Below are 57,671 nucleotides of genomic sequence, written 5' to 3'. Positions count from 1 at the left end.
AATCTGTAGTTAATAAACCTATCAAATTCATCGGTACCGGTGAAAAGATGGATGCGATCGATATCTTCTATCCTTCGCGTATGGCGGACAGGATCCTGGGGATGGGAGATGTTGTTTCCCTAGTAGAAAGAGCTCAGGAGCAATATGATGAAGAGGAAGCGAGAAAACTTCAGAAGAAGATTGCCAAAAATAAATTCGGTTTTGATGATTTCTTAAATCAGCTTCAGCAGATCAAGAAAATGGGATCTATGAAAGATCTTATGGGAATGATTCCCGGAGCAGGTAAAATGCTGAAAGATGTAGATATAGATGATGATGCCTTTAAGGGGATTGAAGCTATTATTCACTCTATGACACCGGGAGAAAGAAGTGAGCCAAAGATCATTAACGCGAGCAGAAAGAAAAGGATTGCAAAAGGTTCAGGGACTACTGTTCAGGAAGTGAACCAATTGTTGAAGCAATTCAACCAGATGGGCAAAATGATGAAGATGATGCAAGGTGGCGGTGGCCGTAAAATGATGCAAATGATGAAGGGGATGCAATAAGCCCCCTAACCCCCAAGGGGGGGAACTATAATAATTTTAAATAGAGTATTTAACTCCTCCCCTTGGGGGAGGAAGGGAGGGGCTCAACTTAATACTTAATATGACTATTCTCGACGGTAAAAAGATCAGTAATGACATTAAAGATGAAATCGCTGCTGAAGTTGCCAAAATTAATAATCGAGGTGAGAAAGTTCCACATTTAGCTGCAATTATAGTAGGTAAGGATGGTGCAAGTATGACCTATGTGAATTCAAAAGTAAAGGCCTGTGAAAGGGTAGGTTTTGAATCTTCCTTGTACCGACTTCCGCATACCGTTAGTGAGCTGGAATTACTGGATAAAATTGAAGAGCTTAACCAGAATGATGATATAGACGGTTTTATTGTTCAGCTACCTTTGCCACCACAAATCAATACCCAAAAGGTATTGAACGCTGTAGATCCAGATAAAGATGTGGATGGCTTCCATCCTACAAATTTTGGAAAAATGGCGTTGGATATGACCAGTTTTATTCCTGCCACTCCATTTGGAATATTGGAACTTTTGGAACGTTATGACATTCCTACCAAAGGAAAACATACAGTAGTGATCGGGAGAAGTTATATTGTGGGAAGGCCCATGAGCATTTTGATGGGAAGAAGTGGTTTTCCTGGAAATTCAACCGTGACACTTACTCATGAATTCACCAAGAATATAACACAGGTCACTTCTCAGGCTGATATTATCATTATTGCTGTTGGTATTCCAGATTTCCTTAAAGGAGAAATGATCAAGGATGACGCGGTGATCATTGATGTTGGAATCACCAGGGTTCCAGATGATACTACTGAAAAGGGTTACGTGATTAAAGGAGACGTTGATTTTGAAAATGTAAGCAAGCGCGCTTCTTATATTACACCAGTCCCAGGCGGAGTTGGTCCCATGACTGTTTCTATGTTATTGAAAAATACTTTACTGGCCAGAGAAAGGCATAAACACAGAGCTCTGGAAGCAAATAAGAAGTAGGAGAGGCTGTTTAATGAATGCCCGAAAATATCTTCATTTTTTCATAACTAGCGAACTTATTTCCAGATATGAATTGATTGAGAATCACTTATGTCCGGACAAAGAAACTAGATCGCTTCGCCTTTAGATATAAGAAGTTAGACTTGAACTTAACTAACTGATAAACAAAAGAAGTTGGAAATTGTGTTTTTCGAATAATACCACAATTCAAAAATTTTAAAAGCAGGGTATAGATAATAGTAAAATTAAATTATTGAAACTACTAGGTTCAGGTTCGTTCTTAAAAATTTTTATTGCACACTACTGATTGGAAAGCAAGGTCAATTAGATGCTGGAATAAGTTCAGTTTGACGAAAAAAGGATTTTTCAGAAAATATTCACTTTTTTATAATGCGTCGGTGGTGTCACCATGCTCCAGTTTCCAGTCGAGGTAATTATGGATATCAGACTGGATAAACCTAAGTCCGAAAGTAATGATAGCCATATCGTCTATATAACCTAGTCCAGGAATAAAATCTGGAATTATGTCCAGCGGATTAAGGATATACAGGAAAGAAAATGCAATAGTTGCAATGGTAAACCACGGCACTTGAGTGTAAACACCTTTTCTATAATCTTTTAACATTCCATACATCACTTTGCCCAGTTCACTATATTTCTGAAGCATTCCAGAATTATTTATCTTTGCATCCACTTCTTCCTGACTGTTTACTGCCAGGTTTACATCGTCATTATCGATTTTGGCAACTTCAGTTTTTACCAGATCCTCATCTATTATTTTTTTCTTTTTTCCGAACATGATTCTGTTGATTTAATTTCTATAGTCTGTGATGTGAATTTCCATATTCCTTCTTATATATCTTCAAAATTAAGAGGAACAGGGATATGAGTAAAGGACCGAATATCAGTCCGATGAATCCAAATAACGGTACTCCTACAATCACTCCGAAAAGTGTGATTAAAGGATGAACGCTAGCCAGTCTTTCCAATACATATAATCTTATAATATTGTCTGTAGATCCAACTACCACGAAGCCATAAATAAGCATGGCAATTCCCTGGAAATCCTGGCCCTGGGCAAATAGAAGGATTGCTGCCGGCAGAATTCCCAATGCCGTTCCAATAAACGGAATCATGGAACCTATAGCGGTGATTACGAACCAAAAGAATGGATCTGGAACCCCAAATATTAAAAAGCCGATCAAGGCGATAATTCCCTGCACAAAAGCTACCAGAGGAATACCAAGCGCATTAGATTTTACCAGTTGATTGCTTTCTTCCCCTATTATTCTAAGATTGTCTTTTCCTAAAGGAATATAAGTGATCATAGATTCACGTAGGGATTCCCGGTTGGTTAACATATAATAAAGCATAAAATACATGATCCCAATGGCAATAAAAGCGTTAAAGGTCCCGCCCGCCAAATTCTGAAGATTGTAAGATACCCAATTCGTTATGGATGAGGTGTCTATACTCGAACTCAAATTGTAACCGAGATTATCTTCCAGGGTATTAAGCTGATCTTTTAAGGCTCTTAGCACCCTTTCAGAATTTGCTACTGCTTTTCCTATTTTGGAAGTCAGCATGATCGTTATTAATGTAACCGGGATAAGAATTCCTACAAAAGAACCTGCCATTAAAAAAGAAGCTGCCAAAGGTGGCTTCCAGCCTCTATTTATTAATTTTTTCATCCAACCTTTCAGGATAACGTAAAGGGTTACTGCACCTAAAACTCCGGAGAGGTATGGCAGTATTTCCCTAAAAATTAAAACCGTTAAAAAAAGTATTAGTAGTAAGACAAATATTTGTCTCACCAGGGACGGTTTAAGTCGATCCATTTTTTGGTTGGTTGTTGGTTATCATGCCATTATTTGGCGAATAGCTGATCCATATTTTTGAAAGCTTTAAATTCCAGTGCATTTCCACACGGATCTTTAAAAAACATGGTCGCCTGTTCTCCCGGTTTTCCTTCAAACCTGATATAAGGTTCTATAACAAAATCTATATTCTTACTTTTTAGCAGCTTAGCAAATTCCTGAAAAACATCCCATTGCAAAACCACTCCAAAATGTGGAACCGGCACGTCTTTACCGTCCACAGGGTTCGAGGTGGAAGTTTTAATTTCCTGAGGATCCTGATAATGAATTACCAGTTGATGCCCGAAAAAATTAAAATCTACCCAATGGTCACTGCTTCGGCCTTCGCCACAGCCCAGTGTTTCTTTATAGAATTTTCTGCATTTTTGAAGATCAGACACAGGAATTGCTAAGTGGAATGGTTGTATTTTCATTGCTAAATATTTATTCAGATACGCTACTGAAGCTAATAAAAAACTCTAATTTCAAGAATCTAAAATTAACAAGAATAAGCTACAAAACTATAGTGCAGCAAACTAATTCTCTGTTAAGATTTAGGTTTTCGTGGTCTCTTTCCTCTTTTGTGCTTCTCTTTTTTTGAAGTCTCAATTACTGAAGCTTCTTCGGTTTTGGTTGATTCTCCTGTTAACATATTTATAGTATCAAGTTCTTCTTTTGTAAGATCACGCCACTGGCCTACCGGAATATCGAGACTAACATTCATGATCCTTATCCTTTTTAAGGCTGTTACTTCATAACCTAAAAATTCACACATTCTGCGAATTTGCCGGTTTAAGCCTTGCGTTAAGATGATCCTGAAGGTGTGTTGCCCAAGTTTCTCAACTTCACATTCGCGGGTAACGGTATCAAGAATAGGAACTCCGCCCGACATTCTTTTAATAAAATCTGAGGTAACGGGTTTATTTACTGAAACAACATATTCCTTTTCATGATTGTTTCGGGCCCGAAGAATCTTATTTACAATATCACCATCGTTCGTCAGGAAAATGAGTCCTTCACTGGGTTTGTCCAATCGGCCAATAGGAAAAATTCGTTTAGGATAATTTATATAATCTATGATATTGTTTTTTTCAACCCGGGTATCGGTGGTACAAACAATTCCAACAGGTTTATTAAAAGCAAGATAAATATTGGGTTCTTTAAGCTCTTCCTTTGAAACGGGTTTGCCGTCAACTTTTACCAGATCGCCAGGAGTAACTTTTGTTCCCATTTCAGGAACTTTATCGTTAATGGTAATTCTTCCCTGGTCTATAAGTTTATCGGCTTCCCTGCGGGAGCAATATCCTAACTGACTTAAATACTTGTTTATTCGGACTTCTTCTGCCATAAATATTGTTCTGAAGCAAAGATACTTTGAAAATAGCGGAAAGTGAAAAGTGAAAAGTGAAAAGCGAGGAGTGAGAAGTGAGAAGTGGAAAGTTAAAAGTAGAAAATGGAAAATTTCAGGATATTATTTTTTTCCCACAACCCACAACCCACAACCCACAACCCATTAAATATCAACTTTCTTAAAATAAAATATTTGCTGAGGCAACCTTTTGTAACTTTCCAACGTCTATATAAATAGAAGGCCTTTTGAAAATGGTAAAAGTAATACAGCTTTTTAAAAATGAATCCTCTTTGATAAAGAGGGCATCTAAGGGACAGCGGGATGCCCAGCAAAGAATTTATGAGCTGCATTCGCCAAAAATGTTAAGTGTTTGCCGGCAGTATATTAAAGATATACATCATGCGGAAGAAGCAATGCTTAATGGTTTTTTTAAGGTTTTTAAATATTTGAAGGATTTTAAAGAAGAGGGAAGCTTTGAAGGCTGGATGAGAAAGATCATGGTTAGGGAATCTATTTCTTTTTTAAGGCAGCATAAAACACTCGAATTTCAGGAAGATCTCGGATATGAAACGAAAGAGATCTTTAATAATATAACTTCTGAAATGGAGGTCGCTGATATACAGGTTCTAATTGATGCTTTGCCGGAAGGCTATAAAATGGTGTTTGTGATGTATGCGGTTGAGGGTTACAAGCATGCCGAAATCGCCAAAATGCTTGATATTACCGAAGGGACTTCAAAATCTCAATTGTTTAAAGCACGCAAAATGCTTCAGGAAAAGTTAAAAACAAATAATTCATCAGGTTATGGCACCAATTAAATTTGAAGAGCATATAAAGGAGAAGCTGGAAGAAAGAGAGATTCAGCCTTCAACAGGAAGTTGGGACACCTTAAATTCCAGACTTAATAAAACCAGGAAAAGCTCCGGTAAAAAATGGTGGGTTTCGTCTGTGGCTGCCGTAGTGGTGTTGTTAATTGTCAGCATGGTTTTTGTAAATCTGGAGGAGCAATTTTCAAATCCCGTGGTTGAAAATCCTGTGGAGAAGGAGGTTCGGCAAAGATTAGATAAAGTCGAATTTGAGAATCCCGTTCAGGTAGTTTCAGAAGAAAATAAAGGAGTAGTTGAAGAAAAGTCTGGACAGGTTAATGATATAAATACAACATTAAATTCTAATAAAAGTGTGGTGGCTGAAAACTCCAATGTGAGTGCTAAAAAGAATTTGAAGGAAATTTCTTCTGAGCCAATATTAAAACGCCAGAAGGTTGAAGCAATATCTGTAGAACCTGCTTTGGTCGTGGAAAATTTTTCATCTCAATTATCTAATAAAGGACAGGAGGTTCTCGAAAAGATAAAGAGGGAAGAGCAAAGATCTGGAGATTTAACCAGTGCTGAAGTGGATGCGCTTTTGGCGGAAGCAGCTAAGAACATAAGTAGGGAAAGAAATTTATTTTCAGAAGGTTCTATTAGTGCAGATGCCTTACTGGCCGATGTAGAATACGAAGTAGATCAATCTTTTAGAAAGGAAGTCTTTGATTTTCTGAAAGAGGAATTTTTAAAAGCCAAAACAGCGGTAGCCACCAGAAACGAGTAAAAAGAAAAATCAATTTAAATATTTATAATCCCACAAGGGTCAATCATCAATCAAACTTGATAAGGTGGACATTTGTCCAAATTTGAAAAAACTAAAAACAATCTAAGATCATGAAAACTATTATTTTTTATCTGGCATTGACTTTATCATCACTAATCACAACTACCAGCTTTAGTCAGGAAACTGCTAAAACAACTCAAACAAGTAAAAACAAGGAATTTTTTGAGAAGAAAAAACAAGAAATTATTACCGAAGAAAAAGAGAAGCTGAGAGAAAAAGTAGAGAGATACAATGCGCAATTAGAAAATGAGTTAATTACTCAGGAAGAAGCAGATAGTTTAAAAAAAGAAGCTGCCAAACTTCATGCTAAAAATATAGAAAACCGTTTGGCTATTCTTGAAAATAAACTTGAATTACAGAAACGTAATGAGGAAGATGGAAATATGGTGGCTCTAGAAATAGGTTCCGATGGAAATGTCTTTCAGGTGACTTCCACTAAAAAAGATAGGAAATATGATAATCGCACCACCAGTGATTTAGTAATTGCTGCTGGATTTAATAACGCCCTTTCTGATGGACAGTCTTTAAATAATTCAGATTTTAAAATAGGGGGGAGCCGGTTCTTTGAAATAGGATGGGCGTGGAAAACAAGAGTTTTTAATAATTCTAATTGGTTAAGACTTAAATATGGAGTTTCATTTCAATTTAACGGACTGAAACCTACAGATAACAGGTATTTTGTAGAAAACGAAAGGCTCACCACCTTACAGGAGTTTCCGGTTAATCTTGAAAAATCAAAGTTTAGAATGGATAATCTGGTAGTTCCCGTTCATTTAGAATTTGGCCCTTCTAAAAAAACCGAAACTTCCAATACAGTTAGGTATTATACAGATGGTAAACTGAAATTGGGGCTAGGTGGCTATGCGGGTTTTAATATTGGGGAACGCCAAAAATTAAAGTATTCCGTAGACGGCGACAAGAAAAAAGATAAACTCAAAGGTGATTATAATACTAATGATTTTGTTTATGGATTAAGTGGTTATTTGGGCTGGGGCGGTGCCACTCTGTATGCTAAATATGATCTAAATCCAATTTTCCAGGATCCAAATATAGAGTTGCATAATGTTTCTATAGGTTTAAGATTCGATGTTGATTAGCATATAAATTTGTAGTTTTGTTTGAATTAAAAAGACCTCCCAGGTTTTCGAAACCTGGGAGGTCTGGGTATAAAGGCTTAAAGAAATTGATCTCAAGAACTACCATAGATAATGTATTTGAAACTGCCCGTGTAGAGGAGGTGATCGGTGATTTTGTTCAGCTTAAAAGATCAGGAAGTAATCTCAAAGGATTAAGTCCTTTTACAGATGAACGTTCCCCAAGTTTTATGGTGTCTCCGGTAAAACAGATCTGGAAAGATTTTAGTAGCGGGAAAGGGGGGAACGTAGTTGCTTTTTTAATGGAGCATGAACATTTTAATTATCCTGAAGCGATTAAATATCTCGCGAAAAAATATGGGATTGAAATTGAAGAAACCCAGCAAAGCGACGAGCAGAAGGAGCAGGCCAATGAGCGGGAAAGCATGTACCTTGTTTCAGAATATGCCAATGAGTTTTTTCAGAAACAAATACACAACTCCGATGAAGGGCAGGCTATTGGGTTAAGCTATTTTAAGGAGCGGGGCTTTTCTTCTGAAACTATTAAAAAATTCGATCTAGGATATTCTCCAGACCAGTGGGAAGCCTTTACTAAAGCCGCATTGGATGATGGTTATAAGCTGGAATATCTTGAAAAGACCGGTCTTACCATTGTAAAAGAGGATAAAAAATTCGACAGGTTTAAAGGAAGAGTTATGTTTCCTATTCATTCTATGTCTGGTCGAGTCCTTGGATTTGGAGGCAGGATTCTTTCTAATACCAAAAAAGCTGCAAAATATTTAAATTCTCCCGAGAGTGATATTTATCATAAGAGTAAGGTGCTCTACGGAATTTACTATGCCAAGCAGGCAATAGCAAAAGAGGATAATTGCTATTTGGTGGAAGGATACACTGATGTTATTCAGTTTCATCAAAGTGGGATAGAGAATACGGTTTCTTCTTCGGGAACTGCCTTAACCCCGGAGCAAATCAGGCTTATTAACCGGCTTACCAAAAATATCACGGTACTCTTTGATGGGGATGCTGCGGGGACCAGGGCTTCTTTAAGAGGGATCGATCTTATCCTGGAACAGGGTATGAACGTAAAAGTTTGTCCTTTCCCTGAAGGCGAGGATCCCGATAGTTTTGCTCGTTCTAATTCCGAAGATGAATTACGAGAATTCCTGGAAGAGAACTCTTATGATTTCATTACCTACAAAGCTTCTCTTTTAATGGACGAAGCTAAAAATGATCCTGTGAAGAAAGCGGGGTTAATTAGGGATATGGTAAATAGTATTGCCAAAATCCCTGATAATATTCAGCGAGAGGTGTATCTACAGGAGTGTTCCAGGATCATGGATATCAATGAAGATGTGCTTTACGCCACCCTTGCTCAAATAGAAAAAAAGGAGGTGCCCTCTTCAGGCCGTTCTAAGAAACAAAAAATGGAGGTGGTAAAGGAGGAGTCTGCTCCTAAAGTAAAAATAGACCATCTTTATATTTTAGAACGAAATATCATTAAGATCCTGCTTTTATATGGAAATAAAGAAGAAGAATTTGAAGACCTTTTACTGAAGCAGAATGAAGAAACCGGCGAGTTGGTACTAGAGCCTGAAAAGCAACATTCGAAGGTTTTTGAAAAAATATTCCTGGATTTACAGGAAGATGAAATTGCCTTTTCCAATGAAGATTTTAGAAAGCTCTATCAATTGCTAATCACAAAGTTGAATAGCGAGGATGAGGTAGCCATAGAAAGTATTATAAACGATCTGGAGACTTCTCAATCTAAAGAGGTGACCGATATTTTAATGCAGGAAGAACAGTATGAGCTTCATAACTGGGATCGACATGATATTCCGGTAAAGAATAAAGAACAAACTGTTAATCAATTTGTGAGTCAGACAATTTTAAACCTGCGAAGACACCTTATAGATAAGAAACTCAGTGAGCTTTTGGAAGATATTAGAATAGCAGAGACCGAAGATGAACGTACCGATATTAAAAATGAGGTGATGGGTTTCAATAAACTCAGAACGCTTTTATCGGAAAGGCTCGGCCGTGTTATGTAGTATTTAGTTGAAGTAACCTGGACTGGGTAATAAGATCAGCTACATTATCTACCTTCAATTTCTTTAATAATCGCGTTTTATAAGTGCTTACTGTTTTTTCGTTAATATCCAGTGCTTCAGCAATATCCTTATTTCTTTTTCCTGAAGAAAGCAAATTTAAGACTTCCGTTTCCCTGGTAGAAAGCTTTTTAAATTTTGTAATTAAACTCTTACCTCTGGATATTCCTGAATTTAATCTTTCAGTAATATTTCGATTTAGATAAATTCCGCCGCGGGCTACCTGGTAAATCGCTTTCTCTAAAGTTTCATTATCGGTATGTTTGGAGATATATCCTGCAGCACCTGCTTTAATGGCACTTAAAGCATACATTTCTTCAGGATGGGAGCTGAAAATTAAGGTTTTCACCTCCGGGTACTCCTGTTTAATACGCCTTATCGCGTTGATACCGTTAATTTGTGGGAGATCTAATTCTACGATCAATACATCTGGTGCTCCCTTTTCTAATTGATTGAAAAGTTGAGTTCCGCTTCCAACTCTCCCTGTTACTTGTAGCGCCGGATTATTTTGAAGTACACATTTTACACCTTCTAAAATAATAGGATGGTGATCTGCAATTAAGACTCGATACATGATTTTAAATTAATAACAAGTCCGGGGGTAACTCGTTGAGTTTGGTTTTGTTAACCTAAAATAAGGTTTTGGTTATTTAAAAAATCAAAGTTATGCAGATATTCGATAAGATGTTTAGTTCTTAAGATGAACGGGTATCTCACACACTGGAATTGGAAGCATCTTATGCTGGTTAGCGGAATTAAGACGTTGGTAAATATCGAAGACTTCGCGTTGTCTTCCTTCAAAATCTTCCGCAGTTTTTCCTTCTTCCATCTTTTGCATTGCCCATTCAAGTTCATCATAAGAAGCACCTAACTGGTCTTCGTCACTTCTACTGTCTCCGAATAATCCATCTGTAGGAGCTGCCTGTATGATTTCCTCAATAATATTCAAATACTCACCTAACTCGTACACTTCGCTTTTGAGTAGATCGGCTATGGGGCTAAGGTCTACACCTCCATCACCGTATTTGGTGTAAAATCCTACTCCGAAGTCTTCTACTTTATTTCCTGTTCCAGCTACCAAATAGGTGTGAAGACCTGCGAAATAATACAAGGTGGTCATCCTTAATCTTGCCCGGGAATTTGCCAGGGTGAGATCCAGGGAAGATGTTTCTCTATGCTGTGGCATCCCTGATTTAAACGCTTCGAAAACAGGTGTAAGATTTACTTCCAGTGCGCTTACATTGGCGAAATTATGTTGCAGCTCATCGATATGTTTTCTTGCTCTGCTCACCTGACTTTCATGTTGATGAATAGGCATTTCCAGACAAAGGGTTGGCATACCAGTTTTTGCACATAATGTAGATACCACTGCAGAATCAATTCCGCCACTAACACCTACCACAAAACCATTCATTTCCGCTTTGGCAGCATAGTCTTTAAGCCAGTTTATAATATGATCAGCTACTTTTTCGATCTGCATAATATTGGGTCATTAAGTTTGTATGTAATACCTTTGTCTCACAAATCTAACACTTAAAGCCAATTTTTAAAAGGGACGGGCGTTAAAGCCTTCATAATAGAGATTTATGCTGAATAGATTCTGGTTTTTAATACTACTGCTAAGTTTGCTTTCCTGCGATAGTAAATCTGAAACTGAAGAGAAAATAGAGCAGGTAGAGGTTAATTTTGAATTGATACGATTTGATCAGGAGTTTGCTGAAACTACTGAAAAAAGCCTTCCAGAACTTAAATCTAAATACCCCTTTTTATTTCCGAAACAATATCCTGACAGTGTTTGGGTTCAGAAGTTAAACGATAGTATTCAGAAGGAGATCAATACAGAAATAAATAAAGCCTATCCGGAATTTTCTGAAGTAACAGATGAATTATATTCACTTTTTCAGCATGTAAAATTTTATTTTTCAGAGTTTCATGCACCAAAGGTGATCACGGTAACTTCCGAAGTCGACTATAAAAATAAGGTTATTTATACAGATGATTATCTGTTTATTTCTCTGGATACTTATCTGGGGGAAGAGCACGAATTTTATGTTGGGATGCAGGAATATTTGAAAAAGAATTTTTCTAAAGATCAAATTGTACCTGATGCCGCAAACGAGATTGCCAGGAAATATGTTCCGAAAGCCGATTCCAGGACTTTTTTAGCGCATATGCTGTACTATGGAAAGCTACTTTACTTAAAAGACCTATTTATTCCTTTTAAGACTGATGCAGAAAAAATTGGCTATTCAGAAAAAGAAATAGAATGGGCCCGGGCGAACGAAGACCAGATATGGCGGTATTTTATAGAGAATGAGCTTATTTATGATACAGATTCAGAACTTTATACCAGGTTCCTGTATCCGGCTCCATTCTCTAAATTCTATCTTCAACTGGATGCCGAATCTCCAGCGAGATTAGGGCAATATATCGGCTGGAATATCATTAGGTCATTTATGGATAAAAACGATGTTTCCATCCAAAAAATGCTGAATACTTCAGCAGAAGAAATTTTTAATAAAGCAAATTACAAACCAAGGAAATAATGGCTGAATATAAAAAATCTGAAATTAATATAGAGGTGGTAACCGATGAGAATCACGTTCCCGAAAGTCTCACCTGGAGTGCCGAGGATGGGAATATTTATAAAGAAGAAGCTAAGGCTTTGATGCTTTCAGTATGGGATAGCAAAGATCAGGAAACCTTGAGAATAGATCTTTGGACGAAAGAAATGCCGGTAGATGAGATGAAGAAATTCTTTCATCAAACCCTTGTTTCCATGAGCGATACTTATTTTAGAGCTACGCAAGATGATAAAATGCGTGATACGATGAAGGATTTTTGCGATTATTTCGCTGAAAAAACAGAAATAAAAAAGAGCTAATTGGAAAAACTGATTTTTGTTTATAATGCAGATTCTGGCAAGATAAATCTTTATAAGGATATTTTGCATAAAGTAATAAGTCCGAAGACCTATCCCTGCAGTTTATGTGATATTACCCATGGAGTTTTAAAGGAACGTGAAGAATGGAAGCGTTTCCGTGAGAATGCGCAGGTAGAAATGGAATTTCTGCACAAGGATGAATTCCAGAAAGAATATGCTTCTAAATTCGGACATACATTTGAATTTCCGGTGATTTTAGCACAAACAGATAAAGGCCTGGAAGTGTTCATGTCTAGGCAGGATCTTTCAGAAATAAAGGATGAAGTTATGTTGATTAAGGAAGTGAAAACCAGATTGATCAATTATTAAGAGGAGGCCTTAAGCTGTTCGTTTATATTCTCGATATAATCCAAAACTTCGTCTTTTCCCATACCTGCAGAAGCGGAGGTGATAAAATATTCAGGCATTTGCACCCAGCTTTCCAGCATTTCGTTTTTATAATTCTCGATATTTTTATCTAATACTTTTGGTTTAAGCTTATCTGCTTTGGTGAAAATTATACAAAAAGGGATATTGTGTTCGCCCAGCCACTGCATAAATTCCATATCTATTGGCTGAGGTTTGTGTCTGGAATCTATCAATACAAAAGCACAGACCATTTGTTTCCTTTTTTCGAAATAAGCAGTAATAAATTTCTGAAAAACCTTTTTTGTTGATTTTGAAACCTGGGCATAGCCATATCCAGGTAAATCTACCAGGTGCCAGTTCTGGTTAATAAGAAAGTGATTGATTAACTGGGTCTTTCCGGGCTTAGCTGAGGTTTTAGCAAGCGCTTTCCTGCCTGTAAGCATATTGATGAGCGAGGATTTCCCAACATTACTGCGACCTATAAATGCATATTCTGGCAAGGTACTGTTTGGACATTGATCAACTTTAGAGTTGCTCACTACAAATTCAGCTGTCTTGATTTTCATAGAAGCTTATTTAGATCTTACGGTCTTTTAGCCATTGGTAAAAAACCTGATTAAATTCTTCAGGATGTTCCATCATAGCGGCGTGGCCACATTCGTCTATCCAGTAAAGATCAGCATCTGGTAAAAGTCGGTTAAAATCTTCGGCTACTTCCGGTGGTGTTACGGTATCATTTTTCCCCCAAATAATGCAGGTAGGAGTTTCCATATTAGGAAGGTCTTTAGCCATATTATGTCTTATGGCGCTTTTAGCAATAGCTAAGGTTTTTACCAGTTTGTTTCGATCACTTACAGTTGTATAAACCTCGTCAACGATTTCCTTGGTAGCGACTTCTGGATCATAAAAAACTGCTTCTGCTTTCTTTTTGATAAACTCATAATCTCCTCGTCTGGGGTAACTTTCCCCCATTGCATTTTCATAAAGCCCTGAACTACCCGTAATTACCAAAGCCTGAACCACTTCAGGAAACATTTTTGTAGCTAAAAGGGCAATATGACCACCTAATGAATTGCCCAGCAAAACCACATTTTTGTAGCCCTTGAAGTCCAAAAATTCTTTAAGATATTTTGCAAATGTACCTACGCTGGTTTTTAAAAGTGACATGGAGTAAAGTGGTAATTCCGGAATTACAACTTTATAGCCTTTCTCCGGAAAATAATCTACTACACCATCAAAATTACTGAGGCCTCCCATAAGTCCGTGAAGAATAACAATTGGAGTTCCTTCGCCTTTCTCAAGATATGTGAATTTTCCCTCTTGCCTTAAGTGATCTTTCATTGATAGCCTTTGCGGTTAGCAATCGCAAATATAGCGATTTCGATACAAGTATAATCATTTTTGAGCAACTGCAAAGGCTTTTCTACGAAGTGGGAAAATTATAACAGACGTGATTTTTCATTCATATTTTCCACATTTTTCCACCTATTTTCAATTTCCTGAATCCTAAGTGAATAGGTCTATTTAAAAGGTTTTCAAATACATACGGTGGTAAAACTTATCAACATTGTGGTAAAAAGTGGTAAATTGTGGTAATATTTTCAATATATTTGAATCTACAAAGCTTAACCGTGGTAAATCTAATTGGAACATACGAATGTAAAGTCGATGCAAAAGGCCGATTAATGGTGCCTTCAGCATTGAAGAAGCAATTGGCTCCCATGATGCAGGAAGGTTTTGTGATTAAGCGCGCAGTTTTTCAAAACTGCCTGGAGCTTTACCCGATGGAAGAGTGGAATGTGTTGATGAAAAAAATGAACGGGTTGAACAGGTTCAAAAAAAAGAACAATGATTTTATTAGAAGGTTTACCGCTGGGGTAAAAACGGTAGAAGTAGATACTAATGGAAGGTTGTTAATTCCAAAAGACCTGGTTGGTTTTGCAGGAATTGAGAAGGAAATTGTCCTTTCTTCCGCAATTAATATTGTGGAAATCTGGGATAAAGATAAATATGAACAAGCCCTTGATGATTCATCAGATGATTTTGCAGATCTGGCTGAAGAAGTGATGGGAAACGATGATTTTGATGGAATATCATAATCCAGTTCTTTTAAAGGAGTCTGTAGATGGTCTCGATGTAAAACCAGATGGTATTTATGTAGATGTGACCTTTGGTGGCGGCGGGCATTCCAGAGAAATTTTATCCAGGCTTGGAGAGAATGGGAAACTATATGCTTTTGACCAGGATAAAGATGCCCTTGCGAATAAAATTGAGGATAATCGCTTTGTACTCATCAATGAAAACTTCAGGTTTCTGAAACGTTTTTTGAGATTCTATGGTGTAAAGCAGGTGGATGGGATTCTTGGTGATTTTGGTGTTTCGTCGCATCAATTTAATGAAGCTGGAAGAGGGTTTTCTACCAGGTTCGATGCGAAGCTGGATATGCGAATGAATCAGGGAGATAAGTTAAGTGCTTTTGAGGTGGTGAATAATTATGAGGAAGAACAGCTAAAAAAACTGTTTTATGCATATGCCGACTTAAAAAATGCACCAAAACTCGCAAGAACAATAGTTTCTGAAAGAAAAAACAATCCTATTGAAACCAGTGAACAATTAAATGAATTGCTGAAGCCTTTGTTGTTTAAAGGAAAAGAAAATAAAATCCTGGCGCAGATCTATCAGGCAATAAGAATAGAAGTGAATCAGGAAATTGAAGTTCTTAAAGAATTTTTGCTGCAAACTGAAGAGTTGCTTAAACCTGATGGGAGATTGAGCCTGATCTCTTATCATTCTTTAGAAGACAGGTTGGTGAAGAGATATATAAGGAGTGGATTGTTTGAAGGAGAGCCGGAAAAAGATATGTATGGCAATATTTCGGTTCCATTCAAAAAAGTAAGTGGATTGATAGTTCCTTCAAAAGAGGAAATTCAGCAAAATAACAGGGCGAGAAGTGCCAAACTCAGGGTGGCAAGAAAGCTTTAACTAAAATGAAGAAAGGTTTTTACAACATACTAAAAGCGAATTTTCTCATTAGTGAAGATGCTGTAAAAAACTGGCGTTTTATAGTCTTTTGTACAGTGCTGGCTATTGTGATGATCGCCAGTTCTCACAGTGCAGAACAAAAAGTACATCAAATTGCAAGATTGAATAATGAAGTGAGGGAATTAAGAAGTGAATTTGTTGAAAGACGTTCAGATCTAATGAAGATCAAGATGGAGTCTACCATAACACAAAAGATGGTGGAAAAAGGGATTGGGCCTTCAGAAACCCCGCCCAATAAAATAAGAGTGATAATAAAAGATTAACCTGAAATGGCTACAACCGAAAAAAGCATCCTGAATCGTTTGTATTTTGTGGCTGGCTGTCTACTTCTTTTTGCGATAGCGGTAGGGTTTAAACTGCTCGATATTCAGTTCGCACACGGAGATTATTATAAGGAGCTGGCTGAAGAACGTACCCTGAAAAATTTCAAGATACCCGCCAACAGGGGGAATTTATATGATGTAAATGGGAACCTTCTGGCAACATCAGTGCCTAAATATGATATTCGTTTTGATGCGGTTACGGTTTCAGATAAAAATTTCGAAGAAAATATTGGCTCACTTTCAGAAAAGCTTTCAGGGATGCTAGGTAGACCTGCTTCCTACTATTCTCAAAAATTAAGGGCTGCAAGAGCCAATAGACAGCGCTATGTTTTAATAGCTCAAAATCTCGGCTATTCAGATTATATGAAAATTAAGAGTTTTCCCATGTTTAACCTAGGGGCTTATAAAGGAGGAATGATCACTGAGCAAAGTACGGTTCGTGAACATCCTTTAGGGAAAATGGGAGAGAGGACTGTAGGTTACGAGCGCAGGGACGAAAATGGATATTTTACCAGGGTTGGTCTGGAAGGAGCTTTCAGTAATTATCTAAGAGGAACCGATGGCAGACGCTTAAAGCAGAAAATTGCCAAAGGTCAATGGAAGCCTATTAGTGATAATAATGAGATGGAGCCGAAAGATGGCTATGATGTGGTTTCTACCATAGATGTGAATATTCAGGATATCGCTCACCATTCCTTACTGCGCCAATTAGAATATTTTGAAGCCGAACATGGCACCGTCGTGGTGATGGAAACAGCTACCGGTGAGATCAAAGCTATGTCTAATCTTGGGCGAACCAGGGAAGGTACTTATTTTGAAAAAAGAAACTATGCGGTCTACGAGTCTCATGAGCCTGGTTCCACCTTTAAATTGATGGCGATGGTAGCTGCGCTGGAAGATAAGGTGGTAGATACCAGCCAGATTATAGACACAGAAAAAGGAGTGGTGAGATTCTACGGAAGACCGGTTAGGGATTCTCGTCATGGAGGCTATGGTGAAATTTCAGCTGCTAAGGCATTTGAGGTTTCTTCTAATACAGCATTTACGAAAATGATCACTGAAGGATATAAGGACAATCCTTCAAAATTTGTTGATCGACTTTATTCAATGGGACTTAACCAGAAGATTGGTCTTGAGATAAAGGGTGAGGGCTCCCCCCGAATTCCTCACCCACAAGACAAAAGCTGGAATGGTTTGAGCCTGCCATGGATGGCATTTGGTTATGGTGTTTCAATTACACCTTTGCAAACCCTTACCTTTTATAATGCAATTGCCAATGATGGTGAAATGATCAAGCCAAGGTTTATTAAGGAAGTAAAAGATCGTGATAAACCGATCATCACTATGGAAAATCAGGTGATGAATCCATCCATTTGTTCTCCTGAAACTGCTGCAAAAGTTAGGGCAATGATGAAAAATACGGTAGAAAGGGGTACTGCAGCCAATATTTATACAGAGAATTTTTCGATGGCCGGTAAAACCGGAACCTGCCAGACAGAATACTGGATAGAACCGGGAAGGTATATAGCCTCTTTTGCTGGTTATTTTCCTGCTGAAAATCCCAAATACTCATGTATAGTGGTAATTCACAAGCCTAATCGAAGAAAAGGATATTATGGGAATATTGTAGCAGCTCCTGTTTTTAAGGATATCGCAAGGAAAATATATACCGACACTCCTGTAATGGATGAATTGGAATCATTGGAAGTTCAGGATAAGAAAGTGCAAACAGATTTTGAAACTTATTACGCCAAGATTCAGGATGAAAAACTTTTGATGCCAGATGTGACCGGCATGCCGGCAATGGACGCTATTTCCTTGTTGGAAAACCTGGGATTGGAAGTGAAGTTTAATGGCAGGGGCGTGGTAAAAAGACAATCGGTGTCTGCAGGCCAAAAACTAAAGACTAAGCAAACCGTAAAATTAGAATTGAGTTAATGAGCGTTTTAAAGGACATACTGTATAAGGTGAATATGAAGGCGGTGACGGGCGATACCGGTGTGACTATAAACGACATCCATTTCGATTCCAGAAAGGTGAAGCTTAATGATGTTTTTATTGCAATAAGAGGAAGCGTTTCAGATGGGCACGATTTTATAAAGAATGCCGAAAATCAGGGTGCTTTGGCGATAGTATGCGAAGAAATCCCTGAAAATATTATCAACGGTGTCACCTATATTGAGGTAGAAGATACAAAGAAAGCGCTGGCATATATTTCAGCAAATTATTACGAGAATCCTTCAGAAAAATTAAAGCTGATTGGGGTTACAGGGACCAATGGAAAAACCACCATTGCAACTTTATTATATGACCTTTTCACAAAGGCTGGTTTTAAATGCGGATTACTTTCTACTGTAAAAGTAATGGTGGGAAATGATGAACATTCAGCAATAAGAACTACGCCAGATTCAATTACGATTAATTCCTATCTCAGGGATATGAATGATGTAGGCGTGGAATTCTGTTTCATGGAGGTGAGTTCTCATGGCATAGATCAGCACCGAACTTCAGCCTTGAAATTTGAAGGCGGAATTTTCACTAATCTCTCGCATGATCATTTAGATTATCATAAAGATTTTGCGGAATACCGCGACGTGAAAAAGCGCTTTTTTGATGAATTGCCAGCTTCGGCATTTGCACTTACCAATGCCGATGATAAGAATGGCCCGGTGATGCTTCAGAATACAAAAGCGAAAAAATATACCTATGCCTTAAAATCTTACTCAGATTATCAGGCGCAGATCCTGGAAAATAATTTTACCGGATTACTTCTGAAGATAAAAGGCCAGGAATTATGGACAAAATTGATAGGAAGTTTCAATGCTTATAATGTATTGGCAATTTACGCTACGGCAGATCTGCTTGGATTGAAAACTCTGGAAATACTCCGGATTATCAGTGAGTTGAGCTCCGTAAACGGAAGATTTCAATATTTAATTTCAGAAAAAGAAAAGATCACGGCTATTGTAGATTACGCACATACGCCGGATGCATTAAAAAATGTGTTGGAAACCATCAATAGTATTCGCACGAAAAATGAAAAATTGATCACGGTTGTAGGCTGTGGCGGAGATCGGGATACCACTAAAAGACCAAAAATGGGTCATATCGCTTCTGCTTTGAGCAGCAGGGTAATCTTTACCAGCGATAATCCCAGGACCGAGAATCCTGATAAAATCATAGAAGAGGTGGAAGCGGGGGTGGAACCACAAAATTTTAAAAAGATTACCAGTGTTACCAATAGGAAACAGGCAATAAAAGCAGCCTGTCAAATGGCGGGAGCGAACGATATAATTTTAATAGCCGGTAAAGGTCACGAGACTTACCAGGAGGTAAATGGAGAGCGCGTGGATTTTGATGATTTCAAGATCGTAAACGAATTTTTAAAACAACTGGATAAATAATGCTGTATTACTTATTTAAATACTTAGAGGAGCAGTACCAGGTTCCGGGTGCACAGTTGTTTGAATTCCTGTCTTTCAGATCTGCCATGGCAATCATCTTGTCCTTAGGAATTTCTACGATCTATGGTAAGAGAATAATCAATTACCTAAGGGCAAAACAAATTGGAGAGAGTGTTCGTGATCTGGGTTTAAAGGGACAGACAGAGAAAGCCGGAACTCCTACCATGGGTGGGGTGATTATAATAATCGCCACTTTAATTCCCGTGTTACTGTTTGCAAAACTTGAAAATATTTATGTGATCCTTCTAATTGTTACCACTTTATGGATGGGAGCTATTGGATTTCTGGACGATTATATCAAAACATTTAAAAAGGATAAAGAGGGGCTGAAAGGGATCTTTAAGGTAATTGGTCAGATTGGTTTAGGATTAATCGTGGGGTGTACCATGTATTTTCATCCACAGATCACTACTAAGGAAGTAGTGACAGCAACCAATCCTACTGAAAATGTCATTGCCCGAGCCGAGGTCGTCGATATGGGGCCGGAAGTTAAAGACACCAGCACTACTATCCCTTTTGTGAAAAACAATGAGTTCGAGTATTCAAGTTTGATTAGTTGGATTAATCCTGATTTGGTGAATTATGCCTGGTTGATTTTCATCCCGATCGTAATATTTATAGTAACCGCGGTTTCAAATGGTGCTAATCTTACCGATGGCATCGACGGACTTGCCGCCGGTTCTTCCGCAATAATTGTGTTAACCCTGGGATTATTTGCATGGGTATCGGGTAACATTATTTTTTCAGATTATTTGAATATCATGTATATCCCGCGTTCCGGTGAGATGACCATTTTCATCACCGCCTTTGCAGGAGCGCTGGTCGGTTTCCTTTGGTATAACACTTTTCCTGCCCAGGTTTTTATGGGTGATACAGGAAGTTTGACCATAGGTGGGATCATAGCGGTATTAGCAATCGCCACCAGAAAAGAATTATTGATCCCACTTTTATGCGGAATCTTCCTGATAGAAAACCTTTCCGTAGTAATGCAGGTGGGTTGGTTCAAGTTTACCAGGAGAAAATACGGTGAAGGCCGAAGGATCTTTTTAATGTCCCCGTTGCATCACCATTACCAGAAGAAAGGTAAACATGAGAGTAAGATCGTAGTAAGGTTCTGGATCGTTGGAATTTTTCTGGCAATCTTAACCATTGTCACTTTGAAGGTTCGATAAGCTGGCAGTTGTGAGTAAGAAGATAGTAATATTAGGAGGGGGAGAAAGCGGGATAGGAGCCGCGTTACTGGCGAAGAAAAATGGGTATAAAGTTTTTCTTTCTGATAAAGGAAAGATAAAAGATAAATACAGAGAAGTTCTTAAACATATTGAGGTTGAATGGGAAGATGAGCAGCACACCGAATCGAAAATATTCGACACTGAGGTGGTAGTGAAAAGCCCGGGAATTCCAGATACGGCTTCCATGATCGTAGCCTTGAGAGAGAAAGGTATTTCAGTTATTTCTGAAATCGAATTTGCCTCCTGGTTTTCTGAGGTTCCTGTAATTGGTATTACCGGAAGCAATGGGAAAACTACGGTAACCAACCTGGTGCAGCATTTACTGCAGGAAGGGGGTATAGATTCAGGAATGGGTGGCAATATCGGTAATAGCTATGCTAAGATGGTGGCTGAAGAAACGCATGACTGGTTTGTGCTGGAACTGAGCAGTTTTCAGCTGGATGGTATCGAAAAATTCAGACCGCATATAGCGATTTTAACCAATATCACTCCAGATCATTTGGACAGGTATGATTATAAACTGGAAAATTATATCGCTTCCAAATTTAGGATTGCTGAAAACCAAACAGAAGAGGACTATTTCATCTACGATGCAGATGATAAAAATATAACTGACTGGCTCACGAAGAACCCAATAAGATCTCAAAAACTGCCTTTTTCAATAGAAAAGATAATTGAAAATGGTGCTTATATAGAAAACGAAAATATTGTTGTAAACATTAATAACACAAAATTTACTATGCCAACATCAGAGCTTGCCCTTCAAGGCAAACATAATACTAAAAACGCCATGGCCGCTTCTATGGTTTCGCAATTACTCCGAATTAGAAAACAGACCATACGTGAGAGTATGGCTAATTTTCAGGGAGTGGAACATCGCCTTGAAGAAGTGCTGAAGATTAATAATGTGCTTTATATCAATGATTCTAAAGCGACAAACGTCAATGCTACTTTTTATGCTTTGGAGAGCATGAAATCTGAAACCATTTGGATCCTAGGAGGAGTAGATAAAGGAAATGTGTATGACGATCTTCTTCCGCTGGTGAATGAGAAAGTAAAAGCCATTATCTGCCTGGGAGTAGATAATGAAAAGATTAAGGCTTCGTTTGGCAATATTGTGGAAACTATGGTGGAAACTACTTCGATGAGCGAAGCAGTAAAAATGGCCTACAGATTAGCCGATAAGGGTGATAATGTATTGTTGTCCCCAGCCTGTGCAAGTTTCGATTTGTTCGAGAACTATGAAGATAGGGGAAGACAATTTAAAAACGCAGTTAGAAATTTATAAAACGTACTCCTGACCTTGTTTCAGGATCTTATGTGAAAAAGCAGAAATAAATTCTGTTTGACAAAGAAAGAATAACAATAAATGAGCAATCTTTTTGCAAATCTTAAAGGAGACAAGGTAATCTGGGCAGTAGCCGGACTGTTGGCAATTTTTTCATTTTTGCCGGTATACAGTGCCAGTAGCAACCTCGCGTATCTCCACGGTGATGGAAGTACTTCCGGTTATCTGGTAGTGCATTTCTTCCATTTACTGTTAGGATTTTGCGTGCTTTTTGCAGTACATAAGATCCCTTATCATTACTTCCGGGGTTTATCAATACTTTTATTACCTATTGTAATAATCCTGCTATTATTTACCATTGCCCAGGGAACAACAATAGAGGGTGCTTATGCCAGTAGGTGGATCCAGATTCCAGTTTTAAATGTTTCCTTCCAATCTTCTACTCTGGCAGCGGTGGTGCTTATGGTTTATGTGGCCAGGTATTTATCTAAGATCACTGAAAAAACAGTTACTTTTAAAGAAACAATTCTTCCGCTTTGGCTGCCTGTTTTCGTGGTATTAGTATTAATTTTACCGGCCAATTTTTCCACAACTGCGATCATTTTTTGTATGACGCTGGTGTTAATGTTCTTAGGTGGCTATCCAATAAAATATTTAGGTGCGATTGTAGGAGTGGGGATCGTTATGCTGAGCATTTTTGTGCTTACTGCCAAAGCTTTCCCAGGGCTTTTACCAAACCGAGTGGATACCTGGACAAGCAGGATCGAAACTTTCTTTGATGATGAAGAAGGAGCAGAGCAATATCAGGTGGAAAAAGCCAAGATTGCTATTGCCCAGGGAGGTATTACGGGAACCGGAATTGGAAAAAGTGTTCAAAGAAATTTTTTACCTCAATCTTCTTCAGATTTTATTTATGCGATCATTGTGGAAGAAATGGGCTTAATAGGGGCTTTTGGAGTGATGCTTGCATACCTTTTATTGCTCTTCCGTATTGTAATTGTAGCGACAAAGGCCAATAGCATCTTTGGAAAACTTGTGGTTATGGGAGTAGGTCTCCCGGTCGTTTTTCAGGCGCTTATCAATATGGGCGTGGCCGTGGAGTTATTCCCGGTTACGGGACAAACACTTCCCCTGGTGAGTAGTGGTGGGACTTCAGTCTGGATGACCTGTATAGCGCTGGGTATCATTTTAAGCGTGAGTGCAAAAAGAGAAGAAATAAAGGAATCTGAAAATAAAGAATTTGAAGGCGAAGAGGAAAATCCTCTGGACATCTTAAGCGAAGCAATATGAAAGAAGGTTTACGCGTCATATTATCTGGTGGGGGTACAGGGGGACATATCTATCCTGCGATCGCTATCGCCGATGAAATAAAAAGAAGGCATTCCGATGCTGAAATTCTTTTTGTGGGCGCAAAAGACCGGATGGAAATGGAAAAAGTTCCGCAGGCAGGATACGAAATAGAAGGCCTTTGGATAAGCGGTATAGATCGCTCTTTCAACCTTAAGAATTTCATATTCCCATTTAAGTTAATGAGCAGTCTTTCCAGATCAAGAAAGATCATTAAAAAATTTAAACCTGATGTGGTAATTGGTACAGGTGGTTTTGCCAGCGGTCCTCTTTTAAGAGTTGCAAATTCAAAAGGAATTCCAACCTTAATTCAGGAACAAAATTCATTGCCGGGGGTGACCAATCGAATTTTGGCCAAACAGGTAAATATCATTTGTGCAGCCTACGAGAAAGTGAAAAATATATTTCCTTCAGAAAAGACCATCATTACTGGTAATCCGGTTAGGCAGGATCTTTTGAATGTGGATAAACTACGGGATGATGCTCTGGACTATTTTCAACTCTCCAAGGATAAAAAAGTGGTTTTAGTGCTTGGCGGAAGTCTTGGCGCCAGAAGGATTAACCGGCTTATAGAGAACGATCTAAAGAAATTCAAAGAAGAGGATGTTCAGCTAATATGGCAAATTGGGAAACTCTATTATGATGAATATAAAAAATACGATTCGGTAAACGTAAGGGCGAAAGAGTTCATTAATCGAATGGATTATGCTTATGCCGCGGCAGATGTAATTATTTCAAGAGCGGGTGCTGGAAGTGTTTCTGAACTATGTATTGTGGGAAAACCGGTATTATTCATTCCGTCTCCGAATGTGGCTGAAAACCATCAGGCAAAAAATGCTATGGCTGTAACAGAACATGATGCAGCATTGATGATCACTGAAGATGAACTAACAGAACGATTTGAACCCTGTTTCTTTAGTTTACTGAATGATGAAAGAACAAGGAATCGTTTTGCTGCCAATATCAAAAAACTGGCATTGCCGAACGCGACTTCAGATATCGTAGACGAAGTAGAAAAATTGATAAGTAAAAAAGGATAACTATTGAGTTGGGAGTCTCAAAATGAGCTTGTCGAACTGAGCTCGTCGAACTGAGCTTGTCGAAGTTCATAAATGAAAAAATAAAGTTTTGAAAGATATAAACCACATACAGCATTTTTATTTCATCGGGATCGGTGGAATCGGGATGAGTGCGCTGGCCAGATATTTTAAGGCTAAGGGCAAATATGTGGCTGGGTATGATCGTACTCCTACAGAGTTAACCAAAACCCTGGAAAGTGGGGGTGTGGAGGTTAATTATCAGGATGATACAAAGCTTATTCCTGATGAGATTCTTCAGAATAAAGAAAGCAGTCTTATAGTGTATACTCCTGCTGTTCCAATGGATCACAAACAGTTTCAAATTTTGAAGCAGCAAAATTTTGAGGTGATCAAAAGAGCACAGTTGCTTGGTGTAGTAACTAATCAGAAATCTTGCCTTGCGGTTGCTGGAACACATGGAAAGACTACTACAACTGCGATTTTGGCCCATTTACTGAAGGAAACCGGTGCAAAGGTAACTGCATTTCTGGGTGGGATTAGTGAAGATATCCAGTCTAACTTAATTATGCAGGGCGATGAAGTGATAGTGGTAGAAGCTGATGAGTTTGACCGATCCTTTTTAAATCTTTCACCAAATATCGCTGCGATCACTTCCATGGATGCAGATCATTTAGATATTTACGGCGATAGATCTGAATTAGAAAAATCATTCAGAGAATTTGCTGCAAAAATTCCGGAAGATGGAAAATTATTTGTGAAGAATGGCCTGCCATTAAACGGAGTTAAAATTGGCATAAATGATGAAAGTGATTTTTCAGCACTCAATATAAGAATTGAAGAAGGAAGCTATGTTTTCGATCTGAAAACTCCTTCTGGAACTGTAAAGAATTTAAAGTTTAATCTACCCGGCAAACACAATTTGCTAAATGCTATAACAGCCCTGGCGATGGCGATCGAGTACGGTTCCCCAACCGACGGTCTGGCCAGGGCTTTAAATAGTTTTAAAGGTGTTAAACGTAGATTTACTTATAAAATAAAAACAGAGAACCTGGTGCTTATCGATGATTATGCACATCATCCTACTGAAATATCAGCCGTACATCAGGCCGTTCGTGAAATGTATCCCAACAAAAAAGTTTTAGCGGTTTTTCAGCCCCACCTGTTTAGCCGTACCCGTGACTTCGCTGAAGATTTTGCCTCCAGCCTTTCTAATTTTGACAAGGTATTCCTGCTGGATATATATCCGGCCCGGGAAACCCCTATGGAAGGTATTTCTTCAGCCTGGTTGCTGGATCAAATTTCTAATCCTAAAAAATTACTCGTACAAAAGGATGATCTTATTGAAAGAATTAAAGCTGAAGAAGCCGAAGTGGTGGTCATGATGGGCGCTGGAGATATTGGGGAAGAGGTAGAAAAAGTGAAAAAAGCATTGTTACATGAAGCGTAGTTTAGTATATATAAAAGCGGCCATTCTAGTAGCAATTCTAGGTTTGTTATATGGTTTTGCTGAAAAGCGGCATGAATCCAGAAAAATCAGAGAGGTGAACGTGAAATTTACCGATAGTGAAAACCTCTATGTGACTGAAGAAGTGGTTAATAAATTGTTAATACAAAATAATGCCAGCGTCTCGAGCATAGATAAAGAAACTTTAGATTTGAATAGGGTGGAATCCCTTTTAAATAAGCATGAAATGATCGAAAAAGCTGAAGTTTACCTCACTTTAGACGGAAAACTGGAGGCGAAAGTAAGTCAGAGAAAACCGATTGGCAGAGTAGTAGGAAACTCATCTTTTTATTTAGATAAAAATGGAGGCATTATGCCGCTGTCCCCGTTTTATTCTGCCAGGGTCCCGTTGATGTTTGGTTTTGATGGAGCGAACGTTTCTAAAGCTTATACGATCATAGATTATATAAAAAAAGATGAGTTTTTAAAAAGACACATTACCGGCATCAATCGGTTAAATGGAGATAAATATACGCTTGAGTTACGGGAACAGGATTTTGAACTGTACTTCGGGGATTCAACTAATGTAGCTTTAAAATTCAACAATTTTAAGGCCTTTTACAAGAAAGCACAGAAAGAAAATAAATTAGATACCTACAAAAAAGTGAACTTACAGTTTGGAGACCAGGTTGTGTGCACGAAAAAATAATTTATGGAACAAAACGATATTGCAGTAGGCTTAGATATTGGAACAACAAAGATTGTGGCTATGATAGGCCGCAAAAATGAGTATGGCAAAGTAGAGATCATTGGGATTGGAAAATCTAAATCTCTTGGCGTACACAGGGGGGTAGTGAATAATATCACCCAAACCATCCAGTCTATCCAGCAGGCAATACAGGAAGCAGAAGCTGATAGTGGTTTAAAGATAAGTGAAGTGGTAGTTGGAATTGCAGGGCAGCACATTAGAAGCCTTCAGCATAGTGATTATATAACCCGTCAGAATCCAGATGAGGTGATAGATGCAGATGATATCCATACCCTTTGCAACCAGGTTCACAAATTAGTGATGTTGCCTGGAGAGGAGATCATACATGTGCTTCCGCAGGAATTTAAAGTAGACGGTCAGGCGGAAATCAAGGAGCCTATCGGTATGTACGGCGGGAGATTGGAAGCTAACTTCCACGTGGTAGTTGGACAGGTTTCTTCAATACGAAATATTGGAAGATGTGTTAAAAGTTCTGGATTGGAACTTTCAGCAGTGACTTTGGAACCCTTGGCTTCAGCAAATGCTGTATTGAGTCAGGAAGAAAAAGAAGCCGGAGTAGCGCTAATTGATATAGGTGGCGGAACTACAGATCTTGCCATATTCAAGGACGGAATTATTCGCCATACGGCGGTTATTCCTTTCGGCGGAAATGTAATTACTGAAGACATCAAAGAAGGTTGCTCGATCATTGAAAAACAGGCAGAATTGCTGAAAATAAAATTCGGATCTGCATGGCCGGGAGAAAATAAGGATAATGAAATCGTTTCTATTCCGGGATTAAGAGGAAGAGAACCGAAAGAAATTACCCTTAAGAATCTTTCTAAGATCATTCATGCACGAGTAGTAGAGATCATTGAGCAGGTTTATCTGGAGATCAAGAACTACGGGCACGACGAGCAGAAGAAAAAATTGATTGCCGGATTAGTGCTTACCGGTGGTGGCGCCCAGTTGAAGCATATAAAACAACTGGCAGAATATATTACCGGAATGGATACCAGGATTGGATATCCTAATGAGCATCTAGCCGGAACTACAGATTCTGAAACAACCAGCCCAGTATATGCTACGGCAGTTGGATTGGTAATGAACAGTCTGGAAAAGAATAATAGCCGTTTTCAGGAAGAAGCAGTTCTTTCAGATAAAAGTCCGGTAGTAAATTCCGAAGAATATGAGGAAGATCAGATAATTGATGAAGCTGATCACGAGGAGGAATCCTCGAAAAAAGTGGCCCGTAAGAGCATTTTTGATAAATGGGCAGAGAAATTCAAAGATTTTTTAGATAACGCAGAGTAATAAAGATACAACCAGTAAAACAGAGTTTATGAGCAGTACAGAATTTGGAGACATCTCATTCGATTTACCTAAGAATCAATCGAACGTCATCAAAGTGATAGGAGTAGGCGGAGGAGGAAGCAATGCCATCAACCATATGTTCCAGTTGGGAATTAAAGGGGTTGATTTCGTTGTTTGTAACACCGATTCCCAGGCACTTGAAAACAGTTCGGTTCCTAATAAGATTCAATTAGGTGTAACCTTAACAGAAGGACTTGGAGCAGGAGCAAACCCGGAAATCGGGGAAAAAGCAGCAGTAGAAAGTTTTGAGGAAATCAAACAAATGCTGGATTCTAATACTAAGATGGTGTTTATCACTGCCGGAATGGGTGGTGGTACAGGAACCGGGGCTGCGCCAATTATTGCCAAACAGGCTAAGGAACTGGATATTCTTACGGTTGGAATTGTAACCATTCCTTTTCAGTTTGAAGGTAGGAATAGAAATGAACAGGCACAGTTAGGAGTGGAGAGGCTTAGAAGCCATGTAGATTCTCTAATTGTGATTAATAATAATAAGCTTCGGGAGGTTTACGGAAATCTTGGATTCAAGGCCGGATTCTCTAAGGCTGATGAAGTATTGGCAACTGCCTCCAGGGGTATTGCTGAAGTAATTACGCATCACTACACGCAAAATATTGACTTGCGGGATGCGAAAACTGTACTTAGTAATTCGGGTACGGCTATCATGGGATCTGCCCAGGCATCAGGAGCTAGTAGAGCAACCGATGCCATTATGAAAGCTCTAGACTCCCCATTATTAAACGATAATAAGATCACCGGTGCCAAAAATGTTTTACTGCTAATTGTATCTGGTAACGAGGAAATCACTATTGATGAAATTGGTGAAATCAACGATCATATACAGGCGGAAGCAGGACACAGTGCCAACATTATTATGGGTGTGGGTGAAGATGAAGCCCTGGAAGATGCTATTGCCGTTACTATCATCGCTACTGGTTTTGATGTGGAACAGCAAAATGAGATCACCAATACGGAAACCAAAAAGATCATCCATACGCTCGAAGATGAACAAAAAGCTGAACAGGAGTTAACTACTAAAAAATCGGCACCCATTTCTAAGGTGACCAATTCTCCTGTTAATCCGAATAATGAATTACAGTTTGATGAGCCGGGAAAGGACGAGAAAATAGTGCATACTTTAGATGAAACCGAAGAGGAAGTAGACGAGGTTGGAAACATTCACAAGAGGGTGGATGACATGCTTAAGACCCCTGATTTTGCTCGCAAGCTGGAAGTTACTTACGAAGAAGTTGATCCTGAGGAATTCATTATCACCGATATGAGCGAAGAGGTGAAGGCGATGGAAGTAAACGAGCCTGAAGAGGTGAAAAATGATAACGAAGACCAGTTCATGTTTACTTTTGATATGCCTACGAATAAAGAGGAAGAAACACCAAAATCAGCTTCCAAAAACCAGGAAGTCACAAGACATTCTCTGGAAGAGGAAGAAATTGAGGAAGAAGCTAAGAATATCAGGGTGAATGAAGCGGTAGAAATCGTTCCGGTAACGGAAAGTTCTACACAGGGCGTTAAGAGATATAGTCTGGATGATTATATGGAAATAGAGCAGAAACTGGAAAATTCAAAAGCTCCAAAGAAAGCACAGGAAAAAGATGAAACCATTGCTTTTGAAAAAAGAACAGTAGCTCCAGCCCCGGAAAAAGAAAATGCCGGTGACGGGCATGATCCTTTTGACAATCCAATTTCTTCTGAAGTAGTGAGACAAAGAACAGCCGAAAGAAAAGCAAAAATGAAGGAATTTAATTATAAATTTAGAACGGGTGGTTCTGCTCAAATAGATGAGATTGAAAAACAACCGGCTTATAAAAGAGCAGGAATTGAACTTGATAACTCTAAGCCCGGAGAAGGAAAACTCTCCCGAACCAGTATAGATCAGGATGAAAATAATGATCTTCATTTCAGGAAAAACAACTCTTTTCTACACGATAATGTAGATTAATTTTAGTCATATTAAGAAAAAAGGCGATCTGGATAGATCGCCTTTTTTTATTTGATAAAAGAAGAAAAAATTAATTCTGGCTCTTTGCCTGAACTTCATCAGTATCTCTTCTGTACTTTAACATTGAAATTCCGGCGACGAAAAATACGAAGCCAAGGATAGTGAGCGCCCAGGGGCTTAACATTAATGCAACACTACCAAAAATTCCTAATACACCCATTACAAGTGCGATGGCACCACCAATGAGCATAATCATTGCTAAGATTTTAATCATAACTTAATTTATTGGTTATTAAATAAAAGTAAATAAACAATTGAAAGTAACATGAATATTAACAAATTTTACAATTCCTTATATAGCCGTAAAATCTCTTTTTCTGTTTCTCTTTCGTCTGCCCAGCCTTGTATTTCGGTGTTTTCGACAGGGTCATAGTTTAAAAACCATGCTTCGAGTATATCCCGGGCAGCTTTATAATTCTTAACGAAATCTTTAAAATTTTCATTATTAATAGTTCTCAGTTTGTTTTCTGCGGGAATAGCAATTACTTTAAAATCTTCCTCACCGGCATCGGTCAACATAATCATTCCTATAGGGATGATTTCCAGAATGGTGCCAGAAGATAAAGTGGAGCTGAGCACCATGACATCAAGAGCATCACCATCACCCCCTTTTTCAGGATTTGAGTAGGTGGAAGGAATAAAACCGTAATTTCCGGGATAAGGAAGGAATTCAATATTTCTTTCTTTCCCATCCCTTAGAGATATCTTAAAATCTTTTGAGATCTTGTCGTATTCTATCTTAGAATTGGTGCCTGCTGGGATTTCTATAAGGGCCTGAAAATATCCCTTTTCAGATTTAAGATTAGTATTTAAATAATCTATGCGAGATTTGCAGCTCAAGAATCCAAAAACCAAAATAGCAATCAGGAAAATTCGCATTTCTAATTCCAATAAATCATAAAGTATTTGATCTTGGCGTCATCCGGAATTTGGGAAGCCATGATCTTGCTGTCTGTGTCATATCTTAGATTGGTAGGTAATTGGCTCTTATCAATCGTGATATAAGCGTTTATTTCGTCCAAAAATACCACGGCTGAATTTATGGTGTTTTCAATCCGGGAAATATTATAGTTTTCCAATACTTCCTTAAAAGTGCTCTGAATATTCACGCCATGTTTTGTCTCGTAGCGTGGATCGAGTATTCGAATATATCCAATGGTACTGGTAGAATCAAATTCCTGTAAAGGTTCAAGAGTCATGAGAGCCTGCCCGTCTTCACTAAAAATTTTGATCTCATCGGTAGAGCGAAATTCCTGGGGTCCGCTGGTTTGTCTAACAATACTGTCTCCTTTGAAAATTGAATCTAACTGATTTATTCTGGATTCTTTTTTAAGTGTTCCAACCTGAGTGGGAGTAATAAGAAAAGGATTATTTTCATCGCTAGTGCAGGATGCTATGCTCACGAATAAACCAATAAATAGTAAAGTTTTTTTGTACATTTTAGATTGAATAGTTTTTATTTTAAAAATTTGTTGAGTATTCCCATTACTCCTCTTATAAAGGTCGCGCTGGTCAATACTTTTATAATGGCTCCTTCTGTTTTATTAGATCGTTTTCTGGAACTGGGTTTTGTTACTTCTTTTCTCTCTTTTTTAGCCTTTTCTTTCGCTTCTTCTTTTTCTGCAGTTTCAATTTTTCTATTCAGGATTTCATAAGCACTCTCCCGATCCAGGTTTTCATTATATTTTTGAACGAGCTTCGAATTCTTAATGATCTCTTTCAATTCCTTATCAGTAAGTATGTCCATTCGGCTCATGGGAGCTCTGAGCATGGTGGCTACCAGGGCTGATGGTCTTCCTTTTTCATCTAATGCTGAAACCAGTGCTTCACCTATCCCTAACGCGGTAAGCATATTTTTGGTATCGTAAAATTCTGAAATCGGATAGTTTTCTGCAGCTAATTTTATCGCTTTTCTATCTTTTGCCGTAAAAGCCCTTAATGCATGTTGAATTTTTAAACCTAATTGTCCAAGAACTTCTTCGGGAACATCTGCCGGATTTTGAGTTACAAAATAAATTCCTACTCCTTTAGATCTTATGAGTTTTACAATACTTTCTATCTGGTCTCGTAATGCATCTGAAGCTTCTTTAAAAATAAGGTGTGCCTCATCTATGAACAATACCAGCTCCGGTTTGTCCATATCCCCTTTTTCAGGGAAAGTAGAATATATTTCAGCTAGAAGACTCAACATAAAAGTGGAAAATAATTTTGGCCTGTCCTGGATATCGTTAAGTCTCAGGATATTTATAAAGCCTTTGCCGTCATCTGTCTTTCTAAGTAGATCATTAACTTCAAACGATCGCTCGCCGAAAAAAAGATCTGCTCCCTGTTGTTCCAGCGAAACGATCTTTCTCAAAATAGCACCTGTGGATGCTTTTGAAATTCTTCCATAATTTTTTTCAAACTCTTCCTCACCCTCTTCAGTAGAATACTGAATAATTTTCTTTAGATCTTTTAAATCCAGAAGCGGAAGCTGATTATCGTCACAATATTTAAAAATAATAGCCAGGATTCCGGTTTGGGTAGAGGTAAGATCCAAAATTCGTGATAAAAGAACCGGTCCAAATTCGCTTACGGTAGCTCTTAATCTAATTCCCTGCTGGTCTGATAGCGTGAGAATCTCCACCGGAGATCCTTGAGGGGTAAATGGGAAATCCAGTTTTTTATGACGTTCGTCAATAAATTCGGCTCTATCGCCAGCTTTCGCTACGCCGCTTAAATCTCCTTTCACATCCATCAGCAAAACAGGTACACCTTTGTTAGATAGATTTTCAGCAATGATTTGGAGGGTTTTGGATTTTCCGGTTCCGGTAGCGCCGGCAATTAATCCATGCCTGTTCATGGTTTTTAAAGGAATCTTTACTGCTGCTTCAGAATAGACTTCACCTTTCAGTATTCCGGCACCTAAATAGAGATAATCGCCTTTTGTGGTATAGCCTTTTTTAATTTTTTCAATGAATTGTGCCGCTTTGTCCATTAATGCTAAGTTATTATAAAATTAGTATTTCAAAAGAAGAAAGCTGTATGAGATCTGGATTTGATAATAGATTCATAGCTGTTATTGAATATTTTCTCTTTCAGTGTTCTCATTATAAATTTAATTTAGTTCTACTTTTATAAATATTAGGATATCGGATGCTTTCATAAACAAATAAACTTCAGGTAGCTTTATCGAAATAAATTTACTTTTCTAAGCGACTGCCGGGGATAAAAGTTTTATAATACCCTCAGTGGCGTTCAATTCTGCCTCGATCCCGTTCGGGATGGTTACATTATCATCGATATGACCAATCATGGCTCCGGAATAGGCCGGGATACCAAGTGGTTTTATATAATGGTCTATAACTTCTTCCAGGGTAAGGGAGCCATAGCCGCTGCCGCCAGGATCGCAATCTGAACATTTACCGAAAACGAACCCACTTATCTGTTCAAAAACACCTCCTAGTTGAATTTGCGACATCATCCTGTCTACAGCATATATTTTTTCTCCTACATCTTCCAGGTAAAGGATTTTTCCTGTCCAGTTTTTCGGGAAGTATTCAGATCCCATAATTCCGGTAAGTACAGAAAGATTTCCTCCAAGGAGTTGACCTTTTACGGTTCCTTCGGTGATTGTCCTGATCCTGTTTTTAGTTTGAACCAGTTCATCGCCTATAGAAACAGGGTTTTTGTAGATAAGGGCTTCTTTATTGAATAGAAGGTCCTTTAAATATTTTGTACTGAAGGCATTCCAGGTAGAAACCGCAACGGGACCATGAAAAGTAACCAATCCGGTCTTTTCATAAATGGCCAGGTGTATTGCCGTAATATCGCTATATCCAATAAAGACCTTCGGATTCTTCTTTATAGCATCGTAATCTAATTTATCCAGAATCCTTGCCGAACCCGAACCACCTCTTAAAGCGATTACTGCTTTTACAGATTGGTCGCGAAACATTTCATTTAATTCTTCGGCGCGCTCTTCATCGGTTCCTGCTAGATGGCCATGCCTGTTTTTAATATTCTTTCCCAATTTTACTTTTAGTCCCATGGTTTTAAAGGATTCCTTAGCGATTTCATAAGGTTCAGATTCAAAAATGGCACTGGCGGGACTCACGATTCCTATGGTATCTCCTTCAGAGAGTGCTTCAGGAATTAAAACATCTTTATTGAGATTGGAACTTTCATTAGGAGTTAAGGAAATTGTATTAAATGGTAAAACCAATCCCCCAATTCCAATATTTCGAATAAAATTTCTTCTTAGCATTTGAGTAAAATCTTTTAATAATGATCTCTTATCTTTTCAAGGATTTCCGTCATTCCTTCTTTTAATTCTGAAGTTGGAATAGTATAATTACTATTCATAAAACTAAATATCAGAATTTTTCCTGATTCGGTTTTAAGATATCCGCTTAGACTGTGATTGTTGCTTAAAGTTCCTGTTTTCGCAAAAATATAAGGTGTTTCAGCCTTGTAATAATTTTTCAGCGTACCAGAGGTACCTCCTGTGGCCATCATGCTGAATAATTTTTTCTGAGGCAGCTCTTTATAGATCTTTTCAAGTAGTTTCACCAGGCTACGCGGAGTAAAAAGATTGTAACGGGAAAGTCCTGAACCATCTACCCAAACAGGTTTATCCGGTAGATCTTTTAAATAATTTTGCTTCATATAATCTATAGCAATACTTGTTTTTAAAGTATCTGAAATCTTACCGGCGGCCATGAGCAGTATTTGTTCAGCAATAAAATTGTCACTTTCCTCAAGGATTTTTTTATAGATGCTATCGATAGGAATACTGAAAAGTATTTTGTTAAAATTAAGGCTTCTTTGAGGATTCTTAATTAGCTCGATCTTTTTCTTAAGGGTATCTTCTAAAATATCCAGCAGTAGCCTATCTGAGTATTTAAAAGGGACTTCTCTGGTATAATTTTTTTTAGAACTATAATTTTCTGAAACCTGAAAGTTATTATTAGATAAATTTCTTTGAATACCTGGGCTTAAGTCCCTTTGTGAATAGGAAATAGAATCTCGAAATATTTTCGGTTCAATTTGAGGCTCAGTATTTTTATTAAAATAAAATGTGGTTTTGTTACCAAAAACTGGCATAACAGATCGCTCTGCAGAAAATGCGTAGTGATAATCATCCCACGACCAGCCCGGACCGAAAAACTCTTCCGTAAAAACAGGCGGATAATAATATAAATTATGGTGCGATTTTGAGAGAAGTTCTAAAACCTTCGAATTTTCAAGGGCTGGATTCATTAAAGAAGGATCGCCTGTGCCCTTAAAAATTAGACTATCGCCTCTAATGGCATATTTCACTGCAGGTACAGAATCACCTAGTATCTTTAAACCTGTGTAAAAAGTAAATAATTTGGTGTTTGATGCCGGGGTAAAGTATTTATCTGAATTATATTCATACAACATTTTTTCTTTAGCCAGGTCATAAACGGCTAATCCGGTAAAGCCCTGATGGGAAGTTTTAGAACTTTTAAATTGCTTCTCGATTGATGGACTGCAGGAAATGAAGCCGATGAGAGCTAAGATTAGGGCATATCTAGTTATGAGTGGGTTCAAGACAACAGTAATTTCGATTTAAAGATAACAGGAAAAAATCTTTAATACCAATACTTTTTGTATCGCCAGAACTTCTAAAATCTATTATTCAACCTGAAAGATATTGGTTATCTTTGCAGGCTATGATTTCAGAAGAGACAAAAGAGCTGGTAGACAGAGGGGTGATGCTACCTTTGATGGAAGAATTTTATACCATCCAGGGGGAAGGTTTTCATAAAGGAACGGCGGCTTATTTTATAAGAATAGGTGGGTGTGATGTAGGGTGTCACTGGTGTGACGTAAAGGAGAGCTGGGATGCAGAAGTTCATCCACCAACTCATATTGGTCAAATAGTGGAGAATGCTGTAAAGTATAGTAAGACTATAGTGATTACCGGGGGAGAGCCGCTTACGTGGGATATGACCGAGCTGACAGAAAATTTAAAAAAGAAAGGTTGCGATATACATATAGAAACTTCCGGGGCGTATAAACTTACAGGAACCTGGGACTGGATATGTCTTTCACCAAAGAAGATCAAGCTTCCTGAAGAAGAGATCTATCCAAAGGCTAACGAATTAAAAGTAATCGTTTTTAATAAGCATGATCTAAAATTTGCCGAAGAGCAGGCTGCAAAGGTAAGTGAAGATTGTATTTTATATCTTCAGCCCGAGTGGAGTAACCGCGATAAAATGATCCCTTTGATTGTGAATTATGTGATGGAGAATCCTAAATGGAAAGTCTCCCTGCAAACACATAAGTATTTGAACATTCCATAAAAAAAGACACCGAGACGGTGTCTTTTTTTTATCATATTTCCCGAGAGAACTACTTTACATTTTGAAAGGGGACTTTTACATAACTGTCATCCCAGCCAATTAAAAGATCAGCTCCTTTATTTGACTCCTGAAAAGCCATGGAAAGTGATTCAATGGTATTTGGTGCCTGCCTCACCGGTACATTGATTCTTACCTTATCTTCTTTGTCTGTATACTCGTAAGCTCCCCAAGTATTGGTTTTGTTATTTAAAATAACAGTCCATTCTTTTTCTCCTGGAATAGTATATAAAGTATAGGTGCCGGCTTTAACTACAGCATCTGCCACTTTCATGTCTTTATAAAGCGTAAGCTCGGTAGCTTCATTAGCTCCGGTTCTCCATACTTCACCGTAAGGAATTAGCTTGCCAAAAATTTCACGATCTCTTTTCTGAGGTCGGCTATAAATAACTCTCGCAACCGCAGCATCATTTTTGTCACGATATAAAGCAAGATCCATTGGGCTGGCATCCATTTTAGCGAATTTCAATTCCTGTTTGGTGAAATTCACTTTATCATCGTCCTGTGCATTCATAGGATTAGCGACTAGTAAACAAATAAGGCTTAATCCACCTATTATTAACTTTTTCATGTTCTTCTGTTTGATTTATATTTTTATAAAGATAATTGATGATTCTGTTAGGTTTGTTAAAAAAGAATAAAGTTGATGTTAAAATTTTAAAACTATACAGATGAAAGAAAATTACAGAATACAACAATTTTAAATTGAAATTAGCATCAAAAGTAAAATTTTTAGTTGTTATATATTACTGAAATGATATCAACTGTTTGCTAAAAGTAAGTTTAAACTAATATTTGTATTGTAATTATAAATAATATAAGTCATGTGTGGAATTTTAGCAGTTATCGGAAAAGACGTTGAAGCGGCAAAAATTAGCAGCCTTTCAAAAAGAATGTCCCATAGAGGGCCCGATGAAAACGGATTGAAAATTACAGAGAAAGGATATGTGTTATCTCATGAACGCCTTTCTATTGTAGATCTAACAACCGGGATTCAGCCAATTCAGGGTTCAGGTTCAGCCTGGATGATTCATAATGGTGAAATCTATAACCACATGGCTTTACGAAATAATGAGTTGAAGGATCATAGCTTCCGTACTACAGGGGATTCAGAAGTGATCGTACACATGTATGAAAAATATGGATATGATTTTGTGGATAAACTGGATGGGGTTTTTTCATTTGTAATTATAGATGGAGACGATTTTATCGTAGGCAGAGATCCTATAGGAGTGAAGCCTTTATATTACGGAACAGATGAGTCTGGAGCAATGTGGTTCGCCAGCGAAATGAAAGCTTTGGCAGATCATTGTGTGGAATTCTCTGCCTTTCCTCCTGGGCATTACTATACTCCGGAAACAGGATTTGTAAGATATTATAAGCCGGATTGGTTTGAATCTAAAAAAGCAATTCAACCTGCAGATCTTACTAAATTAAGGGAAAGCCTGATTGAAGCTACCCGAAAAAGATTAATGGCAGATGTTCCTTTGGGGGTTTTGTTAAGCGGGGGGCTTGATTCTTCTTTAACTTCGTCTATCGCTGCACGTTTAATAGAAGGTACTGGTCAAAAATTACATTCTTTCTCCATTGGTCTGGACGCTGATGCTCCAGATCTAGTCGCAGCGAGAAAAGTTGCCGAATTTTTAGGTACTGAGCATCATGAGATACATTTTACTGTAGAAGACGGAATTGAGATCTTGAGTCAGTTGGTGTGGCATCTGGAAACCTATGATGTCACTTCCATAAGAGCCAGCACGCCAATGTATTTTCTTTCTAAAGCAATTGCTGAAAAAGGGATCAAAGTAGTGCTTTCTGGAGAAGGTTCTGATGAGATCTTAGGAGGATATCTATACTTCAAAAATGCCCCTTCAGCAGTAGAATTTCAGAAAGAAACCATTAGAAGGGTGCAAAGATTAGCTACTGCCGATTGTTTAAGGGCTGATAAATCTACCATGGCTCATGGTTTGGAAGCAAGGGTTCCTTTTTTAGATAAAGATTTTCTAAAAACAGCTATGGAAATCGTTCCTGAAGAAAAAATGCCGGCTACATATGCTGGGGTCGAAAAGTATATTTTAAGAAAAGCCTTTGATACTCCAGAAAAACCATTTTTGCCAGAGGAGGTTTTATGGCGACAAAAAGAACAATTCAGCGATGGAGTTGGGTACAACTGGATAGATGAGCTTATAGAATATGCTTCAAGACAGGTTAGCGATGCGCAAATGGAAACAGCAGCCAAAAAATATCCAATTAACACACCTGCTACGAAAGAAGCTTATTTCTATCGTGAATTATTTAGTAAGCATTTCCCTCAGGAATCTGCTGCAAAGACGGTAAAAAGATGGATCCCGAAATGGCAAAAAGACCTTGATCCAAGTGGGCGGGCTAATGAAACCCATGTGGCTCCAGGAATGAAAAAAGAGCTTGTAAAAGTTTAAATTTGATTGCCTAATAATTCTAAGACCCGAAACCTGAAAGAAATCTTAAAGGCTTCGGGTTTTTCCACATAATTTGTTGATAACTTAAGGTCTTATAAGCTTGCTTCAACCTGTTAAAAATATGCGAATTGTTATATTTGTTCGTTATCCAAAAGAGACAAAATTAATTAGCATATTATATGAGCGAAGAAGCTAAGAAACATAATTATTCCGCCGACAGTATTCAGGCACTGGAGGGCATGGAGCATGTACGAATGAGGCCTTCCATGTATATAGGTGATACCGGGGTTAGGGGTCTGCATCATTTGGTGTATGAAGTTGTTGATAACTCTATAGATGAAGCCCTTGCCGGACACTGTGATAATATAAAAGTAACCATTAATGAAGATAATTCTATTACTACCGAGGATAATGGTAGGGGGATTCCTATAGATCTTCATAAAAAAGAAGGAGTTTCCGCACTTCAGGTCGTAATGACCAAAATTGGGGCTGGAGGTAAATTTGATAAAGATTCTTATAAAGTTTCAGGGGGTCTTCATGGTGTAGGTGTAAGTTGTGTAAACGCACTTTCAGAGCATTTAACCGCAACTGTATATCGCGATGGTCAGATCTGGCAGCAAGAATATGAGCTGGGGAAACCGCTCTATCCAGTAAAACCTACAGGTGAGACCAATTTAAGTGGTACTATAGTAACTTTTAAGCCTGATCCTTCTATTTTTCAGCAAACGTTGGAATATAATTATGATACGCTGGCCAGTCGTATGCGTGAGCTTGCTTATCTAAACAAAGGGATTAGAATTAGTTTAACTGATAAGAGAAATAAGGAAGATAATGGTGAATTTGTTCATGACGACTTCCATTCTGAAGAAGGACTAAAGGAGTTTATACGATTTTTAGACGGTAACCGTGAGCCTATCATTGGGGATGTGATCTCTATGGAAGGGGAAAAGAATGATATTCCTGTGGAGGTAGCTATGATCTACAACACTTCGTTCAACGAGAACCTTCATTCTTATGTGAATAATATCAATACCCATGAAGGTGGTACACATCTTTCTGGTTTCAGAAGGGGTTTAACCACAACCCTTAAAAAATATGCCGATGCTTCAGGTTTGCTTGATAAAGTGAAGTTTGAAATTACCGGGGATGACTTCCGCGAAGGCTTAACTGCCATTATTTCGGTAAAAGTTGCTGAACCTCAATTTGAAGGTCAGACCAAAACCAAACTTGGTAACCGTGAGGTGACTTCAGCGGTATCTCAGGCGGTTTCAGAAATGCTTGAGAACTATTTGGAAGAGAATCCGAATGATGCCAAAACCATCGTTCAAAAAGTGATACTTGCTGCGCAGGCTAGAAATGCCGCGAAAAAAGCCCGTGAAATGGTTCAGCGTAAAACTGCCATGAGTGTGGGTGGTTTACCTGGGAAATTATCTGACTGCTCTGAACAGGATCCGGAACAATGTGAAGTATTTCTTGTTGAGGGTGACTCGGCAGGAGGAACTGCCAAACAGGGTAGGGATCGTAAATTTCAGGCTATTTTACCATTAAGGGGTAAAATTCTGAACGTTGAAAAAGCGATGTCTCACCGGGTTTTTGATAATGAAGAGATCAAGAATATTTATACTGCCCTGGGTGTTACTATTGGTACCGAAGAAGATAGCAAGGCATTGAACCTTTCTAAACTTAGGTATCATAAGATAGTGATCATGTGTGATGCCGATGTAGATGGTAGCCATATTGAAACTTTAATCCTTACATTCTTCTTCCGTTATATGAAAGAATTGATCGAGAACGGACATATTTATATCGCTACGCCTCCTCTTTATCTTGTAAAGAAAGGGCAAAAGAAGCGTTATGCATGGAACGAGAAAGAGCGTGATGAAATTGCAGAGAGTTATAGCGGCGGAGTTCAAATCCAACGTTATAAGGGTCTTGGGGAAATGAATGCTGAACAGCTTTGGGATACAACAATGGATCCTGAATTTAGAATCCTAAGACAGGTGAACATCGATAATGGAGGAGAAGCTGACAGAATTTTCTCGATGTTGATGGGAGATGAGGTGCCACCAAGAAGGGAGTTCATAGAAAAGAATGCTAAGTATGCGAATATTGATGCGTAAGCAGTAATAGAATAAATTTATAAAGACCCACACCTTGCTAATAAGTGTGGGTTTTTTACGTTTTACTTAAAAGGAAACCTATATTTTTATATTTTTAAAAAACCTAAATCCAAATTGCCGTGAAAAATTTTCGAAAAATCTTTTTACTCCTTCTGCTAATTATCGGAGGAAAATCTTATGCACAATCAGTTCCTCAGGAAGGTCAGGATATAATTAATGATTTGCTCTTTATTGCCGACGGTTTTGCCAGTCCAGCTTCTGAAAGTGTTGCTTATCAAGGAACTGCCAGCTGGTTTACTTCTGCCAGGGCTCTCGAGCCATGGAAGGTTGATGTTTCTTTACATGCAAATGCCCTTTTTGTGCCCTCGAGTAAAAAAGAATTTACTGTAAATGACAATGATTTTGCGAATCTAACAATCAATGGTGGAGATCGCGGAGCTTTGATTCCAACTGCGTTTGGTAGTGATTCAGAGGTAATGTTCAATGGGAGCTTTATGGGTAATGATTTTAGCTTCCAGGCTATTGAAGGTATAGATAAAGGAGCTCTTTTCTATCCTTTTGCACAGGTATCCGTAGGATTACCTTACGGTTTCCAAGTGGGAGTAAGAGCCCTGCCAGAGCTAGATGTCGATGGTTCTAAGTTTAGCACCTATGGAGTAGGGCTTAAATATAATTTTAGTCAGTTTTTTAGGTTTAATAAAGAGGAAGATTTACAGTTGGCCGCAATTTTAGCTTATGATATCTTTGATGTAAAATATGAGTTCGAGCAAGTTAGTGTGCCCAATCTTGTGAACTTAAATCTTATTGATGTTAGTGCTGGAATTTGGATGGCAGAAATAATGGCTTCTAAAAGATATGAGAATTTTGAAATTTTTGGGGCACTTGGGGTTGCTCAATCAGATTTTGAATATGAATTTGGTGGTAATGGCTTAGGTCTTGGTTTGGTGAATTCAGAATTAGCTACTTTAAATGACAAAGAAGCTCAGTTTAAAGGGGATATAGGTTTTAACCTATATTTCGACAGGTTTAAAATTTCCACGATGGCAACGGCCGGTAAATTTGTGAATTTAAACCTCGGCTTACATTTCCTCTTGTAGGTCTTCTGTGATTTAACCATTCCTTATTATTATTACTGCTTCATTATTCGTAATTTCGCAGTCATTATTAATAGAAATTAAATAATATTTTAACATGAAAGTTACCATAGTAGGAGCAGGTGCCGTGGGTGCCAGCTGTGCCGAATATGTTGCCATCAAAAATTTTGCTTCAGAAGTTGTATTGCTTGATATTAAAGAAGGTTATGCTGAAGGTAAAGCAATGGACCTTATGCAAACAGCAACTCTAAATGGCTTCGATACGAAAATTACAGGAAGTACTAACGATTATTCTAAAACGGCAAATTCTGATATTGCTGTGATCACCAGCGGTATTCCACGTAAGCCGGGTATGACCAGGGAAGAATTGATAGGGATCAATGCCGGGATCGTGAAAGAAGTTTCAGCAAATCTTATTAAACATTCTCCAGATGTTACGCTTATTGTGGTGAGTAACCCAATGGATACGATGACATATCTTGTACATAAAACTACGGGACTTCCTAAAAATAAAATTATAGGAATGGGAGGTGCTTTAGACAGCGCTCGTTTTAAATATAGATTAAGTGAGGCATTGGAATGTCCTCCTTCAGATGTTGACGGAATGGTGATTGGCGGTCATAGTGATACCGGGATGGTACCGCTTACAAGACTTGCTACAAGAAACTCTGTTCCAGTAACTGCTTTTCTTTCTGAAGACAGATTGAATCAGGTTTCTGAAGATACCAAAGTAGGAGGAGCTACTCTTACCAAATTATTAGGAACGAGTGCATGGTATGCTCCGGGAGCGGCTGTGTCTGGCTTGGTTCAGGCCATTGCTTGTGATCAGAAGAAAATGTTCCCATGTTCAGCTCTACTGGATGGGGAATATGGGCTTTCTGATTTATGTATTGGAGTGCCAGCGATCCTTGGAAAAGACGGTTTGGAGAAAATTGTGGAAATACAATTAGATGATGCTGAAAAAGCAAAAATGAAGGAAAGTGCTGAAGGTGTGAAGAAAACCAACGGATTGCTTGACGTGTAATTTTTTAGCAAAAATCTATTTAGATACTTCTAAAAGCCACAGTTTTTGTGGCTTTTTTAGTAGATTTAAAAGTTAAAATTATCCAAAAAAAAATATTGGGATTTGAATTATGAAGTCCTATATTTGTCCGTTTTTAAAATAGACCTATAATCAATAATTTGAGGAATAATGCAGAATAAAGGACTGATTAAAGTTTTTGCAATTTTGTTTGGGCTGGTATGCCTTTACCAGCTGTCTTTTACATTTATAACAAATAATGTTGAGGCTGATGCTGAGGAGTTTGCCGTGCAGGAAGTTGATGAAACTGTAGAGAATTACTCAGAACTAAGGGACCAGGCAGAAGCCAGGTATTTAGATTCTATCGGTAATAAAGAAGTTATTGCAGGAATTACTTACAATAATGCCAAGGACAAAGAGCTTAACAAAGGTCTTGACCTAAAAGGAGGGATCAATGTGATTCTTCAAATTTCGGTTAGGGATATCTTAAGCGGACTGGCGAACGATTCCAGGGATCCTGCTTTTAGAAAAGCACTTGCTGAGGCTGATGAAGCTCAAACAGATAGTCAGGAAAATTACGTAGACCTTTTCTTTGAGGCTTTTAATAATATTCCAAATGCCAAGTTAGCTTCCCCGGATATTTTTGCCAACAAGACTTTAAGTGATGAGGTGAACTTCAATATGAGTAACGAAGAAGTAGAGCCAGTCATCAGGAGAAAGATTGATGAGTCTATTACTTCAGCTTTTGAAGTTTTAAGGAAACGTATCGATAAATTTGGGGTAACCCAGCCAAATATTCAGCGTCTTGGAAATTCAGGAAGAATACTTGTTGAATTACCGGGTGCTAAAGATATAAGCAGGGTTAAAAATTTACTTCAAAGTACTGCGCAGTTAGAGTTCTGGCATGTTTATAAAAATAATGAAATAGGTAACTTCCTTGTTCAGGCTAATAATAAGTTAGCTGAAATGAAGCGTTCCCAGGATACTACTTCGGAAGAAGAGACTGATACTACGGCTACTTCAGGAGATAGCGAAATTGATGAACTTTTAGCAGATGCTGAAGACAGTACCGATGTTGAAACCGGTAACAACCCACTTTTTGATCTTATAGTTTCTCCAGGATTCCAGGGAGGACCGGTATTGGCAACTTTTCAAGTTCAGGATACTGCCAAAGTGATGGATTATCTTCAAAATCCTCAAATAAGATCTTTGCTGCCTTCAGAAATGAGGTATGCAAAATTCGTTTGGGGAGTGCCAGATGAAGAAACACAAACAACCGGATTATATGCATTGAAAGGTAACCGTAACATGGAGCCACCATTGAGTGGTAGTGTGATTACTGATGCTCAGCAAACATACGATCAGTTAGGGCGTATTGCCGTAAGCATGCAAATGGATGGTACGGGAGCCAAGATTTGGGAAGATATGACGGGGAAGGCTTCTAATGAGCAGAGCCAGATCGCCATTGTTTTAGATGATATTGTGTATTCTGCACCGGGTGTTTCAACCGGAGCTATCTCTGGTGGAAGAAGTGAAATTTCAGGTGATTTTTCAATTACTGAAGGGCAGGATTTAGCAAATGTTTTAAGAGCAGGTAAACTTCCTGCTTCAGCAGATATTATCCAAAGTGAAGTTGTTGGTCCGTCTCTGGGTCAGGAAGCTATAGATAGCGGTGTTATGTCATTTGTGATTGCTTTGATCCTTGTGCTTATCTGGATGATCCTTTATTATGGTAAGGCGGGAATTTTTGCAGATATCGCGCTTGCAGTAAACATCCTGTTTATTTTTGGTATTCTTGCGGGTCTTGGAGCGGTACTTACATTGCCTGGTATTGCCGGTATAGTATTAACCATCGGTATGTCTGTAGATGCGAATGTGCTTATTTTTGAAAGGATCAAAGAAGAACTTGCTAAAGGTAAGGTGCAGAAAGATGCTATTAAAGATGGTTTTAACAATGCATTGTCTTCGATCCTTGATGCGAATATTACAACAGGTCTAACAGGTTTGATTCTTTTCCTTCTTGGAACAGGGCCTATTAAAGGTTTTGCAACTACTTTATTAATTGGTATCGCTACCTCTTTATTTACTGCAGTTTTTATTACCAGGTTATTTATTGATGGATATGGAACCAAAGGAAAATCTTTAGATTTTACTACTTCCCTTACCAAAAACTTGTTTACGAATTTGAATATCGACTTTCTTAAGAAAAGAAAAGTTGCATATATCGTTTCAGGGTTATTTATAGTAATTAGTATTGGATCCCTAATGGTTCAGGGGCTTAATGAGGGTGTTGATTTTGTTGGAGGTAGAACCTATACAGTGAGGTTTGCTGAAGATGTGAATCCTACAGAAGTTCAAAATGACCTTGTGGCTACATTTGGAAGTGCGGAAGCAAAAACTTTTGGGCCAGACAACCAGTTGAAAATTACTACCAAATATAAGGTAAATGAAGAAGGAGCTGAGGTTGATGAAGAAATTCAAAGATCGCTTTACGAATCCCTTGGATCTTATCTACCAGCAGAGATCACTTATGAAGAATTTATAGATGGGGCAGATGATAAGCAGGTTGGGGTAATGCAATCTATGAAAGTAGGTGCTACCATTGCAGATGATATTAAAAATGCCTCTTTCTGGGCAGTTTTAGGATCCTTGATCGTAGTTTTCCTTTATATCTTACTACGTTTCCGTAAATGGCAATTTAGTTTGGGAGCGGTAGCTGCAGTATTCCATGATGTCCTTGTGGTTTTAGGTATCTTCTCGTTACTTTATAAAGTAATGCCATTTAATATGGAGATAGACCAGGCATTTATTGCCGCAATCCTTACCGTAATTGGTTATTCCCTGAACGATACGGTGGTTGTATTTGACCGTATTAGGGAATTTGTGAATGAACATGCCTCCTGGCCACTTGATAAGACAGTAAACGCTGCCTTAAGCAGTACATTGAGCAGAACATTAAACACCTCGCTTACTACTTTGGTAGTACTACTTGCGATCTTTATTTTTGGAGGGGAAAGTATCAGAGGATTTATGTTTGCTCTTATTGTGGGTGTGATCGTGGGAACCTATTCCTCATTATTCATTGCAACTCCTGTAATGTTTGATAGCGTAAAGAAAAAGTCTTCTCTTCAGAAGAAAGAAAAGCCGAAAACTGAAGAGGCTGCTACTACTGCATAATCTCAATAGAAAATAATTATATACAAAAGGCTTCCCATAACGGGGAGCCTTTTTTTTGTTATAAATTTTTATACTGGTTCGATTTGAAATTTAAAATTGCTCTTGTCATGCTGAGCGTAGTCCAAGCATAGTTAAAAGCATTTAGACTGCGCTTGGTGAGATTGTTTTCTGCAGAAGTGATATGGAATGGCAGACAATCAGAGCAGGGAATTGGCTACTGATAATCTTTCACTAATAGAATGATCTATAGTGCATGTGCACCTAATTATAAGCTTCCGATGAAGTAGCCTGTTGTAGGTTTGCAGAAGGTGAAATGTGGGATTTTATTATTGATCTGTCCTGGTAAAACTGAACGTATCTTCTTTCTCCAATCCCCATTCGTCAGATAATCCTGCATTGATTTCAAGAATATATTGTGCCGGGCCTTCAGAAGCTAAAGAGGTTTCATCTCTCGGAGTTGCATTCTTCTGAATACTAACAAGACTACTATCTGCCGCATAATAAATAATATCCAGCGGGATATACGTGTTCTTCATATAGAAGCTTCGCACTCTTTCAGATTCATAGATAAATAACATACCCTGATCGTCTTCCATACTTTCACGATACATTAAACCGGTTTGATGCTCATAATCGCTTTCTGCAAGTTCGATATCCAGCTTTTTAATCGTGTCGCCAGATTCAGCCTTGATTAAATAAAGTTCCCCTTCTTTTGTGAAAGTAATGGGATCTGTCTCTATACTTTCCTCTTTTGAATCTTTGTCATTACAGGAAGTAAAAGATATGCTTAGAAAAAGCGATAGTGCAGCCAGGTTTAAAATTCTCCTTTTCATACCGCTGTTTTTTGTGTCTTAGGGCGGTACATAAAATAGAGTCCGGCAATTACAAAAGGGATACTAAGCCACTGCCCGGTATTCAATAACCAGTTGGCGCGTTCGCCTACCTGTGGTTCTTTGATAAATTCTATAAAGAATCTAACTGTCCATAATAAAACAAGGAATAAACCAAAAATATAGCCGGTTTTAAAGCGTTTCTCTGTTTTCCAGTATAGAAACCATAAGATGAGGAAAATCGCCAGATAACAAGCAGATTCGTATAACTGGGCCGGATGCCTTGCAAAATCTTCTCCCAGTTTTTCAAAGACCACTCCGTAATCTGAATTGGTTGGCTTTCCTATAATTTCTGAATTGATAAAATTCCCGATCCTTACGAAAATTGCCCCACTGGCAACAGGGATTACAATTCTGTCCAAAATCCAAAGAACCGGTTTCTGAATGACTCTTTTGGCGTAGAGGTACATAGCTACAATAATTCCTATAGCCGCACCATGGCTTGCTAAGCCTCTGAAACCGGTGAATTCAAATTCAGGTTCAAATCTCACAGGTAGAAATATTTCCAGTAAATGATTCTGGAAGTATTCCCAGTCGTAAAAGATAACATGTCCTAATCTTGCTCCAATTAAAGTAGCAAGAACCGTATATATAAATAAGGAATCTAATTTTTCTATAGCAATTCCCTCCCGTATATAGATGCTTTTCATGATATACCAGCCTAGGGTAAAGGCGATAATAAACATTACACTATAATAGTGAAGGGTAAGAATTCCCAGATCCAGTCCTTCTGACGGATTCCAGTGAATGGCATTAATTAGCATAGAATTATATTTGATAAGCCGTAAATATACATATTTGCGATTTCTTTAGCTTGTTTTGTCGCTTGATTTTGCCGGAACCGGGTCATATCCGCAACCGCCCCAGGGATTGCATTTTGCTATTCTTTTTATACCCAGCCAGAAACCTTTAAACCCTCCATGGATTTCAATTGCCTTTAGCATATAAGTAGAACATGATGGTTCATATCTGCACGTTGCAGGGGTGAGTGGGGAAATAAATTTCTTGTAGAACTGAACTAAAGCGGTCAATATGTGCCCTAAAGATCGGTTTAGCATGAAAAGATTATTTAATCGAAAAAGAAGTGCCTTCTTTACCGTCTTTTAATTGAATTCCTAATTCCAGTAACTGATCCCTTATCTGATCACTTAAAGCGAAATTCTTATTAGTTCTGGCTTCTGCCCTTAAATTGATTAAAAGCTCAATAGTTCCAGAAAGTTTATCGGTGTCATTTTCATTTTCTGAAGAAGCATCAACCAGACCCAGGATATCAAACATAAAAGCGCTCAGTGCAGTTTTAAATACTCCTCTGTCTTCCTGAGTGATATGGGTAGAACCATCTTTAACCCCATTAATTAGCTTTACGGCATCAAATAGTTTGGCGATGAGAATAGGGCTGTTAAAGTCGTCGTTCATGGCATCATAACAGGATTGCTTCCAGTTGGCAAGATCAAAATCCGTCTTATCTGAAGTTGGTAAATCATCAATAGAACGATAGGCTTCCATAAGTCGGTTGAAACCTTTTTCGCTTCCTAAAAGTGCTTCACTTGAAAAATCAAGAATACTTCTGTAATGTGCCTGAAGTATAAAAAACCGAACCACATTAGGTGAAAAGGCTTTGGTAAGCACATCATTATTTCCGGAAAAAATTTGCTCCGGAAGAATAAAATTCCCGGTACTTTTCGCCATTTTCTTGCCATTAAGGGTCAGCATATTGGCATGGAGCCAGTAATTTACCGGTGATTTTCCGGTCGCGGCCTCCCCCTGGGCAATTTCACATTCATGATGTGGGAATTTAAGGTCCATTCCACCACCATGAATATCAAATTCTTCCCCGAGATATTTGGTGCTCATTACAGTACATTCCAAATGCCAGCCAGGGAAGCCATCACTCCATGGCGATGGCCACCTCATGATATGTTGCGGTTCTGCTTTTTTCCATAAAGCAAAATCCTGCGGATTTCTTTTATCACTCTGCGCAGCAAGCTCCCGCGTATTAGCGATCATATCTTCAATCGCCCTTCCGCTCAACCTTCCATAGGAATGTTCTTTGTTGAATTTAATTACGTCAAAATAAACCGATCCATTGGCCTCATAGGCGAACCCATTCTTAAGAATGGTTTTAATAATTTCAATCTGTTCTACAATATGTCCTGTCGCAGTTGGTTCTATGCTGGGCGGGAAATTGTTGAATTTATTCAGAATATTATGAAAATCAACGGTATATTTCTGAACCACTTCCATCGGTTCAATTTGTTCAAGTCGTGCCTTCTTGGATATTCTATCTTCACCGCTGTCGGCGTCATTTTCAAGGTGGCCGGCATCAGTAATGTTTCTTACATAGCGTACTTTGTACCCAAGATGTTTTAGATATCTAAAAATAAGGTCAAAAGATATAAATGTACGGCAGTTGCCCAGATGTACATTACTGTATACCGTAGGCCCACAAACATACATGCCTACATTTCCTTCATTTATGGGGGTGAAAATTTCCTTTTCACCACTCATCGAATTGTAAAGTTTCAGGCTTTGTTCCTGGTAAAGCGCCATGTAATTAAAATGTTTTGAATTATTAGAACGATGTGTCTAATTTAATATAATCCAGAAATTCTCTTCGAACTTCTTTCTTTTTAAATGCACCTCCAAATTCGCTGGTAACCGTGCTGCTTTCTATGTCACGAATTCCACGGCTATTCACACAAAGGTGTTTGGCATCTACCACGCAGGCAACATCTGGTGTGCCCAGAACATTCTGAAGTTCATGAACTATTTGCATAGTCATGCGCTCCTGCACCTGAGGTCTTTTCGCAAAATAATCAACAATCCTGTTCATTTTGGATAAACCTACCACAGTACCGTTAGAAATATAAGCCACATGGGCTTTTCCTACAATAGGAAGAAGGTGGTGCTCGCAGGTAGAATAAACAGTGATGTTTTTTTCTACCAGCATTTCGCCATATTTATATTTATTTTCGAAAGTGGAAGCTTTCGGTTTTCTCTTAGGGTGAAGTCCGGAAAAAATCTCATTTACGAACATTTTCGCCACTCTTTGGGGCGTGCCTTTGAGACTATCGTCTTCAAGGTCCAGGCCTAGGGTGTCAAGAATATTTTTTACATCTTTCTTTATAAGATTAATCTTTTCTTCGTCACTTAATTCAAAGGCGTCCTCTCTTAAAGGCGTGTTTGCGCTACTCGCTACATGGGCATCGCCCATTTCTTCAATTTCATTCAATATTTTATCTACTTTCATGCTTTTTGCAATAATAGTCGGTAAAAACCGTATTGGCTTGCAAAGATACATATTTATAAGGTTTTAGCCGTATTCAAAATTAGATAAGACTTAGCGAGTCATTTAGTCATTATTTCATATTTTGCAAGGGTTAAGATGCGGTTGAAGATGAAAATCATTTTAAAATCCTTGTTACCTGTTTTATTAGGGCTTTTTTTGATGAACTCAATAAACGCTCAGGGAACGAGGTGCGCAGATATTGAACCATTTTGTGCTGGTGAAGAACGTCTTACCTTTCCGAATTCGAATTTTCAAAATAGTAACCAGGTGAGCGGTGAGTTAGGGCCAGATTATGGATGTCTTGACGAACAGCCATACCCGGCCTGGTTTTTTCTACAAGTGGAAGATTCAGGAGATCTTCGATTTCGTATTTCTCAGTATGAAAATGAGAATAATTCCGGCACCGCTTTAGATGTGGATTTTGTAGTATGGGGACCTTTTGATCGTGGTGATGATTATTGTTCCAACACTTCTCTGAATGCCGGTAATATTGTGGACTGCAGTTATCTGCCAGATGCCATAGAGTTTATGTCTATACCAAATGCGCAGGCCAATGATATTTATGTAGTGGTAATCACCAATTTTGAACAGGTGCCTGGTTTTATAAGCCTGGAACAAACGAATAGCGGTCAGGGCTCAACAGACTGCTCCATATTAGACCTGGCTTTAGGTGATTTTATTTCAGTATGTGATGAAGATGAATATGTGCTGGACGGAACTACAGATGAGGCTGCAACTTACCAATGGTTTGTATTTAATGAGAACACTGCCCAATATGAGCTGATCCCTAATGAAACGGGACCTACTTATACAGTTACAGAATCTGGGGATTATAGGTTGGTGGTTACAGATGAGGTTGAGGGTAAAACCGAACAGGATGATGTTACCGTGACCTTTTATGATGAACCTTTAATAGGTGAAGTTAGTCGGCTTGCGGCCTGTACAGAGGATACTTCCATAGATTTGACCAATACTTCTCCAGATTTAATAGCTCCCAATGCCAATGCTTCCAATTATGAGGTTTTATATTATGAATCCACAGAAGATATTGAAAATTCACAACCCATAGCTTCCCCACAGTCCTTTCTCTTTGAAGAAGGAAAAATTATATATGCTCAGGTTAGAGATAACACAAGCGAATGTCTTTCCCAGATCACCTCTTTTGAACTGACCTCTTTTGATTTTCCTGAATATCAACTTCCTGAAAATCTCATTTTCTGTGTAGCTCCTTCAGGTAATGTAATAAAAACAGTAAACTTAGGGACAGATCTGGGTGAAGGATATGTATATGAATGGTATGATGGAAATAATCTACTAACTACCTCAGCGATTCTTACTTTAGATTCTTTTCCCGTCTCCTCCGAGATCAGGTTGGAAATTTCCCATCCTGAATCTGGTTGTCAACTGATGTTTACTACAAATCCTGTAAAAGTTTCCCGTCCGCAATTAGTATCTGTATCTATATCAGGTTCAGATTTTGGAGATGGTTATGTGGTTACGGCTACTCCTGAAAATATTATTGGAGAATCGTTTGCAGCATTTGAATACCGTCTGGATAATGGTAACTGGCAGGAAAGTAATATATTTTCAGACGTTCCTCCTGGTAGTCATATAGTGACCGTGCGGGAGATAAACGGTTGCGGGGAAACTACCAGTGAAAGTTTTTTTCTGGTCGGTTATCCACGTTTTTTTACACCGAATTCAGATGGATTTAATGATTCCTGGAGGCTTATCACAGATGATAATATTAGTATTAAAACCTTATATATTTTTGACCGCTATGGCAAACTGATAAAGCAATTGAATCCTAATCAGCAAATTGGTTGGGATGGAACCTATAATGGTAAACCTCTACCTGCCGATGATTACTGGTTTAAAGTAGAATTTATAGATGAAAATACCGGTGGCCATAGGGAATATATGGCTAACTTTACTTTGATAAGATAAAAAAGAGGTTATCTAAAAAGTCGAGAAAACGTCATCCTGAGACCCATGTTAAAAAATTACCTAACGTAGGAAATTGAGATATTTCATTAAGATACCTGTTCATTTTTTCCATTGATGAAAAAAAGAACCAAAAAAATCTAGGCTTACGAAACTCTGTCTAAATTTATCGTTCAGCATCTAAATTTTAGGAACTCGCCATTGAGATTGTTTTTATAGAAAATATGTATAGCTCAAACAGCCTAAAATCTTACGGTGCTTACACTTCAAAATTTTACGATAAATTTTCAATAGGCCGGGGAAAATGGAGGCTCTTAAAGTTAAGTATCTAACTTTATAATTAGGTGTTTCAGAAATATGTCGATGGTAATTTATTTCAGAATCTTAACTAATTGAAAATCAAAATCCGTTAGAAGCTGAATCAATTCCGAAAGCTTTCGGGACAGCTTGACGAAATAAGGGCTTTTTAGACAGTTCCTTTATTTTTTTTCAGTGTTGTCCGGTAAAAAATTTAAAGAATGAACCTGAACCCAGTATTTACAGCAGTGTATAGCTTTTTACTATTGTCCATATCCTGCTTTTGCAAATTTTTGAATGGGGGAATCCTTTACAAAATATAATTTCGAAAGTGCCCTGTCTATCAATTAGTTAAGCTCAAGTCTAATTTCTTATATCTAAAAGCGAAGCGGTCTAGTTTCTTTACCCGGACATGAGTGATTTTTTTTAATATTTATTCTATAATCCAAAAGTTAGTGACAAAACCACCTTTGAAAGATCTCTGTCTATATTTATGGGATCGGTTAAACCTACATTATAGATAGGTGTGGCCTGCTCATAACTGGCATTGCTGTATGCAAGGTCCAGATTAATACTTCCAAAAGAATAACCAACTCCTCCGCTATAACCTGTTAGATCACCTACACGATTTTCATTTGTGAAAGGACTTTCTTCAAATTTATATCCCGCTCTTAAGCTGAAATTTTCGATTCTATATTCCCCACCAACCTTATAGGTAGAAGCAGCTTTCATGCTATCTGAAATACTGCTATTAAGATCCTGAAATTCTATATCATTTTCCGGTTTAAATTTAATGTTGGAGTAATCCTTTCTGCCATAATCAAAGCTTAATAAACCTGTTTTTCCGAATAAATAAGCAGCACTGGCAGATATTTTAGAAGGTAATTGAAGACGATATTCAGGATAAATATTAATTATTTGTGGAGATACACTTACAAATTCATCCATGGGAGTGTTAGATTCTAAATATTGGGTGGTTTCCTCCCGTATACTAAACCAGCTTGGGGAATCGTAAGTAAGACCCAGCCTAATATTATCATTCACTTTTGCAATTCCACCCAATTGAAAAGAGAAACCATCGCCATTGGTACTCAAAGAATTTCCAAAATAGACTTCAGTAGTTAAGCTTTCAGGGTTATTATTGAATTCACTTAATTCGGAAGAGTTCTCGTAATTTATAAAGTGAGAGTTTAGATTTAATCCCAGATACAGAAAATCTTTGAATTGAGTCCCCACGTTGAAAGTTAACTTTCCGTTTAATCCTGTGGAGGCATAAGCGTAGCGCTGGTCAAAATTGCCTTCATCAACCAGGGAAAAATATTCGGTATTATCAGGATTGTCGGCTTGTGCTTCAATTACAAAGCCCTGGTACCCCAAGAATGCCTGTTGTACACCAAAACCATAATTTTCACCAAGGAAGGAATATAGGTCAGAAATATTTTCTGATCCCTGTAATTGGAGTAGATCCAATGGCACTCCATTGGCATAATTCAGAAAGTACTGATCTATGGAATTGGTTGAATTTCCGCGAACCACATAATTTTCCTGGAAATTTTTTTCTGTAGAATAATTTAGCCCAAGTGATATTTTTTTCCAGTTGCTATCACTACTGGTGGTAAATACAAAAACACCTCCAATATTGTTTAGATCTACCTCACTGTTATCGCTATTGCTACGACCATTATTGTATAAGTATGAGTTTTCCAGATTTTTATAAGATAAACTCGCCGTAGCGCTGCTGGATAAAAAGACCGCTGAAGAAGCAGGATTTATTCTTATTGCAGAAATATCACCTCCCAGGGCGCCAAATGCACCGCTCATTCCTACAAATCTTGCGGTTCCTGAAAGTTCAGAGGAAGAATATCTATATGCATCCTGTATAGTTTGAGCTTTTAGAGTTGAAATGAAAACTATAAAAGCTATGAGGGCTAAATTCCTTTTCATAGTATTTTAATTTTTATAAAAAAACCTTACAGATTTTACCTGTAAGGTTAATTCGTACTTAGTCTATTTATTATCGACCTCCGCCGCGGCCACCTCTGGAAGATCCTCCGGAGCTTCTTGAAGTTGAACCTGAACTTCTGCTGGAGCTACTTGAGCTTCTTACAGAACCAGATCTGGATGTACCAGAACTTCTTCTGGAAGGGGAAGAGCGATAGGTGCTATTGCTGCTTCTTGAAGAACGTTGATAAACAGGCGAGCTACTTCTATTTCTATCATAATCATAACTTCTTGTAGGCTCAGATCTTCTACTGGTTCTTGTATATACTCTAGCGTCAGAATTTCCTGTATTGCTTCGAACCCTGGAAGTTCCATATTCTGAAGATCTGGAATTTCTTATTTCCCTGATCCTTTCAGAATAAGAACTTCTTCTGCTTGGACCTTCTGAATAAGAGGTCCTGGCGTTTCTCCTGCCATTATTATATGCCACCCTATTGTTATAATGATTATTATAATAGTTGTGATTGTAGAAATATGGGTTGTAAGGATTGTAAAATCCACCATATCCGAAACCGTAACCGAAGCCAAGACCATATCCAAATCCTATATTCCATCCGGGTCTGCCATAAGCAAATGGTCCAAATCCACCCCAGTTTCCAGGCCAGAATGGATCCCAAAATGGATCATAAAAGCCTCCGTAAGGATAGCCGTAGCCATAACCAAATCTCCAGGGTCTGTAAAGGCCACCATAGAGTCCGCCAAATCCATTATTATATATATTCACTGTGTAGGTATCGGGATCTTCGCCCCATGGTGCATTTCCTCCAACATAAGCTACATCTCCACCAACTTCAGAATAATTCTCGTAACCATCATTAGAGCTATAACTGTCTACATCTGTAAAAACATCGCTTTCCAGCACTTCACCAACCATTTCAGATTGCTGTGCGAAAAGGTTTTTATAATAATTATTTTCATTATTAGGTTTAACCTCTGTAGTCCTCTGTTCTGGCTGCTCCCAGATACCAGGCCTGGATTCTCCATAAATGCCATCTGCTTCGTATCCGGAATATTGGTAGGAACCACAGGAAACCAGCGCCAATGCAGCTAGCGGCGCAAGCAATAGGCGTATTTTATTTTTTAATGTATAATAAAGTTCCATTGGTAATTCTTTTTATTGTTGGGCATCTTAAAAATAGTTAGTTTTGCCCGAACGGTTAGTAATATACACCTAAAATTACACAAGTTTTATGCCAAATAAAAGGAGATGGGAAAGAATCTAACGAAGAGAACAGAGGATTATTCAAAATGGTATAATGAATTGGTTGTGAAAGCCGATTTAGCCGAAAATTCTGCAGTTCGCGGTTGTATGGTAATTAAACCTTACGGTTACGCAATATGGGAAAAAATGCAGGCGGAGCTGGATAGAATGTTCAAGGAAACTGGGCATCAAAACGCTTATTTTCCTCTTTTCGTTCCTAAAAGTCTTTTTGAAGCGGAAGAAAAGAATGCAGAGGGCTTTGCTAAGGAATGTGCTGTAGTAACACATTATCGACTAAAGAACGATCCCGATAACGCTGGAAAGTTGATGGTTGATCCTGAAGCAAAATTGGAAGAAGAATTGGTGGTTAGACCAACTTCAGAAGCTATTATTTGGAGCACTTATAAAAACTGGATTCAGTCGTATAGGGATTTGCCTATAAAAGTAAACCAGTGGGCAAATGTGGTTCGATGGGAAATGAGGACGAGACTGTTTTTAAGAACGGCAGAATTCCTATGGCAGGAAGGGCATACAGCTCATGCTACAAAAGAAGAAGCACTTCAGGAAACTGAATTGATGAATAATATTTACGCTGAATTTGCCGAGAGTTTTATGGCTATGCCGGTGATTAAGGGAAGCAAAACCGAAAACGAACGTTTCGCAGGTGCTCTTGAAACCTATTGTATAGAAGCTTTGATGCAGGACGGAAAAGCGCTACAGGCAGGAACCTCACATTTTTTGGGACAAAACTTTGCCAAAGCCTTTGATGTAAAATATGCTACAAAAGAAGGAGGTTTGGAACATGTTTGGGCTACTTCCTGGGGAGTTTCTACCCGGCTGATGGGGGCGCTCATCATGACACATAGCGATGATAACGGCCTCGTGCTCCCTCCAAATCTGGCTCCTATCCAGGTGGTGATTGTACCTATATATAGGAGTGAAGAGCAGTTAGAACAAATATCTATAGTGGCCAATGAGTTGGTTAAAGAGCTTAGGGCTGTGGGGGTTTCGGTGAAATTTGATGATAATGACAATCAAAAACCCGGATGGAAATTTGCTCAATATGAATTACAGGGAGTCCCTTTGAGATTGGCGATTGGGCCTAAAGATCTTGAAAAAGGAACGGTTGAGCTTGCCAGAAGAGATACCCTTACCAAAGAATTTGTGAATAGGAGTGAAGTTGTAGCAAAAATTGAGGCGCTTATGACTGAAATCCAGCAGAGTCTTTTTAATAAGGCAAAAGATTATAGGGACGAGCATATTACAGAGGTAGATACCTTTGACGAATTCAAAAAAGTATTGAAGGAGAAAGGAGGCTTTATTTCGGCACACTGGGATGGAACACCTGAAACTGAAAATAAAATTAAAGATCTAACAAAAGCCACTATTAGATGTGTTCCTTTTAATAGGGAAGATGAGGCTGGAGAATGTGTGCTTACTGGTAATCCTTCTGTTGGAAGAGTGTTATTTGCCAAGGCCTATTAAAAAAATTAAAAATTTTTGTGGAACATTTGCGGCATTGAAAAATAGTTGTATTTTTGCATCCGCATTTGAAACAAAAATGGTCCGTTCGTCTAGGGGTTAGGACGCCAGGTTTTCATCCTGGTAACAGGGGT

Annotated in this window: 52 protein-coding genes (1 of these 52 running past the window's edge); 30 read left to right on the top strand and 22 right to left on the bottom strand. The window is 38.3% G+C overall.

The window, feature by feature from the left end; translation table 11 throughout:
* Window positions 1-545, top strand: partial view of a signal recognition particle protein gene (ffh, locus tag Q1K34_RS02490; protein ID WP_300434094.1) — the 3' portion only. The gene continues 784 nt to the left of window position 1, outside the view; the window shows 545 of its 1,329 coding nt (coding positions 785-1,329); the start codon falls outside the window, past its left edge; its stop codon occupies window positions 543-545.
* A 100-nt stretch (window positions 546-645) separates the two neighbouring features.
* A complete protein-coding gene (locus Q1K34_RS02485; protein WP_300434093.1) occupies window positions 646-1,548 on the top strand; it encodes a bifunctional 5,10-methylenetetrahydrofolate dehydrogenase/5,10-methenyltetrahydrofolate cyclohydrolase in 903 nt (300 codons plus the stop codon).
* A 385-nt stretch (window positions 1,549-1,933) separates the two neighbouring features.
* On the opposite strand, the gene Q1K34_RS02480 is transcribed toward Q1K34_RS02485, so the two are convergent.
* The 4 genes from Q1K34_RS02480 to rluF form a co-directional block, all read right to left on the bottom strand.
* The gene (locus Q1K34_RS02480; protein ID WP_300434092.1) at window positions 1,934-2,347 is read right to left on the bottom strand and encodes a YkvA family protein; all 414 of its coding nucleotides are present in this window, start codon (window positions 2,345-2,347) and stop codon (window positions 1,934-1,936) included.
* A 19-nt stretch (window positions 2,348-2,366) separates the two neighbouring features.
* A complete protein-coding gene (locus Q1K34_RS02475; RefSeq protein ID WP_300434091.1) occupies window positions 2,367-3,386 on the bottom strand; it encodes an AI-2E family transporter in 1,020 nt (339 codons plus the stop codon).
* 29 nt (window positions 3,387-3,415) lie between these two features.
* Window positions 3,416-3,838 (bottom strand): VOC family protein, encoded by a 423-nt coding sequence (locus Q1K34_RS02470; RefSeq protein ID WP_300434090.1) that lies wholly within the window; start codon window positions 3,836-3,838, stop codon window positions 3,416-3,418.
* A 113-nt stretch (window positions 3,839-3,951) separates the two neighbouring features.
* Entirely contained in the window at window positions 3,952-4,752 is an 801-nt protein-coding gene (gene rluF / locus Q1K34_RS02465; RefSeq protein ID WP_300434089.1) for a 23S rRNA pseudouridine(2604) synthase RluF, read from the bottom strand.
* A gap of 254 nt (window positions 4,753-5,006) precedes the next feature.
* On the opposite strand from rluF, the gene Q1K34_RS02460 reads away from it, so the two are divergent.
* From Q1K34_RS02460 to dnaG, 4 genes are all read left to right on the top strand, one after another.
* The gene (locus Q1K34_RS02460; protein WP_300434408.1) at window positions 5,007-5,573 is read left to right on the top strand and encodes a sigma-70 family RNA polymerase sigma factor; all 567 of its coding nucleotides are present in this window, start codon (window positions 5,007-5,009) and stop codon (window positions 5,571-5,573) included.
* Window positions 5,560-6,345, top strand: a complete 786-nt coding sequence (locus Q1K34_RS02455; protein ID WP_300434088.1) for a hypothetical protein — start codon at window positions 5,560-5,562, stop codon at window positions 6,343-6,345. The genes Q1K34_RS02460 and Q1K34_RS02455 overlap by 14 nt, the downstream gene beginning before the upstream one ends.
* A gap of 110 nt (window positions 6,346-6,455) precedes the next feature.
* A complete protein-coding gene (locus Q1K34_RS02450; protein WP_300434087.1) occupies window positions 6,456-7,502 on the top strand; it encodes a hypothetical protein in 1,047 nt (348 codons plus the stop codon).
* Window positions 7,503-7,588: 86 nt separating this feature from the next.
* Entirely contained in the window at window positions 7,589-9,547 is a 1,959-nt protein-coding gene (gene dnaG, locus Q1K34_RS02445) for a DNA primase (RefSeq protein ID WP_300434405.1), read from the top strand.
* On the opposite strand, the gene Q1K34_RS02440 is transcribed toward dnaG, so the two are convergent.
* On the bottom strand, window positions 9,540-10,178 hold the full coding sequence (locus tag Q1K34_RS02440; RefSeq protein WP_300434086.1) for a response regulator transcription factor: 639 nt from the start codon (window positions 10,176-10,178) through the stop codon (window positions 9,540-9,542). The genes dnaG and Q1K34_RS02440 overlap by 8 nt on opposite strands.
* A gap of 114 nt (window positions 10,179-10,292) precedes the next feature.
* Entirely contained in the window at window positions 10,293-11,084 is a 792-nt protein-coding gene (gene nadE, locus Q1K34_RS02435) for an NAD(+) synthase (protein ID WP_300434085.1), read from the bottom strand.
* Between the two features lie 106 nt (window positions 11,085-11,190).
* Here nadE and gldB point away from each other — a divergent pair, with 106 nt between their 5' ends.
* From gldB to Q1K34_RS02420, 3 genes are read left to right on the top strand one after another with little or no spacing between them, the layout of a single operon-like run.
* Window positions 11,191-12,150 carry a gliding motility lipoprotein GldB gene (gldB, locus tag Q1K34_RS02430; protein ID WP_300434084.1) on the top strand — a complete coding sequence of 320 codons (960 nt, stop codon included), beginning with the start codon at window positions 11,191-11,193 and terminating at the stop codon, window positions 12,148-12,150.
* A complete protein-coding gene (gene gldC / locus Q1K34_RS02425) occupies window positions 12,150-12,488 on the top strand; it encodes a gliding motility protein GldC (RefSeq protein WP_300434083.1) in 339 nt (112 codons plus the stop codon). Before gldB ends, gldC begins: the two co-directional genes overlap by 1 nt.
* Window positions 12,489-12,857, top strand: coding sequence for a GTPase (locus tag Q1K34_RS02420; RefSeq protein WP_300434082.1), 369 nt, complete (start codon window positions 12,489-12,491; stop codon window positions 12,855-12,857).
* Here Q1K34_RS02420 and yihA read toward each other — a convergent pair.
* Window positions 12,854-13,462: a ribosome biogenesis GTP-binding protein YihA/YsxC gene (gene yihA, locus Q1K34_RS02415; RefSeq protein WP_300434081.1), complete on the bottom strand. Its 609-nt coding sequence runs from the start codon at window positions 13,460-13,462 to the stop codon at window positions 12,854-12,856. The two genes, Q1K34_RS02420 and yihA, sit on opposite strands and share 4 nt — an antisense overlap.
* 10 nt (window positions 13,463-13,472) lie before the next feature.
* Complete coding sequence (locus tag Q1K34_RS02410) at window positions 13,473-14,237, bottom strand: alpha/beta hydrolase (RefSeq protein ID WP_300434080.1); 765 nt, start codon at window positions 14,235-14,237, stop codon at window positions 13,473-13,475.
* 290 nt (window positions 14,238-14,527) lie between these two features.
* Here Q1K34_RS02410 and mraZ point away from each other — a divergent pair, with 290 nt between their 5' ends.
* The 13 genes from mraZ (at window position 14,528) to ftsZ (ending at window position 30,158) form a co-directional block, all read left to right on the top strand.
* On the top strand, window positions 14,528-14,995 hold the full coding sequence (mraZ, locus tag Q1K34_RS02405) for a division/cell wall cluster transcriptional repressor MraZ (RefSeq protein WP_300434402.1): 468 nt from the start codon (window positions 14,528-14,530) through the stop codon (window positions 14,993-14,995).
* On the top strand, window positions 14,982-15,878 hold the full coding sequence (gene rsmH, locus Q1K34_RS02400) for a 16S rRNA (cytosine(1402)-N(4))-methyltransferase RsmH (RefSeq protein ID WP_300434079.1): 897 nt from the start codon (window positions 14,982-14,984) through the stop codon (window positions 15,876-15,878). Before mraZ ends, rsmH begins: the two co-directional genes overlap by 14 nt.
* Before the next feature lie 5 nt (window positions 15,879-15,883).
* Window positions 15,884-16,201 carry an FtsL-like putative cell division protein gene (locus tag Q1K34_RS02395; protein WP_300434078.1) on the top strand — a complete coding sequence of 106 codons (318 nt, stop codon included), beginning with the start codon at window positions 15,884-15,886 and terminating at the stop codon, window positions 16,199-16,201.
* A gap of 6 nt (window positions 16,202-16,207) precedes the next feature.
* Window positions 16,208-18,199, top strand: a complete 1,992-nt coding sequence (locus tag Q1K34_RS02390) for a penicillin-binding protein (RefSeq protein WP_300434077.1) — start codon at window positions 16,208-16,210, stop codon at window positions 18,197-18,199.
* On the top strand, window positions 18,199-19,665 hold the full coding sequence (locus Q1K34_RS02385) for a UDP-N-acetylmuramoyl-L-alanyl-D-glutamate--2,6-diaminopimelate ligase (protein WP_300434076.1): 1,467 nt from the start codon (window positions 18,199-18,201) through the stop codon (window positions 19,663-19,665). Before Q1K34_RS02390 ends, Q1K34_RS02385 begins: the two co-directional genes overlap by 1 nt.
* A complete protein-coding gene (mraY, locus tag Q1K34_RS02380) occupies window positions 19,665-20,897 on the top strand; it encodes a phospho-N-acetylmuramoyl-pentapeptide-transferase (protein WP_300434075.1) in 1,233 nt (410 codons plus the stop codon). Before Q1K34_RS02385 ends, mraY begins: the two co-directional genes overlap by 1 nt.
* Before the next feature lie 10 nt (window positions 20,898-20,907).
* On the top strand, window positions 20,908-22,245 hold the full coding sequence (gene murD, locus Q1K34_RS02375) for a UDP-N-acetylmuramoyl-L-alanine--D-glutamate ligase (RefSeq protein WP_300434074.1): 1,338 nt from the start codon (window positions 20,908-20,910) through the stop codon (window positions 22,243-22,245).
* A gap of 81 nt (window positions 22,246-22,326) precedes the next feature.
* Window positions 22,327-23,535: an FtsW/RodA/SpoVE family cell cycle protein gene (locus Q1K34_RS02370; RefSeq protein ID WP_300434073.1), complete on the top strand. Its 1,209-nt coding sequence runs from the start codon at window positions 22,327-22,329 to the stop codon at window positions 23,533-23,535.
* On the top strand, window positions 23,532-24,632 hold the full coding sequence (gene murG, locus Q1K34_RS02365) for an undecaprenyldiphospho-muramoylpentapeptide beta-N-acetylglucosaminyltransferase (protein WP_300434072.1): 1,101 nt from the start codon (window positions 23,532-23,534) through the stop codon (window positions 24,630-24,632). The genes Q1K34_RS02370 and murG overlap by 4 nt, the downstream gene beginning before the upstream one ends.
* Window positions 24,633-24,720: 88 nt before the next feature.
* Entirely contained in the window at window positions 24,721-26,079 is a 1,359-nt protein-coding gene (murC, locus tag Q1K34_RS02360; RefSeq protein ID WP_300434071.1) for a UDP-N-acetylmuramate--L-alanine ligase, read from the top strand.
* Entirely contained in the window at window positions 26,069-26,785 is a 717-nt protein-coding gene (locus tag Q1K34_RS02355; RefSeq protein ID WP_300434070.1) for a hypothetical protein, read from the top strand. The genes murC and Q1K34_RS02355 overlap by 11 nt, the downstream gene beginning before the upstream one ends.
* Window positions 26,786-26,788: 3 nt before the next feature.
* The gene (ftsA, locus tag Q1K34_RS02350) at window positions 26,789-28,138 is read left to right on the top strand and encodes a cell division protein FtsA (RefSeq protein ID WP_300434069.1); all 1,350 of its coding nucleotides are present in this window, start codon (window positions 26,789-26,791) and stop codon (window positions 28,136-28,138) included.
* A gap of 28 nt (window positions 28,139-28,166) precedes the next feature.
* Complete coding sequence (gene ftsZ, locus Q1K34_RS02345; RefSeq protein WP_300434068.1) at window positions 28,167-30,158, top strand: cell division protein FtsZ; 1,992 nt, start codon at window positions 28,167-28,169, stop codon at window positions 30,156-30,158.
* 70 nt (window positions 30,159-30,228) lie between these two features.
* On the opposite strand, the gene Q1K34_RS02340 is transcribed toward ftsZ, so the two are convergent.
* From Q1K34_RS02340 to dacB, 6 genes are all read right to left on the bottom strand, one after another.
* Window positions 30,229-30,432 carry a hypothetical protein gene (locus Q1K34_RS02340; RefSeq protein ID WP_300434067.1) on the bottom strand — a complete coding sequence of 68 codons (204 nt, stop codon included), beginning with the start codon at window positions 30,430-30,432 and terminating at the stop codon, window positions 30,229-30,231.
* A gap of 68 nt (window positions 30,433-30,500) precedes the next feature.
* Entirely contained in the window at window positions 30,501-31,097 is a 597-nt protein-coding gene (locus tag Q1K34_RS02335) for an inorganic diphosphatase (RefSeq protein ID WP_300434066.1), read from the bottom strand.
* 2 nt (window positions 31,098-31,099) lie between these two features.
* Window positions 31,100-31,657, bottom strand: a complete 558-nt coding sequence (locus Q1K34_RS02330; protein WP_300434065.1) for a hypothetical protein — start codon at window positions 31,655-31,657, stop codon at window positions 31,100-31,102.
* Window positions 31,658-31,674: 17 nt separating this feature from the next.
* Window positions 31,675-33,195, bottom strand: a complete 1,521-nt coding sequence (locus Q1K34_RS02325; protein WP_300434064.1) for a helicase HerA-like domain-containing protein — start codon at window positions 33,193-33,195, stop codon at window positions 31,675-31,677.
* 213 nt (window positions 33,196-33,408) lie between these two features.
* Window positions 33,409-34,464, bottom strand: a complete 1,056-nt coding sequence (locus Q1K34_RS02320; protein WP_300434063.1) for an LD-carboxypeptidase — start codon at window positions 34,462-34,464, stop codon at window positions 33,409-33,411.
* Between the two features lie 14 nt (window positions 34,465-34,478).
* The gene (gene dacB / locus Q1K34_RS02315; protein WP_300434062.1) at window positions 34,479-35,774 is read right to left on the bottom strand and encodes a D-alanyl-D-alanine carboxypeptidase/D-alanyl-D-alanine-endopeptidase; all 1,296 of its coding nucleotides are present in this window, start codon (window positions 35,772-35,774) and stop codon (window positions 34,479-34,481) included.
* Window positions 35,775-35,896: 122 nt separating this feature from the next.
* Here dacB and Q1K34_RS02310 point away from each other — a divergent pair, with 122 nt between their 5' ends.
* Window positions 35,897-36,529 carry a 7-carboxy-7-deazaguanine synthase QueE gene (locus tag Q1K34_RS02310; RefSeq protein ID WP_300434061.1) on the top strand — a complete coding sequence of 211 codons (633 nt, stop codon included), beginning with the start codon at window positions 35,897-35,899 and terminating at the stop codon, window positions 36,527-36,529.
* 49 nt (window positions 36,530-36,578) lie between these two features.
* Here Q1K34_RS02310 and Q1K34_RS02305 read toward each other — a convergent pair whose 3' ends face one another.
* Window positions 36,579-37,157 carry a DUF2911 domain-containing protein gene (locus Q1K34_RS02305; RefSeq protein WP_300434060.1) on the bottom strand — a complete coding sequence of 193 codons (579 nt, stop codon included), beginning with the start codon at window positions 37,155-37,157 and terminating at the stop codon, window positions 36,579-36,581.
* A 253-nt stretch (window positions 37,158-37,410) separates the two neighbouring features.
* On the opposite strand from Q1K34_RS02305, the gene asnB reads away from it, so the two are divergent.
* The 5 genes from asnB to secDF all read left to right on the top strand — a co-directional run bounded on the left by asnB (window position 37,411) and on the right by secDF (window position 46,433).
* Window positions 37,411-39,021 carry an asparagine synthase B gene (gene asnB, locus Q1K34_RS02300; RefSeq protein WP_300434059.1) on the top strand — a complete coding sequence of 537 codons (1,611 nt, stop codon included), beginning with the start codon at window positions 37,411-37,413 and terminating at the stop codon, window positions 39,019-39,021.
* 179 nt (window positions 39,022-39,200) lie between these two features.
* A complete protein-coding gene (gyrB, locus tag Q1K34_RS02295) occupies window positions 39,201-41,141 on the top strand; it encodes a DNA topoisomerase (ATP-hydrolyzing) subunit B (RefSeq protein ID WP_300434058.1) in 1,941 nt (646 codons plus the stop codon).
* Window positions 41,142-41,260: 119 nt separating this feature from the next.
* Window positions 41,261-42,238 carry a DUF6588 family protein gene (locus Q1K34_RS02290; RefSeq protein ID WP_300434057.1) on the top strand — a complete coding sequence of 326 codons (978 nt, stop codon included), beginning with the start codon at window positions 41,261-41,263 and terminating at the stop codon, window positions 42,236-42,238.
* A gap of 94 nt (window positions 42,239-42,332) precedes the next feature.
* On the top strand, window positions 42,333-43,259 hold the full coding sequence (locus Q1K34_RS02285; protein ID WP_300434056.1) for a malate dehydrogenase: 927 nt from the start codon (window positions 42,333-42,335) through the stop codon (window positions 43,257-43,259).
* 168 nt (window positions 43,260-43,427) lie between these two features.
* Window positions 43,428-46,433, top strand: coding sequence for a protein translocase subunit SecDF (secDF, locus tag Q1K34_RS02280; RefSeq protein ID WP_300434055.1), 3,006 nt, complete (start codon window positions 43,428-43,430; stop codon window positions 46,431-46,433).
* Between the two features lie 326 nt (window positions 46,434-46,759).
* Here secDF and Q1K34_RS02275 read toward each other — a convergent pair whose 3' ends face one another.
* From Q1K34_RS02275 to folE, 5 genes are read right to left on the bottom strand one after another with little or no spacing between them, the layout of a single operon-like run.
* Window positions 46,760-47,266 (bottom strand): DUF192 domain-containing protein, encoded by a 507-nt coding sequence (locus tag Q1K34_RS02275; protein ID WP_300434054.1) that lies wholly within the window; start codon window positions 47,264-47,266, stop codon window positions 46,760-46,762.
* Window positions 47,263-48,087: a prolipoprotein diacylglyceryl transferase gene (lgt, locus tag Q1K34_RS02270; RefSeq protein WP_300434053.1), complete on the bottom strand. Its 825-nt coding sequence runs from the start codon at window positions 48,085-48,087 to the stop codon at window positions 47,263-47,265. The genes Q1K34_RS02275 and lgt overlap by 4 nt, the downstream gene beginning before the upstream one ends.
* 45 nt (window positions 48,088-48,132) lie before the next feature.
* The gene (gene yidD, locus Q1K34_RS02265) at window positions 48,133-48,381 is read right to left on the bottom strand and encodes a membrane protein insertion efficiency factor YidD (protein ID WP_300434052.1); all 249 of its coding nucleotides are present in this window, start codon (window positions 48,379-48,381) and stop codon (window positions 48,133-48,135) included.
* 7 nt (window positions 48,382-48,388) lie between these two features.
* Entirely contained in the window at window positions 48,389-49,873 is a 1,485-nt protein-coding gene (gene cysS, locus Q1K34_RS02260; protein WP_300434051.1) for a cysteine--tRNA ligase, read from the bottom strand.
* Between the two features lie 22 nt (window positions 49,874-49,895).
* Window positions 49,896-50,573: a GTP cyclohydrolase I FolE gene (folE, locus tag Q1K34_RS02255; protein WP_300434050.1), complete on the bottom strand. Its 678-nt coding sequence runs from the start codon at window positions 50,571-50,573 to the stop codon at window positions 49,896-49,898.
* Window positions 50,574-50,720: 147 nt separating this feature from the next.
* On the opposite strand from folE, the gene Q1K34_RS02250 reads away from it, so the two are divergent.
* Window positions 50,721-52,559 (top strand): T9SS type B sorting domain-containing protein, encoded by a 1,839-nt coding sequence (locus Q1K34_RS02250; RefSeq protein ID WP_300434049.1) that lies wholly within the window; start codon window positions 50,721-50,723, stop codon window positions 52,557-52,559.
* Between the two features lie 732 nt (window positions 52,560-53,291).
* Here the strand turns inward: Q1K34_RS02250 and Q1K34_RS02245 are convergent.
* Entirely contained in the window at window positions 53,292-54,797 is a 1,506-nt protein-coding gene (locus Q1K34_RS02245; RefSeq protein WP_300434048.1) for an OmpP1/FadL family transporter, read from the bottom strand.
* 70 nt (window positions 54,798-54,867) lie between these two features.
* Window positions 54,868-55,956, bottom strand: coding sequence for a hypothetical protein (locus Q1K34_RS02240; RefSeq protein ID WP_300434047.1), 1,089 nt, complete (start codon window positions 55,954-55,956; stop codon window positions 54,868-54,870).
* A gap of 105 nt (window positions 55,957-56,061) precedes the next feature.
* On the opposite strand from Q1K34_RS02240, the gene proS reads away from it, so the two are divergent.
* On the top strand, window positions 56,062-57,540 hold the full coding sequence (gene proS, locus Q1K34_RS02235; protein ID WP_300434046.1) for a proline--tRNA ligase: 1,479 nt from the start codon (window positions 56,062-56,064) through the stop codon (window positions 57,538-57,540).
* Window positions 57,541-57,671 lie beyond the last annotated feature (131 nt).

Source organism: Christiangramia sp., from assembly GCF_029937855.1.
Taxonomy (GTDB): domain Bacteria; phylum Bacteroidota; class Bacteroidia; order Flavobacteriales; family Flavobacteriaceae; genus Christiangramia.
Note: the sequence above shows the minus strand (reverse complement) of the source record. Positions and strands in the feature narration are given on the sequence as shown.

What these genes read in the sequence shown, in the direction of transcription:
- Q1K34_RS02250 (WP_300434049.1), top strand. Translation starts at nt 50,721, where the DNA reads ATGAAAATCATTTTAAAATCCTTGTTACCTGTTTTATTAGGGCTTTTT.
- nadE (WP_300434085.1), bottom strand. Translation starts at nt 11,084, where the DNA reads ATGCAGATCGAAAAAGTAGCTGATCATATTATAAACTGGCTTAAAGAC.
- proS (WP_300434046.1), top strand. Translation starts at nt 56,062, where the DNA reads ATGGGAAAGAATCTAACGAAGAGAACAGAGGATTATTCAAAATGGTAT.
- Q1K34_RS02310 (WP_300434061.1), top strand. Translation starts at nt 35,897, where the DNA reads ATGATTTCAGAAGAGACAAAAGAGCTGGTAGACAGAGGGGTGATGCTA.
- Q1K34_RS02485 (WP_300434093.1), top strand. Translation starts at nt 646, where the DNA reads ATGACTATTCTCGACGGTAAAAAGATCAGTAATGACATTAAAGATGAA.
- yihA (WP_300434081.1), bottom strand. Translation starts at nt 13,462, where the DNA reads ATGAAAATCAAGACAGCTGAATTTGTAGTGAGCAACTCTAAAGTTGAT.
- gyrB (WP_300434058.1), top strand. Translation starts at nt 39,201, where the DNA reads ATGAGCGAAGAAGCTAAGAAACATAATTATTCCGCCGACAGTATTCAG.
- Q1K34_RS02245 (WP_300434048.1), bottom strand. Translation starts at nt 54,797, where the DNA reads ATGAAAAGGAATTTAGCCCTCATAGCTTTTATAGTTTTCATTTCAACT.
- Q1K34_RS02330 (WP_300434065.1), bottom strand. Translation starts at nt 31,657, where the DNA reads ATGTACAAAAAAACTTTACTATTTATTGGTTTATTCGTGAGCATAGCA.
- lgt (WP_300434053.1), bottom strand. Translation starts at nt 48,087, where the DNA reads ATGCTAATTAATGCCATTCACTGGAATCCGTCAGAAGGACTGGATCTG.
- rluF (WP_300434089.1), bottom strand. Translation starts at nt 4,752, where the DNA reads ATGGCAGAAGAAGTCCGAATAAACAAGTATTTAAGTCAGTTAGGATAT.
- Q1K34_RS02355 (WP_300434070.1), top strand. Translation starts at nt 26,069, where the DNA reads ATGAAGCGTAGTTTAGTATATATAAAAGCGGCCATTCTAGTAGCAATT.
- rsmH (WP_300434079.1), top strand. Translation starts at nt 14,982, where the DNA reads ATGGAATATCATAATCCAGTTCTTTTAAAGGAGTCTGTAGATGGTCTC.
- Q1K34_RS02455 (WP_300434088.1), top strand. Translation starts at nt 5,560, where the DNA reads ATGGCACCAATTAAATTTGAAGAGCATATAAAGGAGAAGCTGGAAGAA.
- murG (WP_300434072.1), top strand. Translation starts at nt 23,532, where the DNA reads ATGAAAGAAGGTTTACGCGTCATATTATCTGGTGGGGGTACAGGGGGA.
- Q1K34_RS02475 (WP_300434091.1), bottom strand. Translation starts at nt 3,386, where the DNA reads ATGGATCGACTTAAACCGTCCCTGGTGAGACAAATATTTGTCTTACTA.
- Q1K34_RS02460 (WP_300434408.1), top strand. Translation starts at nt 5,007, where the DNA reads ATGGTAAAAGTAATACAGCTTTTTAAAAATGAATCCTCTTTGATAAAG.
- Q1K34_RS02450 (WP_300434087.1), top strand. Translation starts at nt 6,456, where the DNA reads ATGAAAACTATTATTTTTTATCTGGCATTGACTTTATCATCACTAATC.
- Q1K34_RS02395 (WP_300434078.1), top strand. Translation starts at nt 15,884, where the DNA reads ATGAAGAAAGGTTTTTACAACATACTAAAAGCGAATTTTCTCATTAGT.
- Q1K34_RS02320 (WP_300434063.1), bottom strand. Translation starts at nt 34,464, where the DNA reads ATGCTAAGAAGAAATTTTATTCGAAATATTGGAATTGGGGGATTGGTT.
- cysS (WP_300434051.1), bottom strand. Translation starts at nt 49,873, where the DNA reads ATGGCGCTTTACCAGGAACAAAGCCTGAAACTTTACAATTCGATGAGT.
- Q1K34_RS02470 (WP_300434090.1), bottom strand. Translation starts at nt 3,838, where the DNA reads ATGAAAATACAACCATTCCACTTAGCAATTCCTGTGTCTGATCTTCAA.
- mraY (WP_300434075.1), top strand. Translation starts at nt 19,665, where the DNA reads ATGCTGTATTACTTATTTAAATACTTAGAGGAGCAGTACCAGGTTCCG.
- Q1K34_RS02275 (WP_300434054.1), bottom strand. Translation starts at nt 47,266, where the DNA reads ATGAAAAGGAGAATTTTAAACCTGGCTGCACTATCGCTTTTTCTAAGC.
- ftsZ (WP_300434068.1), top strand. Translation starts at nt 28,167, where the DNA reads ATGAGCAGTACAGAATTTGGAGACATCTCATTCGATTTACCTAAGAAT.
- Q1K34_RS02285 (WP_300434056.1), top strand. Translation starts at nt 42,333, where the DNA reads ATGAAAGTTACCATAGTAGGAGCAGGTGCCGTGGGTGCCAGCTGTGCC.
- Q1K34_RS02240 (WP_300434047.1), bottom strand. Translation starts at nt 55,956, where the DNA reads ATGGAACTTTATTATACATTAAAAAATAAAATACGCCTATTGCTTGCG.
- Q1K34_RS02335 (WP_300434066.1), bottom strand. Translation starts at nt 31,097, where the DNA reads ATGCGAATTTTCCTGATTGCTATTTTGGTTTTTGGATTCTTGAGCTGC.
- secDF (WP_300434055.1), top strand. Translation starts at nt 43,428, where the DNA reads ATGCAGAATAAAGGACTGATTAAAGTTTTTGCAATTTTGTTTGGGCTG.
- Q1K34_RS02480 (WP_300434092.1), bottom strand. Translation starts at nt 2,347, where the DNA reads ATGTTCGGAAAAAAGAAAAAAATAATAGATGAGGATCTGGTAAAAACT.
- Q1K34_RS02325 (WP_300434064.1), bottom strand. Translation starts at nt 33,195, where the DNA reads ATGGACAAAGCGGCACAATTCATTGAAAAAATTAAAAAAGGCTATACC.
- Q1K34_RS02385 (WP_300434076.1), top strand. Translation starts at nt 18,199, where the DNA reads ATGAGCGTTTTAAAGGACATACTGTATAAGGTGAATATGAAGGCGGTG.
- Q1K34_RS02305 (WP_300434060.1), bottom strand. Translation starts at nt 37,157, where the DNA reads ATGAAAAAGTTAATAATAGGTGGATTAAGCCTTATTTGTTTACTAGTC.
- gldC (WP_300434083.1), top strand. Translation starts at nt 12,150, where the DNA reads ATGGCTGAATATAAAAAATCTGAAATTAATATAGAGGTGGTAACCGAT.
- gldB (WP_300434084.1), top strand. Translation starts at nt 11,191, where the DNA reads ATGCTGAATAGATTCTGGTTTTTAATACTACTGCTAAGTTTGCTTTCC.
- folE (WP_300434050.1), bottom strand. Translation starts at nt 50,573, where the DNA reads ATGAAAGTAGATAAAATATTGAATGAAATTGAAGAAATGGGCGATGCC.
- Q1K34_RS02390 (WP_300434077.1), top strand. Translation starts at nt 16,208, where the DNA reads ATGGCTACAACCGAAAAAAGCATCCTGAATCGTTTGTATTTTGTGGCT.
- Q1K34_RS02410 (WP_300434080.1), bottom strand. Translation starts at nt 14,237, where the DNA reads ATGAAAGATCACTTAAGGCAAGAGGGAAAATTCACATATCTTGAGAAA.
- yidD (WP_300434052.1), bottom strand. Translation starts at nt 48,381, where the DNA reads ATGCTAAACCGATCTTTAGGGCACATATTGACCGCTTTAGTTCAGTTC.
- Q1K34_RS02440 (WP_300434086.1), bottom strand. Translation starts at nt 10,178, where the DNA reads ATGTATCGAGTCTTAATTGCAGATCACCATCCTATTATTTTAGAAGGT.
- Q1K34_RS02340 (WP_300434067.1), bottom strand. Translation starts at nt 30,432, where the DNA reads ATGATTAAAATCTTAGCAATGATTATGCTCATTGGTGGTGCCATCGCA.
- asnB (WP_300434059.1), top strand. Translation starts at nt 37,411, where the DNA reads ATGTGTGGAATTTTAGCAGTTATCGGAAAAGACGTTGAAGCGGCAAAA.
- ftsA (WP_300434069.1), top strand. Translation starts at nt 26,789, where the DNA reads ATGGAACAAAACGATATTGCAGTAGGCTTAGATATTGGAACAACAAAG.
- Q1K34_RS02370 (WP_300434073.1), top strand. Translation starts at nt 22,327, where the DNA reads ATGAGCAATCTTTTTGCAAATCTTAAAGGAGACAAGGTAATCTGGGCA.